Annotated in this window: 46 protein-coding genes, 1 tRNA gene and 1 pseudogene; 23 read left to right on the top strand and 25 right to left on the bottom strand. The window is 60.7% G+C overall.

The genetic code is table 11. The features are described 5' to 3' along the window. A partial coding sequence (locus tag IV091_RS03475; protein WP_293465146.1) for a hypothetical protein occupies window positions 1-253 on the top strand: 253 nt, incomplete at its 5' end. 237 nt (window positions 254-490) lie between these two features. On the opposite strand, the gene IV091_RS03470 is transcribed toward IV091_RS03475, so the two are convergent. The 7 genes from IV091_RS03470 to merT form a co-directional block, all read right to left on the bottom strand. Continuing rightward, window positions 491-3,625 (bottom strand): efflux RND transporter permease subunit, encoded by a 3,135-nt coding sequence (locus IV091_RS03470; protein ID WP_293465143.1) that lies wholly within the window; start codon window positions 3,623-3,625, stop codon window positions 491-493. Then, complete coding sequence (locus tag IV091_RS03465; RefSeq protein WP_293465140.1) at window positions 3,622-5,271, bottom strand: efflux RND transporter periplasmic adaptor subunit; 1,650 nt, start codon at window positions 5,269-5,271, stop codon at window positions 3,622-3,624. The genes IV091_RS03470 and IV091_RS03465 overlap by 4 nt, the downstream gene beginning before the upstream one ends. Next, window positions 5,268-6,566 carry a TolC family protein gene (locus IV091_RS03460; RefSeq protein ID WP_293465137.1) on the bottom strand — a complete coding sequence of 433 codons (1,299 nt, stop codon included), beginning with the start codon at window positions 6,564-6,566 and terminating at the stop codon, window positions 5,268-5,270. The genes IV091_RS03465 and IV091_RS03460 overlap by 4 nt, the downstream gene beginning before the upstream one ends. Before the next feature lie 78 nt (window positions 6,567-6,644). Further along, window positions 6,645-7,049: a hypothetical protein gene (locus tag IV091_RS03455; protein ID WP_293465135.1), complete on the bottom strand. Its 405-nt coding sequence runs from the start codon at window positions 7,047-7,049 to the stop codon at window positions 6,645-6,647. A gap of 36 nt (window positions 7,050-7,085) precedes the next feature. Next, window positions 7,086-8,543, bottom strand: coding sequence for a mercury(II) reductase (gene merA / locus IV091_RS03450; protein WP_293465133.1), 1,458 nt, complete (start codon window positions 8,541-8,543; stop codon window positions 7,086-7,088). A gap of 2 nt (window positions 8,544-8,545) precedes the next feature. Beyond that, window positions 8,546-8,848: a mercury resistance system periplasmic binding protein MerP gene (gene merP / locus IV091_RS03445; protein ID WP_293465131.1), complete on the bottom strand. Its 303-nt coding sequence runs from the start codon at window positions 8,846-8,848 to the stop codon at window positions 8,546-8,548. Between the two features lie 13 nt (window positions 8,849-8,861). Beyond that, window positions 8,862-9,212, bottom strand: a complete 351-nt coding sequence (gene merT, locus IV091_RS03440) for a mercuric ion transporter MerT (RefSeq protein ID WP_293465129.1) — start codon at window positions 9,210-9,212, stop codon at window positions 8,862-8,864. A gap of 70 nt (window positions 9,213-9,282) precedes the next feature. Between merT and merR the strand changes: the two genes are divergently transcribed. Continuing rightward, the gene (merR, locus tag IV091_RS03435; RefSeq protein ID WP_293465127.1) at window positions 9,283-9,708 is read left to right on the top strand and encodes an Hg(II)-responsive transcriptional regulator; all 426 of its coding nucleotides are present in this window, start codon (window positions 9,283-9,285) and stop codon (window positions 9,706-9,708) included. Window positions 9,709-9,817: 109 nt separating this feature from the next. After that, window positions 9,818-10,566: pseudogene (locus IV091_RS03430) on the top strand (IS3 family transposase); the annotation flags it as partial. Window positions 10,567-10,865: 299 nt separating this feature from the next. On the opposite strand, the gene IV091_RS03425 reads toward IV091_RS03430, so the two are convergent. Further along, window positions 10,866-10,941: transfer RNA gene (locus IV091_RS03425), tRNA-Asn, on the bottom strand. Window positions 10,942-11,180: 239 nt separating this feature from the next. Between IV091_RS03425 and aat the strand changes: the two genes are divergently transcribed. The 3 genes from aat to IV091_RS03410 all read left to right on the top strand — a co-directional run bounded on the left by aat (window position 11,181) and on the right by IV091_RS03410 (window position 13,583). Then, window positions 11,181-11,948 carry a leucyl/phenylalanyl-tRNA--protein transferase gene (gene aat, locus IV091_RS03420; RefSeq protein WP_293465124.1) on the top strand — a complete coding sequence of 256 codons (768 nt, stop codon included), beginning with the start codon at window positions 11,181-11,183 and terminating at the stop codon, window positions 11,946-11,948. After that, complete coding sequence (locus IV091_RS03415) at window positions 11,945-12,724, top strand: arginyltransferase (protein WP_293465122.1); 780 nt, start codon at window positions 11,945-11,947, stop codon at window positions 12,722-12,724. The genes aat and IV091_RS03415 overlap by 4 nt, the downstream gene beginning before the upstream one ends. A 79-nt stretch (window positions 12,725-12,803) precedes the next feature. Then, window positions 12,804-13,583: an IclR family transcriptional regulator gene (locus IV091_RS03410; protein ID WP_293465153.1), complete on the top strand. Its 780-nt coding sequence runs from the start codon at window positions 12,804-12,806 to the stop codon at window positions 13,581-13,583. A gap of 79 nt (window positions 13,584-13,662) precedes the next feature. On the opposite strand, the gene IV091_RS03405 is transcribed toward IV091_RS03410, so the two are convergent. The 6 genes from IV091_RS03405 to IV091_RS03380 form a co-directional block, all read right to left on the bottom strand. Continuing rightward, complete coding sequence (locus IV091_RS03405; protein WP_293465119.1) at window positions 13,663-14,733, bottom strand: serine hydrolase; 1,071 nt, start codon at window positions 14,731-14,733, stop codon at window positions 13,663-13,665. A gap of 216 nt (window positions 14,734-14,949) precedes the next feature. Continuing rightward, window positions 14,950-16,488, bottom strand: coding sequence for a 2-isopropylmalate synthase (locus tag IV091_RS03400; protein WP_293465116.1), 1,539 nt, complete (start codon window positions 16,486-16,488; stop codon window positions 14,950-14,952). Window positions 16,489-16,755: 267 nt separating this feature from the next. Next, window positions 16,756-17,568, bottom strand: coding sequence for a CDP-diacylglycerol--serine O-phosphatidyltransferase (pssA, locus tag IV091_RS03395; RefSeq protein ID WP_293465113.1), 813 nt, complete (start codon window positions 17,566-17,568; stop codon window positions 16,756-16,758). A 227-nt stretch (window positions 17,569-17,795) separates the two neighbouring features. Next, window positions 17,796-18,812, bottom strand: coding sequence for a ketol-acid reductoisomerase (gene ilvC / locus IV091_RS03390; RefSeq protein ID WP_293465111.1), 1,017 nt, complete (start codon window positions 18,810-18,812; stop codon window positions 17,796-17,798). A 93-nt stretch (window positions 18,813-18,905) separates the two neighbouring features. After that, entirely contained in the window at window positions 18,906-19,397 is a 492-nt protein-coding gene (gene ilvN / locus IV091_RS03385) for an acetolactate synthase small subunit (protein WP_293465108.1), read from the bottom strand. 108 nt (window positions 19,398-19,505) lie between these two features. Next, window positions 19,506-21,296, bottom strand: a complete 1,791-nt coding sequence (locus tag IV091_RS03380; RefSeq protein ID WP_293465105.1) for an acetolactate synthase 3 catalytic subunit — start codon at window positions 21,294-21,296, stop codon at window positions 19,506-19,508. 331 nt (window positions 21,297-21,627) lie between these two features. Between IV091_RS03380 and IV091_RS03375 the strand changes: the two genes are divergently transcribed. From IV091_RS03375 to IV091_RS03350, 6 genes are all read left to right on the top strand, one after another. Continuing rightward, window positions 21,628-22,194, top strand: coding sequence for an RNA polymerase sigma factor (locus IV091_RS03375; RefSeq protein WP_293465103.1), 567 nt, complete (start codon window positions 21,628-21,630; stop codon window positions 22,192-22,194). Then, entirely contained in the window at window positions 22,191-22,619 is a 429-nt protein-coding gene (locus IV091_RS03370; RefSeq protein ID WP_293465100.1) for a DUF3619 family protein, read from the top strand. The genes IV091_RS03375 and IV091_RS03370 overlap by 4 nt, the downstream gene beginning before the upstream one ends. A gap of 5 nt (window positions 22,620-22,624) precedes the next feature. After that, window positions 22,625-23,404 (top strand): DUF3106 domain-containing protein, encoded by a 780-nt coding sequence (locus IV091_RS03365; protein WP_366806975.1) that lies wholly within the window; start codon window positions 22,625-22,627, stop codon window positions 23,402-23,404. A gap of 77 nt (window positions 23,405-23,481) precedes the next feature. Further along, complete coding sequence (locus IV091_RS03360; RefSeq protein WP_293465094.1) at window positions 23,482-24,024, top strand: RDD family protein; 543 nt, start codon at window positions 23,482-23,484, stop codon at window positions 24,022-24,024. Between the two features lie 36 nt (window positions 24,025-24,060). Next, entirely contained in the window at window positions 24,061-24,507 is a 447-nt protein-coding gene (locus tag IV091_RS03355; protein ID WP_293465092.1) for a diacylglycerol kinase, read from the top strand. Then, window positions 24,504-25,112, top strand: a complete 609-nt coding sequence (locus tag IV091_RS03350) for a TIGR00730 family Rossman fold protein (protein ID WP_293465090.1) — start codon at window positions 24,504-24,506, stop codon at window positions 25,110-25,112. Before IV091_RS03355 ends, IV091_RS03350 begins: the two co-directional genes overlap by 4 nt. Before the next feature lie 32 nt (window positions 25,113-25,144). On the opposite strand, the gene IV091_RS03345 is transcribed toward IV091_RS03350, so the two are convergent. Further along, window positions 25,145-25,483 (bottom strand): P-II family nitrogen regulator, encoded by a 339-nt coding sequence (locus tag IV091_RS03345; RefSeq protein WP_293465088.1) that lies wholly within the window; start codon window positions 25,481-25,483, stop codon window positions 25,145-25,147. Window positions 25,484-25,535: 52 nt separating this feature from the next. Beyond that, on the bottom strand, window positions 25,536-27,224 hold the full coding sequence (locus IV091_RS03340) for an NAD+ synthase (protein WP_293465086.1): 1,689 nt from the start codon (window positions 27,222-27,224) through the stop codon (window positions 25,536-25,538). A gap of 64 nt (window positions 27,225-27,288) precedes the next feature. On the opposite strand from IV091_RS03340, the gene IV091_RS03335 reads away from it, so the two are divergent. Both IV091_RS03335 and IV091_RS03330 read left to right on the top strand, forming a co-directional pair. After that, window positions 27,289-28,470, top strand: a complete 1,182-nt coding sequence (locus IV091_RS03335; protein WP_293465151.1) for a GNAT family N-acetyltransferase — start codon at window positions 27,289-27,291, stop codon at window positions 28,468-28,470. A gap of 44 nt (window positions 28,471-28,514) precedes the next feature. Next, on the top strand, window positions 28,515-28,850 hold the full coding sequence (locus IV091_RS03330) for a hypothetical protein (protein ID WP_293465084.1): 336 nt from the start codon (window positions 28,515-28,517) through the stop codon (window positions 28,848-28,850). Between the two features lie 75 nt (window positions 28,851-28,925). Here the strand turns inward: IV091_RS03330 and IV091_RS03325 are convergent, their stop codons facing one another. The 4 genes from IV091_RS03325 to ppa form a co-directional block, all read right to left on the bottom strand. Beyond that, a complete protein-coding gene (locus IV091_RS03325; RefSeq protein ID WP_293465082.1) occupies window positions 28,926-29,309 on the bottom strand; it encodes a DUF302 domain-containing protein in 384 nt (127 codons plus the stop codon). 127 nt (window positions 29,310-29,436) lie between these two features. Continuing rightward, window positions 29,437-29,784: an HPF/RaiA family ribosome-associated protein gene (locus tag IV091_RS03320; protein ID WP_293465081.1), complete on the bottom strand. Its 348-nt coding sequence runs from the start codon at window positions 29,782-29,784 to the stop codon at window positions 29,437-29,439. 118 nt (window positions 29,785-29,902) lie between these two features. Beyond that, window positions 29,903-30,304: a hypothetical protein gene (locus tag IV091_RS03315; protein WP_293465079.1), complete on the bottom strand. Its 402-nt coding sequence runs from the start codon at window positions 30,302-30,304 to the stop codon at window positions 29,903-29,905. A gap of 168 nt (window positions 30,305-30,472) precedes the next feature. Next, window positions 30,473-31,012 carry an inorganic diphosphatase gene (gene ppa, locus IV091_RS03310; protein WP_293465149.1) on the bottom strand — a complete coding sequence of 180 codons (540 nt, stop codon included), beginning with the start codon at window positions 31,010-31,012 and terminating at the stop codon, window positions 30,473-30,475. 272 nt (window positions 31,013-31,284) lie between these two features. Between ppa and IV091_RS03305 the strand changes: the two genes are divergently transcribed. Next, on the top strand, window positions 31,285-33,516 hold the full coding sequence (locus IV091_RS03305) for a sodium-translocating pyrophosphatase (protein ID WP_293465077.1): 2,232 nt from the start codon (window positions 31,285-31,287) through the stop codon (window positions 33,514-33,516). A gap of 82 nt (window positions 33,517-33,598) precedes the next feature. On the opposite strand, the gene IV091_RS03300 is transcribed toward IV091_RS03305, so the two are convergent. After that, window positions 33,599-35,197, bottom strand: a complete 1,599-nt coding sequence (locus IV091_RS03300) for an IclR family transcriptional regulator C-terminal domain-containing protein (RefSeq protein ID WP_293465075.1) — start codon at window positions 35,195-35,197, stop codon at window positions 33,599-33,601. Between the two features lie 204 nt (window positions 35,198-35,401). On the opposite strand from IV091_RS03300, the gene IV091_RS03295 reads away from it, so the two are divergent. From IV091_RS03295 to IV091_RS03280, 4 genes are read left to right on the top strand one after another with little or no spacing between them, the layout of a single operon-like run. Continuing rightward, window positions 35,402-36,205, top strand: a complete 804-nt coding sequence (locus IV091_RS03295) for a ribonuclease activity regulator RraA (protein WP_293465073.1) — start codon at window positions 35,402-35,404, stop codon at window positions 36,203-36,205. Further along, complete coding sequence (locus tag IV091_RS03290) at window positions 36,202-36,684, top strand: nuclear transport factor 2 family protein (RefSeq protein ID WP_293465071.1); 483 nt, start codon at window positions 36,202-36,204, stop codon at window positions 36,682-36,684. The genes IV091_RS03295 and IV091_RS03290 overlap by 4 nt, the downstream gene beginning before the upstream one ends. Further along, complete coding sequence (locus IV091_RS03285) at window positions 36,681-38,153, top strand: aldehyde dehydrogenase (NADP(+)) (protein ID WP_293465069.1); 1,473 nt, start codon at window positions 36,681-36,683, stop codon at window positions 38,151-38,153. Before IV091_RS03290 ends, IV091_RS03285 begins: the two co-directional genes overlap by 4 nt. After that, the gene (locus tag IV091_RS03280; RefSeq protein WP_293465066.1) at window positions 38,147-38,440 is read left to right on the top strand and encodes a Dabb family protein; all 294 of its coding nucleotides are present in this window, start codon (window positions 38,147-38,149) and stop codon (window positions 38,438-38,440) included. The genes IV091_RS03285 and IV091_RS03280 overlap by 7 nt, the downstream gene beginning before the upstream one ends. 27 nt (window positions 38,441-38,467) lie before the next feature. Here IV091_RS03280 and IV091_RS03275 read toward each other — a convergent pair whose 3' ends face one another. Continuing rightward, the gene (locus IV091_RS03275; protein WP_293465063.1) at window positions 38,468-39,172 is read right to left on the bottom strand and encodes a GntR family transcriptional regulator; all 705 of its coding nucleotides are present in this window, start codon (window positions 39,170-39,172) and stop codon (window positions 38,468-38,470) included. Window positions 39,173-39,286: 114 nt separating this feature from the next. Between IV091_RS03275 and araD the strand changes: the two genes are divergently transcribed. The 4 genes from araD to IV091_RS03255 all read left to right on the top strand — a co-directional run bounded on the left by araD (window position 39,287) and on the right by IV091_RS03255 (window position 44,093). Continuing rightward, window positions 39,287-41,026: an L-arabinonate dehydratase gene (gene araD, locus IV091_RS03270; protein WP_293465061.1), complete on the top strand. Its 1,740-nt coding sequence runs from the start codon at window positions 39,287-39,289 to the stop codon at window positions 41,024-41,026. A gap of 156 nt (window positions 41,027-41,182) precedes the next feature. Beyond that, window positions 41,183-41,899 carry a ribonuclease activity regulator RraA gene (locus tag IV091_RS03265; RefSeq protein ID WP_293465059.1) on the top strand — a complete coding sequence of 239 codons (717 nt, stop codon included), beginning with the start codon at window positions 41,183-41,185 and terminating at the stop codon, window positions 41,897-41,899. A gap of 67 nt (window positions 41,900-41,966) precedes the next feature. Further along, window positions 41,967-42,950 carry a tripartite tricarboxylate transporter substrate binding protein gene (locus tag IV091_RS03260; protein WP_293465057.1) on the top strand — a complete coding sequence of 328 codons (984 nt, stop codon included), beginning with the start codon at window positions 41,967-41,969 and terminating at the stop codon, window positions 42,948-42,950. Window positions 42,951-43,079: 129 nt separating this feature from the next. Beyond that, a complete protein-coding gene (locus IV091_RS03255; protein ID WP_293465054.1) occupies window positions 43,080-44,093 on the top strand; it encodes a LacI family DNA-binding transcriptional regulator in 1,014 nt (337 codons plus the stop codon). Window positions 44,094-44,162: 69 nt separating this feature from the next. Here IV091_RS03255 and IV091_RS03250 read toward each other — a convergent pair whose 3' ends face one another. From IV091_RS03250 to IV091_RS03240, 3 genes are all read right to left on the bottom strand, one after another. Beyond that, window positions 44,163-44,945 carry a DUF3387 domain-containing protein gene (locus tag IV091_RS03250; protein WP_293465051.1) on the bottom strand — a complete coding sequence of 261 codons (783 nt, stop codon included), beginning with the start codon at window positions 44,943-44,945 and terminating at the stop codon, window positions 44,163-44,165. Then, the gene (locus IV091_RS03245) at window positions 44,942-47,395 is read right to left on the bottom strand and encodes a type I restriction endonuclease subunit R (RefSeq protein WP_293465049.1); all 2,454 of its coding nucleotides are present in this window, start codon (window positions 47,393-47,395) and stop codon (window positions 44,942-44,944) included. The genes IV091_RS03250 and IV091_RS03245 overlap by 4 nt, the downstream gene beginning before the upstream one ends. 296 nt (window positions 47,396-47,691) lie before the next feature. After that, window positions 47,692-47,973 carry a hypothetical protein gene (locus tag IV091_RS03240; protein WP_293465047.1) on the bottom strand — a complete coding sequence of 94 codons (282 nt, stop codon included), beginning with the start codon at window positions 47,971-47,973 and terminating at the stop codon, window positions 47,692-47,694. Between the last annotated feature and the right edge of the window lie 95 nt (window positions 47,974-48,068).

Below are 48,068 nucleotides of genomic sequence, written 5' to 3'. Positions count from 1 at the left end.
CAAAATATTGAGTCATGGAGCTACACAATCAGGCTATTTTGTAGGCAGAAAACCGATCGTCAACCGGGGTGGAAAAAAGGTGGTTGCTAAAGTTGCGCAGGGTCTTGACGGAAATGGCGAGCACGATGTAGAGCAGGTCAATTTCTTTGTAGCCCGCTTCCACGAACGTCTGGACTATCTCAGGCTCCGGCTGGCCGTGACTTTGGACCATAGCCGTCGTCGTGGCATACAGCACTGCCAGTTTCGCTTTTGAGGGCCTTGTGCGCTGGCGTGATCGATGGGGTGAAGACTCTTGACAAGTGGGGTAGCAGACATAGACATATTCTCTGGATAAACGACGCGAAGACTTGATGCCAAGGAGGGATTCCCAGGCTCACTTCCACGCCACTCGATGGTAGAAGCCCATGGGATCTCAAAGTAAGCCGTCCGTCTCGATCAAGTGTTCTAAAGTTTCGCTTTTGGGAAGATCAAAGGCTGCGTTTCGTTGGATTCATTCCCTCGCCCGCTCACGTGACCGCCGGATCAGCAAATACACCGCCGGAATCACGAACATCGACAGCAACGGCGCCGTGATCATGCCGCCGACCATGGGCGCGGCGATGCGCTGCATGACCTCGGAGCCCGTCCCGCTTCCCCACATGATAGGAAACAGGCCCGCCAGAATCACGGCCGCTGTCATAGCTTTGGGACGCACGCGCAACACCGCGCCTTCACGGATGGCATCAAGCAGGTCGGCAGCGCTGGTTTTCCCCTGCGCGAGCCTGTCGTCCCAGGCAGACCTCAGGTATAGCAGCATGATCACGCCGAATTCGGCCGAGACACCGGCCAGCGCGATAAACCCGACGGCGCTCGCCACTGACAGGTTGTAGTCCAACAGGTAAAGCAGCCAGATGCCTCCCACCAGCGCAAACGGCAAGGTAATCATGATGAGCAAAGCTTCGTCGAAGCGCTTGAAGGTCAGGTACAGCAGCACGAAGATGATCAGCAGCGTAAAAGGAACGACCACCTTGAGCTTGGCCGTGGCGCGCTCCAGAAACTCGAACTGGCCAGACCAGGAAATGGAATACCCGGGCGGCAGCTTCACTTTTTCGGCCACAGCCTTCTGCATGTCCTGCACGGCAGAGCGCAGATCGCGGCCCCGGATGTCCACATAAACCCAGCCCGACAGGCGGGCGTTTTCGCTGCGCAGCATGGGCGGGCCATCGGTGATGCGGATGTCGGCCACGTCCGAGAGCACCAGGCGCGCGCCGCGCTCGGTCACGATGGGCAGGCTGCGCAACTTCTCCAGAGAGTCCCGGATTTCTCGCGGGTAGCGCATGTTGATGGGAAAGCGCTGCAAACCCTCGACCGTCTCACCGATGTTCTCGCCGCCTACCGCCAAGCTGATGACCGACTGCACGTCAGCGATGTTCAGGCCAAAACTGGCTGCCGCGTCACGCCGGATGTTCACATCAACATAACGTCCGCCGGTCAGGCGTTCGGCCAATGCACTTGAAACGCCCGGAACGGCTTTGAGCGCATGTTCGATCTCGCCAGTCAGCCGGTCAATCGTCGCCAGATCGGTGCCGGCCACCTTCACGCCCACCGGGCTCTTGATACCCGTGGCGAGCATGTCGATGCGGTTGCGAATCGGCGGCACCCAGATGTTGGACAAGCCCGGAACCTTCACGATGCGGTCGAGTTCTTCCACCAGCTTGTCCTGCGTCATGCCGGCCCGCCACTGCTCGCGCGGCTTGAACTGGATGGTGGTTTCGAACATCTCCATCGGCGCTGGGTCGGTTGCTGTCTCGGCGCGCCCGGCCTTGCCATACACACTGGCAACCTCGGGCACGGTCTTGATCAGCCGGTCGGTCTGCTGCAGCAACTCGCCCGCCTTGCCGGCAGACAGGCCCGGCAAGGCTGACGGCATGTAAAGCAAATCGCCCTCGTCAAGCCGGGGCATGAACTCGCCGCCGATATGCTGCAGCGGCCACAGGCTGATGACCAGCACAACGGCAGAGGCCAGCAGCGTGAGCTTTGGCCCGCGCAGAACCGCCTCCAGCATGGGCCGGTAGACCGCGATCAGCAAGCGGTTCAGGGGATTGGCCCTCTCATCGGGAATCCGGCCTCTGATGAGGTAACCCATCAGCACCGGAATCAGGGTGACCGACAGCCCGGCCGCAGCCGCCATGGCGTAGGTTTTGGTGAATGCCAGCGGCGAGAACATCCGGCCTTCCTGGGCTTCCAGCGTGAACACCGGGACAAACGACAAGGTGATGATGAGCAGCGAAAAGAACAGCGCCGGCCCCACTTCGGCCGCCGCATCGCCGATGACCCGCCAGCGTGCCTCGCCCTGCAATGTTTTGTCGGGATGGTCGTGGCCCCACTGCTCCAGGTGTTTGTGGGCGTTTTCGATCATGACCACCGCCGCATCGACCATGGCGCCAATGGCAATCGCGATGCCGCCCAGCGACATGATGTTTGCGTTCACCCCCTGGTAGCGCATCACGATGAAGGCGATCAGAATGCCCAGCGGCAGCGAGATGATGGCCACGAAGGCCGAGCGCAGGTGAAACAGGAAGATGAAGCACACCACCGCCACGACGAGGAATTCCTCCAGCAGCTTGTAGGCAAGGTTGTCCACGGCGCGCTCAATCAGGCCGGAGCGGTCATAGACCGGAACGATTTCCACGCCCTTGGGCAGGCTGGACTGCAAGGATGCGAGCTTGGTCTTGACCGCGGCGATGGTTTCCAGCGCATTCTTGCCTGAACGCATGATGATCACGCCGCCGGTGGCTTCGCCCTCGCCATCGAGTTCGCCGATGCCTCTGCGCATTTCCGGGCCGATCTGGATGCGCGCCACGTCGCCCAGGCGCACCGAGACGCCGCCAGGCGTCGTCATCAAAGGCACTGCGCGGAAATCGTCGAGTGATTGCAGATAACCCGAGGCCCGCACCATGTACTCGGCCTCCCCCAATTCGAGCACCGAGCCACCGGCTTCCTGGTTGGCCTTCTGGATGGCCTCGACCACCCGGGTATGCGGGATGGCGTAGGCCGCCAGCTTGTCCGGATCGAGCACGATCTGGTACTGGCGGACCATGCCGCCAATCGAGGCGACCTCGGCAACGTTGGGCACGGTTTTGAGTTCGTACTTGAGAAACCAATCCTGCAGCGCGCGCAATTGCGAAGCGTCTTGCGTTCCGCTGCGGTCGATGAGCGCATATTGGTAAATCCAGCCGACGCCCGTCGCATCCGGCCCCAGCGTGGCCTTGGCGGCTGCTGGCAGTCGCGACTGCACCTGGTTGAGGTATTCCAGTACCCGCGAACGTGCCCAGTACAGGTCAGTGCCGTCCTCAAACAGTACGTAGACAAAGGAGTCGCCGAAAAAGGAGTAGCCGCGCACCGTCTTGGCGCCCGGCACTGAGAGCATGGTCGTCGTCAGCGGATAGGTGACCTGGTTCTCGACGATGCGTGGCGCCTGGCCCGGGTAAGTGGTTCGAATGATGACCTGCACATCGGACAGGTCGGGCAAGGCGTCCAGCGGCGTTCTTTGCACCGAGTACACGCCCCAGGCACTGATCATCAAGCTGGCCAGCAGGATCAGAAAGCGGTTGGCGATGGACCATCGGATCAGACCGGCGATCACCTCTTGCTCCCTGACGCTGCAGGCGCGGCGCCTGGTGCAAAAGGCAGCGGCTTGACCCGTGTCAGCTGCGGCAGCCCGTCCTCGCCCATGTAGAACTCAAAGCTCACCCGGTCACCGGCTTGCAGGTTAGGCGGTAGCTCCTTGGGAGGTGGCGGCTTGAAATCCATGGTCATCGCGCCCCACTTGAGCGAGGCAATGGGTCCGTGCGACAGGGTGATCTCGTCTTTGCCAATGGCATCGACCCTGGCCTCGCCTTCGTGGCGCGGTGCAGTCGTGGCGGCTGCCGGCTTGGGCAGTTCGTTCAGCCGGGCTTCCACACCCTTGAGGCTGGCCTCGGAATCGATCAGGAATTGCGACGACACCACGACGCGCTGGCCGCCCTGCAATCCGCGCTTGATTTCGGTCTGGCCACCGCTTTCAATACCCATCTGAACATCGACCGGCCGGAAGCGCCCGTTGTCCTCGGCCAGCATCACCACCGTGCGCTTGCCGGTCTGGATCACGGCTTCGGTGGGGACCAGCAAAGCCTTGTCAGCTGGTATGCCCATGAACTGCATGCTCACAAACATGCCCGGCACGAGGCGCCCACCTGGGTTGGCCAATTCCATGCGGGCCTTGAGCGTGCGTGTCACTGGATTGACCTCAGGCAGGATGGCCTGCACCTTGCCGTCGAACGTCATTCCAGGTGCAGCCGGACTGCGGGCCTGCACCTTAGCGTCTGGGCGCAGCAGGGCAGACTGGCTCTCCGGTACCTCGGCGTTGGCCCACACGGTGGACAGGCCATTGATGCGAAACAGCGTGGAACCGGCCTGCACCGTCATACCTTCACGCACCATCAATTCCACCACCACCCCGCCTAGCGGTGCCGCCACGGTAATTCGCGTCTGGGTTAGGCCGCTCGCATCAACTTGACGAATCTGCGCTTCGCTCATGCCCGCCTGGCGCATGCGTTGGCGGGCGCCGTCAACCAGCGGCGCCAGGTCGTAGCCGGTCATGCGCCTGAGCGCCAAAAACTCTTCCTGGGCGGCAACCCAGTCCGGCACATAGAGATCCACCAGCGGCTGCCCCTTGGTCACCCGGTCCAAGGTGGCGCGCACATGCAAACGCTCCACATAGCCTGTTGCGCGGGCTTGAACAATGGCCTGATCTCGCTCGTTAAAGGCAACACTACCCACCGCCGAGACCTGCGGTGACAGCGTGCCTTCGGTGACCGGCGCCGTGCGAACCCCCAGGTTTTGCTGAACGCGCGGGCTCACGGTGACCGTGCCTTGGTCGGTGTCGCCATCGGCATAGACCGGCACCAGCATCATGTCCATAAAGGGCGACTTGGCCGGCTTGTCAAACTTGTTGCCCGGCACCATGGGATCGTGGTAATAAAGGATCTTTCGGCCATTCGTCGGATCGGTATCGCCCGCTTTGATGCCTGCGCTGATATGACGGCGGGTCGCGTCTTCGCCTTCGGCGATGCGCAAGGGAGCGGCCGCTGGCAGCGCACCGGAATCTTGCGCCGGGGCGCTGGGCGTAACGGCGGCAGCGACCGCTGCCATGTTGCTGCCACGTTTCATGCCAAAGGCATAGAGACCGTAACCGACCGCGCCCAGCAAGCTGGCAACCACCAGTGCGACAATGACGTATTTTTTGTTCATGGCTGGTCCTTGGCTTGGGCTGCAATGCCCTGATCGGGAACGAGAAAGTTGAGTTGAGCCCAGGAACGCGCTGTTTCCTGCTCCAGGATCAGGGCCTGGATACGGACATCAATCACGTCGCGGCGAGCGGTCAGGGTGGTGACCAGGTCGCTCTTGCCGGCGCGGTAGCTGGTGAGTGCCGCTTCGACCCGTTGCTGGGCCGTGGGGATCAGCGCATCACGGTAGCGCGCGACCCGTTCCTTGCCCGACTGCCAATCATTGAGCCAGCCGCTCACCTCGGCCACGTGGCGGCGCATCGCCTCCTCGTAACGGGCTCTGGCCTCATCGACCAAGGCGAGCGCGGCGGCCAATTCCCGGTCCTGGCGATTTTTGGAGTCCGATTGCAGCGGGATGGAAACCCCGATCGACAGCATGTTGGAAAAAGCAGGGCCGCGCTGGGCGTAGCTGGCCTCAATGCTCCAGTCGGACTGTTTGTTGGCTTGAGCAAGCCGTGCTTGAGTCTCAGCGGCGTCGATCTCGGCACTGATCACCTGCAGATCGGGGTGCCGCTGAAGGTGTTGGTCCGCAAATTTATTTTGCAGCGGTGTACTTTGCCATGGCGGCGCCCCGGAGGGCGCTCTTTCGGCTGCGGCAACACCCACCCACCTGACCAGCCTCAGTCCGGCACTGCGGTACTGACGATCAACCTCACTGAGACGGTCCTCCAGAGCGATCACGGCGACACGCGCCGCAAACACGTCAGCCTGACTACCCTGAGCGGTACGAAAGCCGATGTCCGCTGCCTGTACTTGCAGCCGCGCCTCCTCAATCTGCTGGGCAAGCAGTTCACGCGAGGCCTGCGCATAGTAGCGGTCGAGCCAGGCCAGTGCCGTCTCACGCTGCACATTGGCCTGCGTGAGTTGGCGTTGCGCACGCACCTGCTCGGCGTTACGTTCGAACCGCTCGGCCCGGAGTTGACGTTTTTCGGCACGCGTCAACTCCTGCACCAGGCCGATACGACGCTGGGTCATGAAGTCACGCGTCAGGCTTAAGCGCTCAGAACCATTGGCCGGCAAATTGTCAATGCCGAGCTTGAGCACCGGGTCGGGTAGCTGGCCGGCAGACACGGCTTGCTCACGGGCGGCAACGGCGAGCGCATCTTGCGCACGCAGTTGCTGCGATCTGCCGACGGCAATGCGCTGCGCCTCAACCAGGGTCAAAGGATCGGCAGCCCATGATGGCGAGCCAAGCACCCCAATCAGGGCACTTATCAAGACGCCAGCAGCGCCCCGGGAAATCGGAAACGGTAAAAACATGAAACCTCCAACGCACAAAAAAACGACCTGTCGGCGCACCGAGGGGTGTAGCTGACAGGGCCTAGTCTTGCTGAGAGGTTAAATACGGAAGCAGCAGTTCCTGATGGCGAGCGGCGGGGCCGTCCTGCGCATCAGGTGGGGAGCTTGCAGTTGCAGCCACGAAAACACGAGGGCTGGGGCATCGTGCGTGAACATTGGGCCGATGGCAACTGCCGTGGGCAGCGACGGGAGCTCGTACTTGTCGGCGGTTTGATGTCCTGCCTGGCAATGCGCCTGGCACAAATTAGGCTGAGCCTTGTCCCTATTGCTCGACATGGACTCGGCACAGGGCATACCGGCTTCGACCATCGCGGCGACTTCGGCGACTTTTGACGCAGCGCCCGGGCAAGCATAGCTGGCCACCGCCAACTGCATGAACAAAAAGCTGCACAGCGCAAAAAACATTGCAATGAAACGATGGCGTCGGCCGAAAAGCATCGTCATATTTTAGCGGTGGACAGTATCGTTAAGCGAGGCGGCTTACCCGGCGCAGCAGGAAAGATGCTTGACGTCCTTGAAAAAGGTCTGTGCGCAGAGCTTTAGCCCTTCTACCATCGTCAGGTACGGGAATAGCTGGTCTGCCAGTTCTTGCACGGTCATTTTGGCCCGGATGGCGATGACAGCCGTCTGGATCAGTTCACCGGCTTGCGGCGCAACCACCTGCACCCCGATCAATCGGCCAGAGCCCGCCTCCGCCACCAGCTTGATGAAGCCGCGCGTGTCAAAGTTGGCGAGTGCCCGCGGCACGTTATCGAGCGTCAAGGTTCGGCTCGCGGTGTTGATTCCGGCGAGACGCGCCTGCGCCTCACTTGACCCCACGGTGGCGACTTGGGGGTCGGTGAACACCACCGCCGGCATCACGCTCAGGTCGAAGGTGATTTCTCCACCTGTCATGTTGATGGCGGCGCGGGTACCGGCCGCCGCCGCCACATAGACGAATTGCGGCTGGTCGGTGCAGTCGCCGGCGGCGTAGATGTTGGGCGCGCTGGTGCGCATCGCTTGATCGATGCGGATTGCAGCTTGTGCGTTGACGGTGATGCCGGCCGCCTCCAGATTCAGGCCGCCCGTGTTGTGCTGGCGGCCAGTCGCCACCAGAAGTTTGTCGGCGCGCACTTCACCCTGACCGGTGGACAGCACGAATTCATCGTCCGCATACGCAATCAGGCTGGCTAGTGTGTGTTCAAGCACCTCGATACCTTCGCCACGGAAGATGGCCGTCACCGCCTCGCCAATCGCGGGATCTTCGCGCAAGAACAAGGTGTGGCGCGCCAGGACCGTCACCTTGCTGCCCAGCCGCGCGAACGCCTGCGCCAGTTCCAGAGCCACCACTGAAGAACCGATGACAGCAAGCCGGGGCGGAATCGCTTCACTCGCCAGCGCTTCGGTCGAGGTCCAATACGGCGACTCCTTCAACCCAGGGATGGGAGGTACGGCCGGACTGGCACCCGTGGCGATCAGGCAGCGGTCAAAAGCCAAAGTGCGCTCGCCGCCTTCGTTCAGACGCACGATCAGACTGTTGCCGTCTTTGAAACGGGCCTCGCCGCGCAGCACCGCAATGGCTGGATTGCCTTCCAGAATGCCCTCGTACTTGGCCTGGCGCAACTCGTCAACCCGCCGCTGTTGCTGGGCGAGCAGAGCGCGCCGGTCAATGCGCGGTGCACTGGCGCTGAGGCCTGCATCAAAGGGGCTGCTCTGGCGCAGATGCGCAATATACGCCGCACGGATAAATATTTTGGAGGGCACACAACCGATATTGACGCAGGTACCGCCTATGGTGCCGCGTTCGATCACCGTGACCCGCGCACCGAGTTCCGCCGCCTTGATCGCTGCAGCCATCGCAGCGCCTCCGCTGCCGATCACGGCAATATGCAGTCCACTGCCGTCTTCGTGGAACTGTTTGCCAACGTCAAGCGTCACCAATGTTGGGGAGTCTTGCATGTTCATTTCTTCACGCTGGAGGGATACCCGGCATTGCTGGTGGCCTTCATCAGGGCCAGAGCGCTGGTCTTGACATCATCAAAGCTCACTTTGGCTTCACGCTTGTCGAACTGCACCTCGGTCTTGCTCACGCCGGCGACCTTGGAGAGCGCCGCCTTGACCGTGAATGGGCAGGCGGCACAGGTCATGCCGGGAACCGCGAGCGTTACCGTTTTGGTAGCGGCCCAGCCTGGCGAGGCAATGAGGATGCCAAGGGTGAAAGTCGAGAGCAGGTTTTGGGTTTCAGTCAATGCGTTTGATTTCATGATGAACTCCGGATTAATAAAACAAGGGAAGAAGGTAGGGATAGGCGAGTGCCACGGCAGCCAGCGCAGCAACGATCCAGAAAATAAGCTTGTAGAGGCTGCGCACCTGCGGAATGGCGCAGACCTCGCCCGGCTTGCACGCTTTCACGGGCTGGAAAATGCGCCGGTAAGCGAAGTACAGCGATAACAGCGCAGCACCAATGAAAACGGGACGATAGGGCTCCAGCACGGTCAGATTGCTGATCCATGCACCGGAAAATCCAAGGGTGACCAGGACCAACGGACCCAGGCAGCAGGTCGAGGCGAGGATGGCGGCCAGCCCTCCGGTGACAAGCGCCCCTCGCCCGCTATTGGGTTCCGACATGCGTTTCTCCTTTTAAATTGTTGACCATGCCGTAAGATTACTTCCGTAGTTGAGTACGGAGTCAAGCGCTATGGAAACTAAATTTGAAACTCTTACCATTGGGGCCTTTGCCCAGGCAGCCGGGGTCAACGTAGAGACCATCCGGTTTTACCAGCGCAAGGGGCTATTGCTTGAGCCGGACAAGCCTTACGGCAGTATTCGCCGCTATGGCGTGGCGGATGTGGACAGAGTACGGTTCGTGAAATCGGCCCAGCACTTGGGTTTCAGCCTCGACGAGATTGCTCAATTGCTTCGGCTGGACGATGGCACCCACTGCGAAGAAGCCAGCCGTATGGCTGAACACAAGCTGAAGGATGTGCGCGAGAAGTTGTGCGACCTGGCGCGTATGGAGGCCGTGCTGTCACAACTGGTATGCGCCTGTCATGCAAGCCAGGGAACCGTTTCATGCCCGCTGATCGAGTCGCTGCAGAATACGCCCAAAATTGCTATTAAATAAATAGCATAAAACCGAATATGAATCGCCCCGGGTTTTGAGGAGGCTCCAACCTTTGAGAAGATGGAGTCATGAGCAAAAAATCAAATCGTTTTTCCCCGGAAGTTCGCGCATCCAGAACGTCTGGCAGACCAACATGCAGGTCTACGGCGCAGACAAGGTCTGGCATCAGTGAACCGCGAAGGCACCCAAGTGGCCCGCTGCACCGTTGAGCGGTTGATGAAACACCTGGGATTGCAGGGTGTGCGCCGGGGCAAGATTGTGCGCACTACGGTCCCGGACAAGGCGTTACCTTGTCCCTTGGACCGGGTCAATCGGCAGTTCAAAGCCGATCGCCCCAACCAACTGTGGGTGTCGGACTTCACCTATGTTTCAACCTGGCAGGGCTGGCAATACGTGGCTTTTGTGATTGACGTGTTTGCACGGCGCATTTTCGGCTGGCGGGTTAGCAGCTCCATGCGCACGGACTTCGTGCTGGACGCGCTGGAGCAGGCTTTGTATGACCGTCAGCCGGACCAAAATGGATTGATCCATCACTCAGACAGAGGCTCGCAGTACGTCTCCATCCTCTACACCGAGCGCCTCGCCCAGGCTGGAATAGAACCTTCGGTGGGCAGTCGTGGCGATAGCTATGACAACGCCCTGGCCGAGACGATCAATGGGCTGTACAAGGCCGAATTGATTCACCGCCGTGCGCCCTGGAAAACCAAGGAAGCCGTGGAACTGGCTACCTTGGAATGGGTGCACTGGTTCAACCATATCCGACTGCTGGAGCCGATTGGGTATATTCCACCGGCCGAGGCTGAGGCAAACTACTATCGGCAACTCGCCGAGAAGACCGAAACCCCGGTTTCACTTTAACCAAACAGCCTCCACGAAAACCGGGGCGATTCAGAAAATTCACAACAGATAAAAATCTGGCGCAACGGGCTCGCAGCTGGACAAAAGGGGAAGCACCACAAACACGGACCGCAGGCCGCGCACAAATGCGAAACTGACCGCATGCAGGCGAACCGTTGGGCCCTGTATCGATACCCTCTCCCTTTCAATCTAGCGCTACCATCGCTATCATTTGCGCTATCAAAACCGTTCCAAAAGCACAAAAACAAAAGCCTCCCGATGGGAGGCCTTTGAATTCAAGCATTTAGCGCTGTTATTTTTGGCTCCTCAACCTGGGCTCGAACCAGGGACCTACGGATTAACAGTCCGGCGCTCTACCAACTGAGCTATTGAGGAATACAGAAGTAAATTATAGCCTGAGATTTCCAGGTTTCCGGGATCGGCGCTCGTAAAAGCATCTACTTTTTAAACGTGTGAAAACAACTCGTTTTTCACGCATTTCAGAACGCTGGGCGCAGACCGCAATTATGACCTGCAGCAGGCGCAAACCACACTGACTCCGCTACCATCAAAAAACCGCCCACATCATCATCTTTTTACTTTTCAACGTGCTCAAGCTCATTGGCAACTGATCCATGGGAAAACCATCCCACCCCTTACCCTGGCTTGCGGCCGGGGAGGCCTTCCCGCCACTGACATCTGCATGGGGCCAGAACGACCCGGCGCCTGGCCTGCTAGCGGCTGGCGCATCGCTGGATGTAGACACCTTGCTAAAGGCCTATGCGCAGGGAATTTTCCCCTGGTTCAGTCAGGGCCAACCTCCGCTCTGGTGGAGCCCGGACCCCCGCATGGTGCTGCAGACCCGGAACTTCAAACTGCACCGCTCCTTGCGCAAGAGTCTGATTCATTTCACGAAGGCTTCGTCGTGCGAAATTCGATTCGACACCGCTTTCGAACAAGTCATCAATGCCTGCGCCAGCAAGACCCGAGCAGGCCAGCCCGGCACCTGGATTGTTCCCGACATGGTGCAGGCCTACTGCGCCCTGCATCGCGCCGGGCATGCCCATAGCGTCGAAACCTGGATAGACGGCGAACTGGCGGGCGGTCTGTACTGTGTCAATCTGGGACGAATGGTTTTTGGCGAATCCATGTTTGCCCACCGCACCGACGCGTCCAAGATTGCATTGGCGGCCTTGGTCTCTTTTTGCCGGGCGCACCATATCCCCTTGATCGACTGCCAGCAAAACACAGGGCATCTTGCGTCCCTTGGAGCAGCAGAGATTAGCCGCACTGAATTTGTGCGCCACCTTGATCAGAACACCGTGCAGCCTGCTCCCGTCTGGCGCTTCGAACCCCTATACTGGAATCAGATTTTGACAGCGGGAACGCCAACTTCACCGTGACGCACCTCAAAGACCTTCCCCTTCAAACCTTGCAGTTTTATGCAACGGCGCCCTACCCTTGCAGCTATCTGTCTGGCAAGCAGGCTCGCTCGCAGGTCGCGACGCCAAGCCACCTTATTCACAACGCCGCCTATTCAAACCTGGTCGTCAACGGCTTCCGGCGCAGTGGCATGTTTACTTACCGCCCATACTGTGATGGCTGCCAGGCCTGCGTGCCGCTTCGGGTTCCGACCGTCAGCTTCAAACCAGACCGCAGCCAGCGCCGTGCCTGGAACCGCCATCAAACGCTTCAGGCGCGCATACTCAAGTTGTGTTTCATGCCCGAGCATTACGAGTTGTACTTGCGCTACCAGAACGGTCGCCACGCTGGCGGTGGCATGGACCATGACAGCATTGACCAATACACGCAATTCCTGCTGCAAAGCCGGGTTAATTCGCGCCTGGTGGAGTTTCGTGAAAGCCTGCCGAACGGTGAGGCCGGCGCACTCAAGATGGTCGCGATTCTTGACGTGCTGGAAGACGGCATCTCTGCCGTCTACACGTTCTATGAGCCCGATGACCGAGCCAGCTATGGAAGCTACGGTGTGCTCTGGCAAATTGAGCAGGCCAAAAACCTTGCACTACCCTATGTGTATTTAGGCTACTGGATCGCCGAAAGCCAAAAGATGAATTACAAGGCAGGATTCCAGCCCAATGAGGTACTACTCAAAGGCGAATGGGTGAACCCGGCCAGCACCGCGGCTGCAAGGCCCAATCAGGCAGATATCGACCTCTGAATGGTTGCCACGCTCGATAAATCCGCAAGAGCAGCACCCTATATTTCACAGGCTAAAATTTGATGCAGAAAGTCTGCATATGAAAAAGTCCGATATCCCTGCTCCCGTCACCCCGACTGTTCAAGTCATTGAGCGCATGTTTGCCTTGATCGAGATTTTGGCGAACCGTGAAGAAGCGGTATCCCTGAAAGAAATTAGCGAAAAATCAGGACTTCACCCCTCAACCGCACACCGCATTCTGAACGACCTGGCCACTGGCCGTTTTGTGGAACGGCCCGTCGCGGGCAGCTATCGGCTGGGTATGCGCCTTCTTGAGTTGGGCAACCTCGTCAAGGCCCGTTTGAGCGTTCGAGATGCGGCGCTGGCGCCCATGCGCGAACTACACAAACTCACCCAGCAACCTGTGAACCTGAGCATGCGCCAAGGCGATGAAATCATTTATGTCGAACGGGCTTACAGCGAACGCTCGGGCATGCAGGTTGTGCGGGCCATTGGCGGCCGGGCGCCCTTGCATTTAACCTCGGTAGGCAAACTTTTTCTTGCTTCCGATGACCCGCAACGCTTGCGTGCCTATGCCACACGCACAGGCTTGCCGGGCCAAACGCGCAATAGCATCACGCAGTTGCCAGCGCTGGAGCGCGAACTAGCCGAGGCACGTCAGCATGGCATTGCGCGTGACAATGAGGAACTGGAACTGGGGGTACGCTGCATGGCCGCAGGTATTTACGACGACCAGAGCATGCTTGTTGCCGGACTATCGATTTCAGCGCCCGCCGACCGGCTGGACGAACACTGGCTGCCCAAGCTCCAGGCAACGGCGAATCAGATATCGACGGCGCTTGGCTACAGGCCCAGTTAAATGGCAAAAAAAATGAAACGAAATGGGAAGCACTCTTAAATCCCAGTGCAACACAGCGGGACAGTACCAGCTGACCCGCTTACCCGCTGATGTGCTTCGCTGATGCGCTGATGTTCACTTTAGGATCAATCACAGGGCTGGACTCTACCCATCGACGCACACGCTCGGCATCGCCCAGGCGACTCAGCTTGCCCGCCGAATCGAGGAATACCATGATCAATTTTCTGCCTGCGATTTTGGTCTGCATCACAAGGGTATAGCCGGCTTCAGAGATGTAGCCGGTTTTCTGCAAACCAATATCCCACTCCGGATTCTTGACGAGGCGATTCGTATTGTTGTACTGGAGCGTACTGTTGCCTACCGCAACCTGGTAGCCGGTAGAGGTCGTCAATTCACGAAGCACGGGATCGCCGTGCGCAGCAATAACCAGCGCCGCCAGATCCTGCGCGCTGGACTGGTTACGACTGGAAAGGCCCGTCGGTTCGACATAACTGGTGTCATGCATGCCCAGCATCTTTGCCTTGGCATTCATGAGGCTGACGAATGTTGCCAGGCCACCTGGATAGGTACGGCCCAAGGCATGCGCCGCACGGTTCTCACTTGACATCAAGGCCAGGTGCAGCAACTCGCCCCGCGTCAGCGTAGTACCGACCTTTAGCCGCGAACGGCTACCCTTTTCCGTGTCAACGTCATCCTGCGTCACCGCAATCATTTCATCCATGGGCAACTTGGCCCCACTGATGATGACACCGGTCATTAATTTGGTGAGCGACGCGATGGGCAACACTGCATGGTCATTTTTGCTGAGCAGGACCTCCCGCGTATCCTGGTCAATCACCAAGGCCACGCTCGATTTCAGGGCCAGTAAATCCTGCGCACTGTGCAGGCCCGCCATCTGCCCAAAAGAGAGCTTGGCTGGCACAACAACAGCAGCAGCACGAATGACTCTTCTATTTTTTACGCCGGAGGTGAATTGCACGCTTTTGCGGGTTGAAACAACCTTTTTGGAAACAGTTGTTTTTGCCGAATGCGGTTTTTTCACAATCGCGCGCTTCGCCGTCACGGCGTTGGCGGCCGGAGTCGCAAGCGCTGCAGACAACGCCAGGAATCCAAAGATTTTTAATGCCCGATTGAGGATCTGTTTAGACATGATGGGTAGAGCCGGGTCGAGGTTGCAACAAAAAGAATGTCTGAAGTGTATACAGATAGAAAAAGTCACGCAATATCAAACGCTTGCGTGACTTTCCTAAAATCACTCTTAATTTTGAGTGCATTCGGGAGCGGTGCCGTACACAGCGCCCCAATATCCTTCTAAGTCATTGAATTTAAATGACTTATAACAATGACACCAAAGCACCCTGCCCGGTCAGCCCTGGGCTGCAACGCGGTCAGCTTTACTTTGGAGTTTATTCAAAGCACTCAAATAGGCCTTGGCCGACGCCACCACGATGTCCGGGTCGGCGCCCACACCATTCACGACCCGACCGCTATTTTGCAGGCGCACCGTCACTTCTCCCTGGCTTTCGGTAGATCCGCTGATCGCGTTCACAGAATAGAGCACCATCTCTGCGCCGCTCTTGACATGCGATTCGATCGCTTTGAGGGAGGCATCAACGGGGCCATTGCCATCCGATTCACTGGTGATTTCTTTACCCGCCACCGTGAACACCACGCGTGCATGGGGACGCTCGCCAGTTTCGCTGTGCTGGGACAAGGACACGAACCCGTATTGTTCGTTGTCCTGTGCGACGCTTTCATCACTCACCAAAGCAAGGATATCCTCGTCAAAAATTTCACTCTTGCGGTCTGCCAGGTCCTTGAACCTCGCGAAGGCATTGTTGATCTCCGCTTCACTTTCCATCGCGACGCCAAGCTCCTGCAAACGTTGCTTGAACGCGTTGCGGCCACTCAATTTCCCCAACACGATCTTGTTGGCGGTCCAACCGACGTCTTCGGCCCGCATGATCTCATAGGTGTCGCGTGCCTTGAGCACGCCATCCTGGTGGATACCTGAAGCATGGGCAAAGGCGTTCGCGCCCACCACAGCCTTGTTGGGTTGAACTACGAAGCCGGTGGTCTGGCTCACCATGCGGCTGGTCGCAAGAATGTGCCTGGTGTCAATGCCCACCTCAAGGCCGAAGTAATCCTTGCGCGTCTTGACGGCCATGACCACCTCTTCAAGCGAGCAGTTGCCGGCACGTTCGCCTAAACCATTGATAGTGCACTCCACCTGACGGGCGCCGCCAATCTTGACGCCTGCCAGTGAGTTGGCAACAGCCATGCCGAGGTCGTTATGACAATGCACGGACCAGATGGCTTTGTCGCTATTGGGAATACGCTCGCGCAAGTTTTTGATGAAATTTCCGTAGAGTTCGGGAATCGCGTAACCCACTGTATCCGGTACATTGATGGTCGTGGCGCCTTCAGCAATCACCGCTTCAATCACACGGCACAAAAAGTCCGGATCAGAGCGGTAACCATCCTCAGGGCTGAACTCGATGTCGCCCATGAGGTTGCGCGCAAAACGCACCGAAAGTTTGGCTTGCTCAAACACCTGATCGGGCGTCATGCGCAATTTCTTCTCCATGTGCAAGGCACTGGTCGCCAAAAACAGATGAAGTCGCCCGGAATTGGCCGGCTTCAGGGCTTCCGCTGCGCGGGAAATATCGCGGTCGTTGGCACGGGCGAGTGAGCAGATGGTTGAGTCCTTGACGACTTCAGCAATGGCCTTGACGCACTCAAAATCACCATTCGAACTCGCGGCAAAACCGGCCTCGATCACGTCCACCTTCAGCCGTTCAAGCTGGCGGGCAATGCGCAGCTTTTCATCGCGGGTCATGGACGCGCCGGGAGACTGCTCGCCATCGCGCAAGGTGGTGTCAAAAATAATGAGTTTTTCAGTCATGGCACATTTTCCTTCGGTTTTTGACTTGATGCCTCAAGCGACAACGTCGTCGGCGAATCGGTTGTACGACCTGCTTTACGCTGGCAGCTTGCTTCAACTTGATCAGTTTTTCTAACTTTTTTAAAAAACCAGCAACCAAAAAAAACGGCCCGTTGCTGGTGCAAACGGGCCGTTGAATCAGGTTTACGCGTACGCTACCGTCTCCGCCCGTTGGCAGATAGCAGTAGTGCTAGCGAAATTCTTTTCATTACGCGAATCTACCACAATTTATTCATGCAAGCCGCGCTCGTCAGGCTCATTCGTTGACGTTGAAATGACGCTGGTCTGCTGGCCTTTGGCCTTGCGCCAGCCATAAAGCACATACCCGGACAAACCGTAGAGCACAAACAAGGCGAACATCACGGTCGGGGGATCAATGTTGATCACGGCGATTCCAAGCGCAATCAGCACAATGACCGCGAAAGGCACACTGCGTTTCATCTGCACATCCTTGAAGCTGTAAAACGGCAGGTTGGTAACCATCGTCAGGCCGGCAAACAACATCAGTCCAAACGTTAGCCAGCGAACATCCTGCCCGCTGATGCCGGCATCCGTCATCAACCAGACAAAACCTGCCACCAATGCCGCTGCGGCCGGGGAAGGCAGACCCTGAAAAAAACGTTTATCCACCACTGCCGTATTGACATTAAACCGAGCCAGTCGCAACGCAGCGCAGGCGCAATAAACAAACGCACCGAGCCAGCCCCAGCGACCCAGGCTGGTTAGTGCCCAGATGTACGCAATCAATGCAGGCGCTGCACCGAACGACACCATATCCGACAGCGAGTCCATCTGTTCACCAAAGGCACTCTGAGTATTGGTCATGCGGGCGATACGTCCATCCAGGCTATCGAGCACCATGGCGGCAAACACACCGATGGCGGCCTGATCAAACCGCCCATTCATGGCCATGACGATGGCGTAAAAGCCGCCGAACAAGGCTGCCAACGTAAATAAATTAGGCAGTATGTAGATACCCTTGCGACGCTTGCGCGCCACGCCACCTTCGGTCATCTGAACGGACTCCTCGCCATCATGCATAAAAAATACTCCTTAAGCACGACTGTTGCGCGCAAATAGCCATTGAATTGATCGCAAACTTCAGTCCTGAACCGCCGACAAAACCCCTGATAGCGTCAAAAAATCTTTTGAGGCCAGTAACCCGCAAAATCCAGGTCCGTTGCGTGTCCGGTTGCATCAGCCATTGAAAAAGCCGCACAAAATTCTTGCGCGGCTTCTTGCAGGACAAACCCTGATTAGAACCGAAATCAGTTACGCGTCTGGTCAACCAGCTTGTTCTTGGCAATCCAAGGCATCATGGCGCGGAGTTTTCCACCCACTTGCTCGATCTGGTGCTCGGCATTCAAACGACGGCGGCTGATCAACGTTGGCGCGCCGGCGATGTTCTCCAGCAGGAAGCTCTTGGCGTATTCGCCAGTCTGGATGTCTTTCAGAACAGCGCGCATGGCGTTCTTGGTGTCTTCGGTCACGATGCGCGGGCCGGTCACGTACTCACCGTATTCGGCGTTGTTCGAGATCGAGTAGTTCATGTTGGCAATGCCGCCTTCGTAGATCAGGTCCACGATCAGCTTGAGTTCGTGCAGGCATTCGAAGTAGGCCATTTCCGGCGCGTAGCCGGCTTCCACCAGCGTTTCAAAGCCGGCCTTGATGAGCTCAACGGCGCCACCGCAGAGCACGGCTTGTTCGCCGAACAAGTCCGTTTCAGTCTCTTCGCGGAAGTTCGTTTCAATGATGCCGGCCTTGCCGCCGCCATTGGCCATGGCGTAGCTCAGCGCCAGGTCGCGGGCCTTGCCGGACTTGTCCTGATGCACCGCCACGAGGTGGGGCACGCCGCCACCCTGGGTGTAGGTGTTGCGCACCGTGTGGCCGGGTGCCTTGGGAGCGACCATCCAGACATCCAGGTCCTCGCGCGGGATCACACAACCGTAGTGCACATTGAAGCCATGTGCGAACACCAGGGATGCGCCCTGCTTGATATTGGGCGCCACATCGTTCTTGTAAACCGAGCCGATTTGCTCATCAGGCAACAAGATCATGACAACGTCTGCGGCTTTGACGGCATCAGCCACTTCAGCAACCTGCAGGCCGGCTTTTTCAACTTTGGGCCATGAGGCGCCACCTTTACGCAGACCGACAACGACTTTCACGCCGCTTTCGTTCAAGTTCTGGGCATGTGCATGGCCTTGGCTACCGTAGCCAATAATGGCAACCGTCTTACCCTTGATCAAGCTCAAATCGCAATCTTTGTCGTAAAAAACTTTCATCACTCGCTCCTAAATAATCACAAATAAATCAAAAAATTAACCAAATCGGATGTGGGCGCCGCAAGCGAGGCCCTCACGCCAGTATTGGCAGGTTCAAACTCTCAGAATTCGTTCGCCACGGCCAATGCCGCTTGAACCGGTTCGCACCGTTTCCAGGATTGCGCTGCGGTCGAGAGCCTCGAGAAACGCATCGTTTTTGGATTGGTCGCCCGTCAGCTCAATCGTGTAACTTTTTTCCGTCACATCGATAATCCGCCCGCGAAATATATCAGCCATGCGCTTCATTTCTTCGCGCTCCTTGCCGACCGCGCGCACCTTGACCATCATGAGTTCACGCTCGGTGTAAGAGCCTTCCGTCAAGTCAACGACCTTGACCACTTCAATCAGACGGTTCAGGTGTTTTGTGATCTGCTCGATCACATCATCCGAGCCCGAGGTCTGGATGGTCATGCGCGACAGCGTGGGATCTTCCGTCGGCGCGACGGTCAAGCTTTCAATGTTATAGCCGCGGGCCGAAAAAAGGCCGACGACACGGGAAAGAGCACCCGGCTCGTTTTCCAGTAAAACTGCAATGATGTGTTTCATAAGAAGATTCCTCTTTTCGCTGCCCTCCCCTGCGCACGGTAATGCGCAGGCTCGGCAGGCAATAGATTCGTCAGTTGACGGGGTGAATAATTAAAAAGGCCGACGCGATCAGAGGTCTTCAGACCCCAGCAGCATTTCAGTGATGCCCTTGCCGGCCTTCACCATCGGAAACACGTTTTCCGTTGGATCGGTGCGGAAATCCATGAACACTGTGCGGTCCTTGAGCCTGCGGGCTTCGCGCAGTGCCGGCTCCACATCCTCCGGTTTTTCAATCAGCATGCCGACGTGGCCGTAAGCTTCGGCAAGCTTCACGAAATTGGGCAGGGCATCCATGTAGCTGCTGCTGTAGCGGCCGGAATATTCGATTTCCTGCCACTGGCGCACCATGCCGAGGTAACGATTGTTGAGCGAAACGATCTTGATCGGCGTGTTGTACTGCAGACAGGTCGAAAGCTCCTGAATACACATTTGAACCGAGCCTTCGCCGGTAATGCAAAACACTTCGGAATCCGGCTTGGCCAGCTTGATACCCATGGCATAGGGAATACCGACGCCCATGGTGCCCAGACCACCGGAATTGATCCAGCGACGCGGCTCGTCAAACTTGTAGTATTGCGCGGCCCACATCTGGTGCTGCCCCACGTCCGACGTGATGTAGGTGTCGGCATCCTTGGTCATGTTCCAGAGCGTTTCGACCACGTACTGCGGCTTGATGACATCACCGTCGCCCAGGCTGTATTTCATGCAGTCGCGCTTGCGCCAGCCTTCAATTGTGTCCCACCAACCGCCCAGCGCGTTGGCGTCGGGCTTCAGACCGGACTCCTTGATCATCGCGATCAACTCGGTCAGCACGTCCTTCACATCGCCCACGATGGGAACGTCGACCTTCACGCGCTTGGAGATGCTGGAAGGATCAATGTCGATGTGGATGATCTTGCGCTCGTTCTGGGCAAAGTGCTTGGGGTTTCCAATCACGCGGTCGTCAAACCGCGCGCCAACGGCCAGCAAGACGTCGCAGTTCTGCATCGCATTATTGGCTTCAAGCGTCCCGTGCATACCCAGCATGCCGAGGAATTTTTTATCGCTGGCCGGATAAGCGCCCAAGCCCATCAGGGTATTGGTGCAGGGATAGCCCAGCATGTCGACCAGTGTGCGCAGTTCCTGGGACGCGTTGCTGAGCAACACGCCGCCGCCGGTGTATATGTAGGGCCGCTTGGCCGTCATCAGCAGATGCAGGGCTTTGCGGATTTGCCCGGCATGGCCCTTGCGAACCGGGTTGTAAGAGCGCATTTCAACGCTCTTTGGATAACCGGTATACAGGGTCTTGTTGAACGAGACATCTTTGGGCACGTCAACCACCACGGGGCCAGGCCGGCCGGTGCGGGCGATATGGAAAGCCTTCTTCATCGTCTCGGCCATGTCGCGCACATCCTTGACCAGGAAGTTGTGCTTGACGATGGGACGCGTAATGCCCACGGTATCGCATTCCTGGAAGGCATCCAGGCCAATGGCAGCCGTCGGCACCTGGCCGCTGATGATGACCATGGGAATGCTGTCCATGTAGGCCGTGGCGATACCCGTTACGGCATTGGTCAGCCCGGGGCCGGAGGTGACCAGCGCAACCCCAACGTCACCCGTGGCGCGGGCATAGCCATCAGCGGCATGCACGGCGGCCTGTTCATGGCGCACCAGCACATGCTGGATCGTGTCCTGCTTGTAAAAAGCGTCGTAAATATGAAGTACTGCGCCACCGGGATAACCCCAGATGTGCTTGACCCCCTCAGCCTGAAGCGCCTTCACGAGGATTTCTGCACCCCGGAGTTCTTGAGGATGGGCTTGACCCACTGTTTGGGCCGATGCAGCTGCTGCGGAAGCGAGTTCCACTTTTGAAATTTCCATGATGAACCTTTGTGAATTTCTCTAACGAAATACCTTGGGTGCCTCTTCGCCCACTCTTGTGAAGCAGCGTCGAGACTTGAGGCCAAAACCATAAGCGAAGACATAATTCGCCGAGCCATGACCCGTTTGCCGTTTGAATTGCAAGGCGCATTATGACATTTCCGCACTGGGCCATGGCTGCATCCGTGCAGAATGCACCGAGCGCCGTTGCGCATGGTGCGATAATTTTCAGGCTGCATGTTTACGCGACTGGCTCGATTGCCAGCCCCAAGCGCACGACATACGCAATAAACAATAACGACAGCGCAGGACAACCCGGAACTCCATACCGTTGGCAACAGAACAAGAACTTTCTGACTTCCTTAAAAGCGTTGAAAAACGGGCCTTCAAGCGCAGCGTTTATCACGTGCGTGATGGCGAAGCGGCTCTGGACATCGTGCAGGACAGCATGATGAAACTCGCGCAGCATTACGGGGACAAGCCTGCGGCAGAGTTGCCCATGCTGTTTCAGCGGATTTTGTCGAATACCACACTGGATTGGTTTCGTCGCCGCAAGACCCGAAACGCCCTATTCTCGAACATGAGCGACTTCGAGTCGCCGGGAGAAGACGGTGATTTTGACCTGTTGGAAACTTTAGAGGTCCTGACAAACTCAGAAGGAACAGAGAGCGCACAAGACGCCACAGAACGGGCCCAGATATTGCACGAGATCGAACTTCAGATAAAGGAATTGCCCGGGCGTCAACGGGAAGCTTTTCTAATGCGTTACTGGGAGGAAATGGATGTGGCGGAAACGGCAATTGCCATGGGCTGCTCTGAAGGCAGCGTCAAGACACACTGCTCCCGCGCAGTCAAAGCCCTCAGCAAAGCCCTGAGGGCAGGAGGGATAAAACTATGACTAACTCACTGATTAAAAGAACCGACACCCTGCAAGACCGTTTCGGTCTAAAAACTGCCGCCTACTTGTCTTCAGGTACGGCCAGCCTTCCATATGACATTTCCGAACGCCTGCGCGCGGCGCGCGTTCAGGCCGTGTCCATGCGAAAAATTTCGAAGGCGGAAACCGTAAACAGCGTGGTTAACACGGGCGGCAGCGCCGCCCTGATGTGGGGATCTGGTGAAGGCCTGAGCTGGTGGGCTCGCATTGGGACGGTGCTGCCGCTCATTGCACTCATAGCCGGCCTGCTGATCATCAACTCGATTCAAAACGATAACCGGGCTCAGGAAGTGGCCGAGGTGGACGTGGCGCTGCTCACCGATGAGTTGCCTCCAGCCGCATTTGCAGATCCCGGTTTTGTCCAGTTTCTCAAGGCCACCCGCTAGCCCTGATGACACCAAGCCCCGACGCTCCAATGACAGCGCACGCTGAATGGATACCAGTACAGCGGTATCCAGACCCTCCGCACCGCTTTTTACAAACAAGTTCATGCGCTTGGGCTTCAGGGCTACGGCTGCTGCCGCTTGGACTGGTGTTTGCAAGCTTGCTGGGCATGCCGCTCCAGAGTTTTGCGCAGGCCAACAGACCCGTCATTGCGGCCAGTTCCCCGGCCATCAGCAAGCCGTTACCGACAGCCCCGATCCAACCGGCATCTTCTGGCCCTGCCTGGTCCGCACTGACCGCTGTGCAACAGCAGACACTCAAACCCTTGGCTGAGAGCTGGAACACCATCAGTGCAGCCCAAAAGCGAAAGTGGCTGGAAATTTCCAGAAACTATCCTTCACTTCCGCCCGAAGGACAAGCCGTCATGCGTAGCCGCATGAGCGAATGGGTAGCCCTCAGTCCCCAGCAACGCGCCCAGGCGCGTCTTAACTTCGCCAAAACGAAGGAACTTTCCAGGGAACTGACCGCCGAAGAGAAAAAAGAAAGATGGGAGACCTACCAGGCACTAAGCGCTGAAGAAAAGCAGAAACTGGCCGCCAAGGCCAGCCCCAAAACGCCGGGTGCGGCAACAGCCGTCAAACCGGTCGCGCCTCAAAAGCTGGCGGTTCCCCCTCCCCCTGCAGGGCCTGCATCGCGCCCCGCCGCTAAAATATCGCTTCCTGCAGCCACGCTGGTCCAGCCAGCACCTGCGCGCGCCAGCGAAAACAGCGTTGAGCCCAAGCGCTGAGCACCGGCCAGCCGGTTTTTCTTCAATCAAGCGCTACCGCCTTTTGGCAGCGCCTTCTCATAGCTATAAAATTGATAGTGAACAGCAATCAAATCCCGTCACTGGCCCGGCGCATGGCCTGCTGGATGTACGAAGGCATGCTGATGTTTGGCGTCGTGTTTATTGCCGGCTATCTGTTTGGCACCTTGAGCCAGACCCGCAATGCGATGGACAACCGCAATGCCTTGCAAGCTTTCGTTTTTGTCATTTTTGGCATTTATTTTGTCTGGTTTTGGGCCAAAGGCCAGACGCTGGCCATGAAAACATGGGACATCCGTGTGCTGGACGTTGATGGTGCCCCCATTACCCAACAACGGGCTTTGCTGCGCTATGCCCTGAGCTGGCTGTGGTTTTTGCCTCCGCTGGGCACAAGCTGGCTGCTGGCATTGACCGGCATGGAAGGCGCCGTATTGACGCTGGGCTGGGTCGTGGTATGGGCTAACCTGGCGCGCCTTCATCCCCGTAAGCAGTTCTGGCACGATGCCTGGGCCGGCACGGAACTGGTGTCCTGGATCACACCCGAAAAAGCCAGGAAAAAGACAGCGAAAGCAAACCGTGCCGTAGCGCCCCCGCAGCCTTAACGACCACCTACGGCCAAGCTGCGAGACAATCCCCGCATGTCCCAAAAATTTCCTTTTTCGGCCGCCGAACAACCGTCCACCATACCGCCTTTGCAGGCCGATGCGACAGTGAATCCTCAAAAAAACCGCAAAGGCCTGAGCCGGGTCTGGCACGCTGCCGGCTACTCCCTCGCCGGATTGCGCGCTGGCTGGCACGAAACGGCGTTCCGCCAGGAAGCCATTGCTTCGGTCATGCTGGTGCCGGCCGCCTTCTGGCTCGGCCGCAGCTGGGTTGAAACCGTGTTGCTGGCCGGTAGTGTCATTCTGGTCATGATTGTCGAGCTGCTCAACACCGGCATCGAAACCGCCATAGACCGCATTGGTCCCGAATGGCACAAGCTGTCCAAGCGTGCCAAAGACATGGGCAGCGCAGCCGTACTGCTCAGTTTGCTACTCTGCGCTGGCACCTGGGCCATGGCGCTTTACCAAAGGTTTGCCGCATGAACATCGAAACGATCCCACGCAAGCCGGCATTTTCGGTCTGCGTGTACTGCGGCTCGCGCCCAGGCAACACGCCCGAATTTGCCGCCATGGCACGCCAGGTTGGCACCTGGATAGGCCAGCATGACGGCCAGCTGGTCTATGGCGGCGGCCACAATGGGCTGATGGGCATCATCGCGGATGCGACGCTGGCGGCAGGCGGCCGGGTGATTGGCGTGATCCCGAAGGCGCTGGTGGAAAAGGAATGGGCCCACACCGGCTGCACCGAATTGCACATCGTTGAAAACATGCACGAGCGCAAGCGCATCATGGCAGAGCACGCCGACGCATTTCTGGCGCTTCCCGGCGGCATTGGCACCCTCGAAGAATTTTTTGAAGTCTGGACCTGGCGCCAGCTCGGCTACCACGACAAACCCGTGGGCTTGCTGAACATGAACGGTTTTTTCGACAGCCTGCTGGTGTTCCTGAACTCAGCCGTGCAGGCCGGTTTCATGAACGACTGGCAAATGGAGCTGATTCGCACCGGCGCTGATGCGGAACCACTGCTGCAAGCGCTGGTGGAAGCCGCCGGCATGACGGCACCCACCCTGCGGCTTGACCAGATTTAAGCGCAGCGCCTGGCGGCAAAATGAATGCGGCTTCAGACCGCCGATTCGTCCTCTTCCCCGGTGCGGATGCGCACCACGCGCTCCACGCTGGTGATGAAAATCTTGCCGTCACCGATTTTTCCGGTGCGTGCAGCCCGCACGATGGCATCGACGCAGCGATCCACGTCGTCAGTTTTCACCACCACCTCGACCTTGACCTTGGGCAGGAAATCGACCACATACTCGGCCCCACGGTACAGCTCGGTGTGGCCCTTCTGGCGGCCAAAACCCTTGACTTCCGTCACGGTCAGGCCGGTGACGCCGCACTCGGCAAGCGCCTCGCGGACTTCTTCTAGTTTGAAAGGCTTGACGACGGCGGTAATTTGTTTCACTGGAAAGTCTCCGGGAGTTCTGGGGGGTTAAATGCTGCGGGGCCTGAAAGGCTTAAGCACGGAATTTACTGGTTATAGGATAGCGCCAATCCTTGCCGAAGCTGCGGTGCGTCACGCGGATGCCCACGGGGGCCTGGCGGCGCTTGTATTCGTTGAGCCGGATCAGCCGCGCGACGCGTTCCACCACGGCACGTTCAAAGCCGGCGGCCACGATGCTTTCCACGCTCTGGTCGTTCTCCATGTAGCGCTGCAAAATCGCGTCCAGCACCTCGTAAGGCGGCAGGCTGTCCTGATCGGTCTGGTCGGCGCGCAACTCGGCGCTGGGCGGACGGGTGATGATGCGCTCGGGAATCGGGCAACTCCCCGTGCCATAGGGGTCATTTTCGTTGCGCCAGCGCGCCAGCCTGAATACGGTGGTTTTCAGCAAGTCCTTGATGACGGCAAAACCGCCCGCCATGTCGCCGTAGAGCGTGCAGTAGCCGGTGGCCATTTCGCTCTTGTTACCGGTGGTCAGCACAATGGGGCCAAACTTGTTGGACAGGGCCATCAGAAATACGCCGCGAATACGCGCCTGGATGTTTTCCTCAGTCGTGTCCTCGGCCAGCCCCTTGAACGCGCCAGCCAGCGACGCCTTGAAGGCCTCAAATTCCGGAACGATAGACAACTCGTCGTAACGCACCTTCATGCGCTCGGCCATCTCACGCGCATCTGTCAAGGAAATGTCGGCGGTGTAGGGTGACGGCATCATCACCGTGCGCACCTTGTCAGCGCCCAGCGCATCCACCGCAATCGCCAGCACCAGGGCCGAATCAATACCGCCCGACAGGCCCAGAATGGCGCCGGGAAAGCCGTTTTTACCCAGGTAGTCGCGCACCCCCAGCACCAGCGCGTCCCAAAGATCGGCGTCATTGCCCTGCTCAGGGACTGTAGCTGCTATCAAGTCAATAGCTGCTTGCTTCCGCAGGGCCTGGACTAAAAACAGATTTTCCTTAAAACTGGGGGCACGGCCGGCCAGCCTGCCATCGGCCTGAAGCGCGAACGAGCGACCTTCAAAAACGATTTCATCCTGTCCGCCCACCAGGTGCGCATACACCATGGGCAGGCCGGTGGCCAGCACCCGTGCCTGCATCATGCGTTCGCGCTCATGGCCCTTGCCCACATGAAAAGGAGAGGCATTGATCACCACCAGCAGTTCGGCACCGGCGTTTTTTGCCAGTTGCGCAGGCTCTTCAAACCAGGCGTCTTCGCAGATCAGCAGGCCAATGCGGATGGCATCCTCGCCCTCCCCGGCCTGGAACACGCAGGTGCCCTGCCCCGGCGTGAAATAGCGGCGCTCGTCAAACACCTGGTAATTGGGCAGTTCGCGCTTGGCGTAGGATGCCACCACGTGGCCTTCGCGCAGCACCACCGCTGCGTTGTGGCGCTGCTGCACCTCCACGCTTTTGGTGCGCAGCCCCTTGCCGCTGTCCCCCTGGGTGGGCGTGCCCACCACTACGCTCAGGCCTTTTAACCCGGCCAACTCACGGGCCACCAGATTCACGGCATCATCACAGGCTTGCATGAATGACGCGCGCAAGAACAGGTCTTCTGCCGCGTAGCCGCAAATTGCCAGTTCTGGCGTCAATACCAGCCGGGTACCGTCCTGGTAGGCCGTGCGGGCTGCGTCGATAATTTTTTGTGCATTGCCCGGCATGTCGCCAACGCAATAATTCAATTGGGCAACGCAGATTTTGAGTGACATGAAGAAACTGAACCCCGAAAAAATACACGTGAAAAGCGACTCAAACGATTATGTCATCCGTGTGATGGATTCGCCGCTGGCGGTGGACGGTGCAGCCTGGAACGGCTTGCTGGCCATGCAAGGCGCGCCCCAAGGCATGAACCCCTTCATGCGCCACGAGTACCTGGCCGCCCTGCACAGCAGCGGCAGCGCCACGCCCGAAACCGGCTGGACGCCGCGCTTCGTCACGCTCTGGCAGGGGGACACGCTGGCGGGCGCCTGCGCGCTGTATCTCAAGGACCATTCCTACGGCGAATACGTGTTTGACCACGCCTGGGCCAACGCCTACCAGCAGAATGGCCTGGCCTACTACCCCAAGGCCGTGGTGGCTGTGCCCTTTACACCGGTGCCGGGCGCCCGCCTGCTGGCGCGCAACGCCGCCGAGCGCACGCAGTTGATCAAGGCGGTGGTGGCATGGTGCGAGCAAGAAGGGCTGTCGTCGCTGCACTTGCTGTTCACGACGGATGAGGATGTGGCCGCCTGCGAAGAGGCCGGCCTGATGCTGCGCCACACGGTGCAGTTTCACTGGACCGCCCCACCGTCAGGCTACCGCGACTTCGACGATTTCCTGATGTCGCTGAGCCAGGAAAAGCGCAAGAAAATTCGCCAGGAGCGACGCAAGGTGCTGGATGCGGGCATCACGTTTCGCTCGTCGCAAGGCACGAACATCTGCAACGCCGACTGGGACTTTTTCTACCAGTGTTATGCGCGCACCTATTACGAACACCGCAACGCGCCTTATCTGAGCCGCAACTTCTTTGAGCGCATGCAAACCACCATGCCCGAGAACTGGCTGCTGTTCGTGGCAGAACGAGACGGCGTGCCGATTGCCAGCAGTTTGATCGCTATCAGCGCAAGTCAGGCCGGCGCTGAAGGCCAATTTGACTCCAAAAACGAGGTTCGCACCGCGTATGGCCGCTACTGGGGCGCGCTGGAGCGTGTCGACTGCCTGCACTTTGAGGCCTGCTACTACCAGCCGCTGGCGTGGTGCATCGCGCATGGCTTTCAGCGCTTTGAAGGCGGTGCCCAGGGCGAGCACAAAATGGCGCGTGCGCTGCTGCCCGTCAAAACCACCAGCGCCCACTGGCTGGCGCACCCGGCGTTTGCCGATGCGGTCGAGCGCTATCTGGCCCGCGAAGGCGAAGGCATTGCCAATTACCTGGACGATCTGGAAAAGCGCAGCCCCTTCAAGGCCAGCCTGGCTTGACCTGCTTCTCTCACCCCATCCCCAAACAACACACCCACCACCTCATGATCGAACCCCCACAACCCTATACCGTCAAAATGGTTGGCGCCACCGGCCTCAGCACCGATGAGCGCAGCGCCGCAGAACTGCGGTTTCGCATGGCTCTGGAATTTGGTGTGGGTGGCCCCGAATGCGTGCTGCCCACGCTGCAGGCCTGCATGCTGGCGCGCTCACTGATCGAAGGCCTGCCGGCCCGAGAGCGCACAGACGCCGAATCTGGCGCCGAGCTTGAGGTGATTGCGCTGTGGGAAAACGCCGAAGGCCGGGCCATCATGACCGCCCTGAAGCCGCTCAACACGAGCGGCAACATGGACGAGGTGCGCTTTGTGATCTCTGTTTAGCGCACGCTAGCGGGCTTGTCGGCCCCCCGGAGGCCCCGAGAGGTGCTGAACCGGTTTCAGTTCAGCGGCAAGCGTTCATTTCGCCTCGTCAACCATCTGGATGGTTTTTTCTTCCACCTCTTTGGCCACTTCCAGCAAGGCCGGGTCCTGGGACAGTGACGAGAGCATTTTCACGGGCGTGATCAAGCCCAGCTTCGTCTTGCCTTTCTCCGTGTACACGGAAATCCGGCACGGCAGTGCCATGTTCAGGCGCATGTCGGTGGACAGGACTTTAGCCGCCTGGGCCGGGTTGCAGACTTCAAACACCCGGCACTGCTCCTCAAAGGCGATGCCTTTGCTGCGAAGGGTGGCGCCCAGATCGTGAATATGCAGGACGCCGAACTCGTGGCGTTTCACTGCCGCGTCAAGGTCGGTCGATGCCTGCTCGAAGGATTTATTGGTTTCAACAATGTAGTACATGCGTTCTCTCTGTGAGTGTGTGAATGGGTTTAAGGCCTTGAAAAACCGCCTTGCTGCCGGATGATCCCGCCAAAGCGGCGAGCAAGGTCAGCAATCGCAAGTCGTCCAGGCATGGGCACCCAGGGCTTCAGTCATCCACGGGGGTAGGGGCAGGCACGCTCTTGGTGCTGTTCAGTTGGGCGAAGGTGCTGTCCAGCACGCGTTCGAGTTTGTCGACGGCCCCGGTGATGGCCTGGTCGAGCGTCGCGGCCAGGTGCGTCACGGCAATGGGGTTGCGGCCCGCAGGTCGGGCCTCCAGGACGCACTTCTTGTCGTCGCCATGGGTCTTGTGACCGCTCTCGTCGCTCAAGTGCGCTTCCACACGGGTAATTTGCGCGACAAAACGGTGCAGCTTTGCATCTACAGCCGTCTTGACGTATTGGGTCAGGCGCTCGCCACCCTCGATATTTTTGTCAGCGTTGACTTGGATTTGCATATTGCGATCTCCTGGTGTGCAAACAAGGATGCGTGTTCGCCGCCCAAGGCGTGCCGACTACGCTTGAATGTTCATCCTAACCCAAAGCCATCGCCACCCCCAATACCCACACCCGCCGTCAGCGCATCAGGAGTAAAAAGAGAGTGGCACCGCACGCCAGGCCAAGCACCGCCAGCGCGCCGGCCAGCCACAGCATGCGAACGCGCAGCGTGTCCACGCGAATAACCAGCTGCGTGTTCTGATCTGCAAGCGCCTTGATCACCTCGGAAGACGCCACTATCTGGAATTGCAGGTCAGCCGCATCGGCTTCCAGATCGCGCAAGCGCAACGCCAGCGCAGAAACGGACTGGACGCCAGGTGTGACAGCGGCGGGCGCATCAGCCGCCGGATGGGCGCCTGACGGTGGTTTGTTCCCGACCGAGTTCCACAACTTCTTGGCACCCACCGCGACCTTGGGCGCATTGCGGACAACGTCGCTCCAGGGAACGCTCTGCAAAACAGTCAGCCAGCCTATAGCCATTGAACCGCCCTTTCAAGAAATAATGTCACCCTACCATGGTTGCAGCAAGCACCCGCCGGCCGCACCGGAAGGCCATGAAAAAAGCGCCTGCGGACCGGGCCGGAGGCGCTTTTTGACAGTTTTCGCGCTACTTTTTATAGCTGCGCATCAACTATATGACGCGAAGGCTCAAGCCTTGCTGGCGGCAGCGTAGTTGGCGATGCCGTCGGTAATTTCCTTCTTGGCCGATTCCGGACCTTCCCAGCCCGAGATCTTGACCCACTTGCCCTCTTCCAGATCCTTGTAGTGTTCAAAGAAATGGGCGATGGTTTTCAGGCGCAACGGGTTCATGTCTTCCGGTTTTTGCCAGTGGGTGTAGAGCGAGCACTTCTTGTCGATGGGCACGGCCAGCACCTTGCCGTCTTCACCGGCTTCGTCGGTCATCTTCAGGATGCCGATGACCCGGCAGGTCACGACCACGCCAGGAATCAGCGGCACCGGGGTAATCACCAGCACATCGACCGGGTCGCCGTCGCCGCTCAGGGTCTGGGGCACATAGCCATAGTTGCACGGATAGTGCATGGAGGTGCTCATGAAGCGGTCCACGAAAATCGCGCCGGACTCCTTGTCCACCTCGTACTTCACCGGGTCGGCGTTCATCGGGATCTCGATGATCACGTTGAAGGATTCCGGCGCGTTTTTGCCGGGGGTAACTTTAGATAGAGACATGGTCGCTTTGGAGTTGGTAAAAAAGGCGTTGATCGGAAGAGAAAGCTCAGGGTCGTCGCTGGCGGACTGCACGGGCTTGCCCAAGGCTGCTTGCTCGGTATTTACCCGCATTTTACTGATTCAGACCTTACGGAGCCCCCATTGCTCAGGTTTTGGCGTTAAATTTCGCGGGTTGGCCAATCGTCTCTGCGTGAGCAACGAGGAAGCAACGCAGCGGAGGTGCCGCTAGCGTGGCGCCCTCCTCCAAGCTAAAAATAACGTAGAGGAACTTTATGACAGCCAACTCAGCACCCATGTGGGCGCTCATTCTTGCGCTCGCGTGCGGACTCATCGCGGTACTTTACGGCATCTGGGCCCGCAGCTGGATTCTTGCCCAGGACGCCGGCAATGCGCGCATGCAGGAAATTGCAGAGGCCATCCAGACAGGCGCCGCCGCCTACCTGGCCCGGCAGTACAAAACCATCACCCTCGTGGGCGTCATCCTGGCGGTGCTGATTGGCGTCTTTCTGGACGGCAAGACCGCGTTTGGCTTTGTGGTGGGGGCGCTGCTGTCGGGGGCCTGCGGCTTCATCGGCATGAACGTCTCGGTGCGCGCCAACGTGCGCACCGCGCAGGCGGCCACGCGCGGCATTGGCCCGGCGCTGGACGTCGCCTTTCGCGGCGGCGCCATCACCGGCATGCTGGTGGTCGGGCTGGGGCTGCTGGGCGTCAGCGGTTTTTACTGGTTTCTGGTGGGCAACGGCAACTACACCCCGACCACCAAGCTGGCCGATCTGCTCAACCCGCTGATCGGCTTTGCGTTTGGCTCGTCGCTGATTTCCATCTTTGCGCGGCTGGGCGGCGGCATTTTCACCAAGGGCGCCGACGTCGGCGCTGACCTGGTGGGCAAGGTCGAAGCCGGCATCCCGGAAGACGACCCGCGCAACCCGGCCGTGATTGCAGACAACGTGGGCGACAACGTTGGTGACTGCGCCGGCATGGCGGCCGACCTGTTTGAAACCTATGCGGTCACGCTGATTGCCACCATGGTGCTGGGCGCGCTGCTGGTCAGCGCCGCGCCGGTCAATGCCGTGCTGTACCCAATGGCGCTGGGCGCCGTGTCCATCATCGCATCCATCATCGGCTGCTTCTTCGTCAAGGCCTCGCCGGGCATGACCAACGTGATGCCGGCCCTGTACAAAGGCCTGGCGGTGGCGGGCATTCTGTCGCTGATCGCGTTTTACTTCGTCACGCTGTGGCTGATGCCCGACAACGCCATTACGGCCAGCGGCAGCCAGATGAAGCTGTTCGGCGCCTGCGCCGTTGGACTGGTGCTGACGGCCGCGCTGGTCTGGGTGACCGAGTACTACACCGGCACGCAGTACGCGCCGGTCAAGCACATCGCGCAGGCGTCCACCACCGGCCACGGCACCAACATCATTGCCGGCCTGGGCGTGTCGATGCGCTCCACGGCCTGGCCCGTGGTGTTTGTCTGCATCGCCATCCTGGTGTCGTTCAATCTGGCCGGTCTTTACGGCATTGCGATTGCCGCAACCTCCATGCTCAGCATGGCCGGCATTGTCGTGGCGCTCGACGCCTACGGTCCCATCACCGACAACGCGGGCGGCATCGCCGAGATGGCCGACATGCCGCCTGAAGTGCGCGCCGTAACCGACCCGCTCGACGCCGTGGGCAACACCACCAAGGCCGTGACCAAGGGTTACGCGATAGGCTCAGCCGGCCTGGCCGCGCTGGTGCTGTTTGCCGACTACACCCACAAGCTCGAAAGCTATGGCCGCGCCATCAGCTTTGACCTGAGCGACCCGATGGTGATCGTTGGCCTGTTCATCGGCGGGCTGATTCCCTACCTGTTCGGCGCCATGGCCATGGAAGCCGTGGGCCGCGCCGCCGGCGCCGTGGTGGTCGAAGTGCGCCGCCAGTTCAAGGAGATCGCCGGCATCATGGAAGGCACGGCCAAGCCCGAATACGGCCGCGCGGTCGACATGCTGACGACAGCGGCGATCAAGGAAATGATCATCCCCAGCCTGCTGCCGGTGGTGGTGCCAATCCTGGTCGGCCTGCTGCTGGGCCCCAAGGCGCTGGGCGGCCTGCTGATGGGCACCATCGTGACCGGCATCTTCCTGGCGATTTCCATGTGTACCGGCGGCGGCGCCTGGGACAACGCCAAAAAGTATATTGAAGACGGCCACCACGGCGGCAAGGGCTCGGACGCGCACAAGGCCGCGGTCACCGGCGACACCGTGGGCGACCCCTACAAGGACACGGCCGGCCCGGCCATCAACCCGCTGATCAAGATCATCAACATCGTGGCGCTGCTGATCGTGCCGCTGATGATGAAGTTCCATGCTGGCGAAGCCGCAGCCGCGCCGTCAGTCCCCACGGCGGCGCCCACCGCCATCAGCGCGCCCGCCAGCCCGACCGTGCCTGCCATGCCAACACCAGCCCCGACGCAGGCACCCGATGCTTCGGGCGTTACAACGCCGGTGCCGGCGGCTTCCAGGTAACACCCCAAAAGCTGATCTCTCATACCCCGCTTCGGCGGGGTTTTCTTGTTCAGAATGGCCACCCGGCGGGGTGCGGCGCTACTTATTCGGCCGCCTCAATGCAAAACAGCCGTCCGGACAAGGGCGCATTGCCCAACGACTCCAGGGAAACGGCCTGGCGCGCGCTGGTCACATACAAGGTGTCCAGACCCTCCCCGCCCAAAGCCACATCGCTCGGGCAAGGAACCGGCAGGCCAATCACCCGGTCCTGGTTGCCATCGGACGAAAACCTGACCACACTCCAGCCATCCTGCAAGGCGGTCCAGACGCCGCCGTTGGCGTCCACCGCCAGGCCGCTCAAACGGCCCGAGCCTTTGGGCACCGTGGCCAGCCGGCGAACTGAAGCTTGCCCGCGTTGCATCAGCAAGATCACCCCCGATTCGCGCGACAGGCCATACAGCAACTGCCCGGTGCTGTCCCAGGCCAGCGCGTCCAGCGACTCACCGAGCGTCCAGCTGCAATCCGGCAGGCTTTCAGGTACGTCAGACCAGGGACCCACCCGCCAGCGCCCCGCCCCGCGCTGCTCACAAGCCCACAAACCGCCCGACGGGTCAGCGCACAGGGCTGACGGCACGCCCGAGGGCCAGGGCTGCAGCGCACGAACCTCGGGTGCAGCGCTGGCCGGCTGGTCAATGCGCCAGTAGCCGCCCTGGCTGCCCACCAGCAGCGCCGCCTGCCACACCACCAGCGCCGTCAGCGGCGCATCAAACACCGCCACGTCGCGGTCCTGCTGGCCGTCATACAGGCGCACGGACGGCGCCAGGCTGTCAGCCCAGAACAGCCCGCCATGCGCGGCGCTCCAGCGTGCGAACTCCCCCTGAAAAGCCCACGGCCCGTTCACCACGCGCGGTTCGGCGGCGGCCTGGGCCGGAAAATGAACCGACAGCTGCGCCCCCACGCGCCGCGCCGCCTCGGCCACTTCCGGCCCCAGGCCCTGCACCCGCTCCATGGTCATGCGGTAGGCCGGGCCCGCCACACTGATCGCGCCGCGCACCTTGCCGGCGGCGTCCACCACCGGCGCGCCGACGCAGCGCACGCCTGGCACGATTTCCTCGTCATCAACCGACCAGCCCCGCGCGGCGGTGATCTTGAGTTCGGCCTGCAGCCGGCGCCGGTCGGTGATGGTGCGCGGCGTCAAGGCCTTCAGGGTGATGCCCTGCAGCAGGGCATCGCGGGCGCTGTCGTCCAGCGCCGACAAAATCGCCTTGCCCTGGCTGGTGCAATGCAGCGGCTTGCGCTGGCCCATGGCCGACTGCGAGCGCTGGCTGTGGGCGCCGTCACAGCGTTCCAGCGACAACACCTCCAGCCCGTCCAGCGTGGCCAGGTAAGACGTCTCGCCGGTCAGATCGCGCAGCGCCCTGAGTTCCACGCCCGCCGCAGCCGAGAGGTCGGGCATGGCGTAGGCGCTGCGGGCCAGCTCAAAGCAGCGAAAGCCCAGGCAGTAAACCCGGCGCAAGGGGTCGCGCCTGACCATGCCGCGCGCCACCAGCGTGGCCAGCAGGCGGTACAGCGTGGTGCGCGGCAGATCCAGTCGTTTTGACAGTTCAACCTGGCTCAAGCCCTGCGGGGAACTTCCCAGCGCATCCAGAATGTCCATCGCCTTTTCCAGCGAGGCCGTTCCATCACCCATGTTGGATTTCATCGCATTCGTTTCCAGTATGTGGGACAAGCAGACCAGACCCCAAACCACCCGGGTTGGCAACAAGACCCCATTTATTTAACATTGCCGGCATGCCATTTCAGCACGATCTGGATTCAATGACTTGAACCCGCCGTCCCACTTTTTGAGACACCCCCGGGAATGACTGAATTTCCGCCCCTTCGACACCCGCACCAAGGAAACGCCATGAGCAGCGCCGAAATCACCCCCACGCCCATTCGCCCGGCACCGGTTTTTGTGCCCGACGCGGTACTGGACCGCCTTGCCAAAGTCACCAGCGGCTCGCTGACCACGCAGCTCTTCAAGAAAGGTTATCGCCAGCCGGTGCTGGTGGGTCTCACGCCGCAGAACAAAAAGATGAAGGCCTTTGCCGGCCGCGCCTACACCATGCGCTTCATTCCGGCGCGCGAAGACATCGACACCTACGCCACCCTGACCACCGAGCCGCACATCAACAACCTGCAGTGGGTCGGCGTCGAGCAGGTCCGGCCCGGCGAGGTCGTGGTCATCGACAGCAACCGCAACCCGGCCGCCGCGTCCATGGGCAACATGCTGATCACCCGCATGATGATGCGCGGCGCCCGGGGCGTGGTGACTGACGGCGCGTTTCGCGACGGCACCGAGCTGTCAGCCATGGACTTCCCGGTCTGGAGCGGCGGCGTGACCGCCACCACGCGCTTGTCCTACCACCATGTGGCCGACCTGCAGGTGCCGATTGGCTGCGCCGGCGTGGCCATTTACCCGGGCGACGTGATCCATGGCGACGGCGACAACATCACCGTGATTCCGGCTCACTGCGCCGAAGAAATGGCCGACCTGTGCGAAGTGCAGGACGACCTCGAAGCCTATCTGGCCCTGCGCGTGCAGGCCGGCGAAAAGCTCTGGGGCCTGTACCCGCCCAGCCCCGAGACGCGCGCCGCGCATGAAGGCTGGGTGGGCGCCGGCCGCCCCGTGATTGCCCCGGCCGAACCCGCCAGGGACCTCCCATGAACACACCCGACATGCACCCGCACGAAGCGCTGATTCGCCGCTATTTCGACGCCTGCAACGCCGCAGACTACGGCGCGCTGATGCGCTGCTTCACACCCGACGCGATTCACTACTTCCCGCCCGGCCTGCCCGAGATTCCCTGGCGCAGCGCCGACACCATCGCCAGGAAATGGCTCTGGTGCGTCGAAAACCTCGACTCCCAATGGACCATCGAAAAAGTGCTGGTCAGCCACGATTCGAACGAGGCCGTCATCGAATGGACGCACTGGAAACGCAAGACTGGCACCGCCCAGCGCGGCGATGAGTGGTATGTGTTCGATGATGCCACCGGACTGATCAAGGAAATCCGGGCCTACTACGCCTCGCCTGCCGTCAAGGACACGGCCGAACTGCCGCAAGTAGGTAGCACCCACATGGGTGAGCTGGTCGAGTTTGACTATGCTGGTCGCGGCTATCACCTGAACTGGAAACAAACATGAAGACTTTGCAATCAATCAACGCCCGCACGGGCCAGGCCCTTGGCGCCCGGCTGTACGCCTCCACCCCGGAACAGGTGGATGCCTGCGCCAGCGCCGCCGGCGCGGCCTTTGCCGACTGGTCATCGAGCGATGGCGCCACGCGTGCTGCCCTGCTGCGCGGCCTGGCCGGCGCCCTGGAGTCCGACCGCGAAGGCCTGGTCGCCCTGGCCGATGAAGAAACCGGCCTCGGCTCCGCGCGCCTGAACGGCGAACTGGACCGCACCGCATTCCAGCTGCGCCGCTTTGCCGACATCGCCAAACGCGGTGTTCCCTTTGAGTTTCTGGATGACCCGGCGGTGGCCGGCGGCCCGCCCGCAGGCCACCCGGCCATGGTGCGCCAGCGCGTGCCGCTGGGCCCGGTTGCCATGTTCTCGGCCAGCAACTTCCCGTTTGCGTTTTCGGTGCTGGGCGGCGACACCGCCTCGGCGCTGGCGGCCGGTTGCCCGGTGGTGGTCAAGGCCCATACCGGCCATTTGCTGCTTTCCAACCGCGTCATCGGTCTGGTGCAGCAAGTGCTGAAAGCGCAGAACCTGCCCGCCGGGCTGATCAGCATGATCCAGGGCGGCGGCAACGACGTGGGCGTGCGCCTGGTGCAGCACCCGGCGATAGCGGCTGGCGCCTTCACCGGCTCGACCCGCGGTGGCTCTGCCCTCCAGGCGGTTGCCAATGCGCGTCCGCGCCCGATTCCTTTTTACGGCGAGCTGGGCTCGACCAACCCCGTCATCGCCCTGCCCGCCCTGCTGGCCGCCAAAGGCGCCGAGCTGGCCGCAACTTTGGCCGGCTCCATCAGCATGGGCTGCGGCCAGTTCTGCACCAGCCCCGGCCTGATCGTGCTGATCAACGGCCCCGAAAGCGATGCGTTTGTAGCGCAGCTCACCACGGCGCTCACCGCCCAGACTCCGCATGCGATGCTGACGCCCGGCATGCGCCAGGCCTTTGACGCCGGCGTTGAACACATGGTGGGCGCAGGCGCCCGTCCGCTGCTGCAGCAAGCCGGCACGCCCGAGGCACCCCGGCCTTTCCTGGCGCAAGTCGATGCGGCAAATTTCATGGCCACGGCAGAACTGCGCGAAGAAGTGTTTGGCCCTTCCAGCCTGATCGTTCGGGCCAACTCGGTCGCCGAGGTGCTGCAGGTGCTGCAGGCCGTGGGCGGCAGCCTGACGGTGACGCTCTGGGGTGCTGAAGACGAGTCTGCAGACACCCGCGCCCTGGTACGCGGCGCCATGGCGATTGCCGGACGCGTGCTGTTTGCCGGCGTGCCGACAGGCGTGGCGGTGACGGCGGCGCAGCAGCATGGCGGCCCATGGCCGTCGTCCACCCAGCCCATGACGACTTCGGTCGGCGACTCGGCCATGGACCGCTTCCTGCGCCCGGTGGCCTTGCAGGACGCGCCCGCCTGGCTGCTGGCGCGCAAGGGCCAGCCATGCTGAACCACATCGTGATGTTTCGCCGCAGGGTAGACGTGCCCGCCGATGAGGCACTGGAAGCCGCGCTGATTTCCCGCATGGACGCGCTGGGCAGCCAGATCGACGGGATCCGAAGCTGGCGCTTGTCAGCCAATGAACTGGCCCGGCCCATCAGCTGGGGCTATGTGCTGGAGTCGGCCGTGGACGATGCGCAAGCCCTCAACGGCTACCTGTTTCACCCGCTGCACCAGGCGCTGATTGCCGACCTGAAGCCTTATTTTGAGTGGGCGGCGGTGGACTACACCGTTTAGCACAAGCGTGGATCGGACCGGAGCGGGCTAAACGATCCACGCCGGAAAGCGCCGCTTGATGTCATCGACAAAGGCCAGTGTTCCGGCCAAATGCTGGCGCAAGGCCTGTTGCGCAGCGGGTCCGTCCTTGTGGACGATGGCTTCGACGATGGCCCGGTGGTCCCGCACAATCGCCTGGGGCTTGCCTTCGTCCGGCAAATTCAGGCGGCGCAACCGGTCGACGTGCCCGCTTTGCTTGCGCACCAGAGCCCAGAGCGGGCCCACCCTGGCGGCCTCGTACATTTCCTGGTGAAAAGCCTGGTCGGCCAGAGCCAGTCTCGGAACATCCAGCGGGTTGAGCGCGGCGTCCTGCACCGCCAGGCTCGCGTTCAAACGCTGCACCAGCGCGCGGTGCTCCGCATCCGGTAATTCACAGAGTGTCTTCAGGATTTCCAGCTCAATCGCCAGCCGCAAAAAATGCGCCTGCAAGGCCGCCGACAAATCAATGCGGCTCACCACCGTGGCGTGTTGGGGAAAGATGTCCACCAGCTGCTCTTCGCCCAGCCGCATCAAGGCATCGCGGATCGGGGTTTGGCTGATGCCAAAGTGTTCCGCCAGTTCGGCGCGCTGCAGCACAGTTCCGGGCTCCAGCTGAACCGAAACAATCAGTTCACGCAAAGCTTCAAAAACCTGGGGCGCCGACTGGCGGGTGCGGTCCAGCTTGAGCGGAGCAACTTTCGCTAGGGCATTCATGCGGTCTTCAGGTGTGGATGGAAGGTGGATCAGGGTAAATCATAGCATTGACACACTAATATATTAGTGCTTTAATTTCTTCCAGAATTTGAACCTGAACCGGATGACAAGCTCATGACGAAGAAAACCTACGAAGAACTGCGCAGCGCGCGCTGGTTCGCTCCCGACGATGTCCGCTCCTTCGGCCACCGCTCGCGCGTGATGCAGCTGGGCTACGGCCCGCAAGACTGGGAAGGCAAGCCGGTCATCGCCATCCTCAACACCTGGAGCGACATCGGCACCTGCCACGGCCACTTCAAGCAGCGCGTCGAAGATGTCAAGCGCGGCGTCTTGCAGGCCGGCGGTTTTCCGCTGGAACTGCCGGCGCTGTCGCTGTCCGAGTCACTCGTCAAGCCGACCACCATGCTCTACCGCAACATGCTGGCGATGGATGTCGAGGAATTGCTGCGCAGCCACCCGATTGACGGCGCGGTGCTGATGGGCGGTTGCGACAAGACCACGCCCGGCCTGGTGCTGGGCGCCTTGAGCGCCGGCGTGCCCTTTATCTACATGCCCGCCGGCCCGATGCTGCGCGGCAACGTCAAGGGCAAGGTGCTGGGCTCGGGCTCGGACACCTGGAAGTACTGGGACGAGCGCCGCGCCGGCAAGATCAACGCGACGCAATGGCTGGAAGTTGAAGGCGGCATTGCGCGCAGCCACGGCCACTGCATGACCATGGGCACGGCCAGCACCATGACCGGCATTGCCGAAGCGATTGGTTTGACGCTGCCCGGTGCCTCGTCCATTCCCGCCGTTGATTCCAACCACATCCGCATGGCCACCGAATGCGGCCGCCGCATCGTCGGCATGGTCTGGGAAGACCTGACGCCCGCCAAGATGCTCTCGCGCGCCTCGTTCGAGAACGCCATCACCGTGGCCATGGCCATGGGCTGCTCGACCAACGCCATCATTCACCTGGTGGCCATGTCGCGCCGCGCCGGCGAACACTGCGCCGTGGGCCTGGACGACTTCGACGCCGCCAGCCGCAAGGTGCCGGTGATTGCCAATATCAGGCCCAGCGGCGACACCTACCTGATGGAAGATTTTTATTACGCCGGCGGCATGCTCGGCATGATGAGCGTGCTGAAAGACCACCTCAAGCTCGATGCGCTGACCGTGACCGGCAAGCCCCTGGGCGACAACCTGGTCGGCGCCGAGGTCTACAACCACGACGTGATCCGCCCCCTGAGCAACCCGATTTATGCCGAAGGCGCGCTGGCCGTGCTGCGCGGCAACCTGGCGCCCGATGGCTGCGTCATCAAGCCCAGCGCCTGCGCGCCGCAGTTCTTCCAGCACACCGGCCCGGCGCTGGTGTTCGACGACTACCCGTCGATGAAGGCCGCCGTGGATGACGAGAACCTCGACGTGACCGCCGACCACATCCTGATCTTGCGCAACGCCGGCCCCCAGGGCGGCCCCGGCATGCCCGAATGGGGCATGTTGCCGATTCCGCTCAAGCTGGTCAAGCAGGGCGTCAAGGACATGCTGCGCATCTCGGACGCCCGCATGAGCGGCACCAGCTACGGCGCCTGCATCCTGCACGTCGCGCCCGAAGCCTACATCGGCGGCCCGCTGGCGCTGGTCAGGACCGGCGACCTGATCACCGTCGATGTGCCGGCGCGGCGCATCCACCTGGAAGTCAGCGACGACGAACTGGCGCTGCGCCGCGCCGCCTGGACAGCGCCGCCCAAGCGCTTCGAGCGCGGCTACGGCTGGATGAGCGCGCGCCACATCCAGCAGGCCGACACCGGCTGCGACTTTGATTTTCTTGAAACCTCGTTCGGCGCGCCCATCGGCGAGCCGGACATTTACTGAGGATGTGCAAAGCAAGCACTTCCCGTTCGTCATTCCCGCGAAGGCGGGAATCCAGCGACACGGGCTGAAACATTCAACCGAGTCTGGATACCCGCCTTCGCGGGTATGACACAGGAAAGTTATTTTTGACCTCATCCCAACAAACGAAAGACCTTCATGCCTCTTAGCCCCTCCACCCGCGACAAGCTCAAGACCGTCAGCACCGCCACGCTGTGCACGGCCCTCTTCAAGCGCGGCCTGCGCAACCAGTTCATCCAGGATGTGCACCCGGTCAACCCCAGCCTGCCGACCATGGTCGGCGAGGCCTTCACGCTGCGCTACATTCCGGCGCGTGAAGACCTGAACCCGATCAGCGTGTTCCAGGACCCCAGGCATCCCCAGCGCGTCGCCGTCGAGCAGTGCCCCGAAGGCGCCGTCATGGTAATCGACAGCCGCAAGGATGCGCGCGCCGCCTCGGCCGGCTCCATCCTGATTTCGCGCCTGATGGTGCGCGGCGCCGCCGGCATCGTCACCGACGGCGGTTTTCGCGATTCGCCCGATCTGGCCGCCATGCCCTTCCCCACCTACCACCAGCGCCCTTCGGCCCCGACCAACCTGACGCTGCACCAGGCGCTGGACATCAACGTGCCGATTGGCTGCGGCGATGTGGCGGTGTTCCCGGGCGATGTGATCGTGGGCGACAAGGAGGGCGTGTTCGTGATTCCGGCACACCTCGCCGACGAGATTGCCGACGAGGCGGTGGAAATGACCGCGTTCGAAGACTTCGTGACCGAGGAAGTGCTCAAGGGCCGACCCATCATCGGGCTGTATCCGCCTACCCAGCAGCAATCCAAGGACGATTTCGCCGCTTGGCGCCAAGCCAAAGGACGCTGAAGCACCCTACCCCCGAGTTTCACCCCGCTCAACCACGTTCAACCACACATCAACAGGAGACAAATTCATGTCAAATAGACGCTTAGCCCTCGCTACCATTACCTGTGCAGCCATTGGTTTCATAGCTACCAGCGGTTCAGCCCTGGCCCAGTCCGACTACCCGAGCAAGCCGGTCAAGATCATCGTGCCGTTTCCGGCCGGCGGCACCAGCGACGTGATGGGCCGACTCCTGGCCGAGGAACTGGGCAAGATCCTCAAGCAGCCCTTCATCGTCGAGAACGTCGGCGGCGCCGGCGGCGTGATCGGCACCGAGCGGGGCGCCAAGGCCGCGCCCGATGGCTACACATTGATTCAGACCGGCGTGGGCCAGAGCGCCGTGGCCCACGGTCTGGAGCCTTTGCCCAAGTACAACTCCAATACCGACTTCATCCACATCTCGCAGGTCCACTCCGGCCCCAACGTACTGGTAGTGCACCCGAGCACGCCATTCAAGACGCTCAAGGACCTGGTCGACCACGCCAAGGCCAACCCCGGCAAGCTGGACTACGGCTACACCCCGGCCGCTTCTGGCCACATGGCGATGGAGCAGTTCAAGCAGACCGCCGGCATCTTCATGCTGGGCATTCCCTACCGTGGCGGCGGCCCGATGATGACCGACATTTTGGGCGGCACGATCAAGCTGATGTTCATCAACCAGGATGTGGCGCTGCAGCACGTCAAGGCCGGCAAACTGCGCCCACTGGCGGTCAGCAGCGCCCAGCGCAATCCGCTTTATCCCGACGTGCCGACCATCGCTGAGTCGGGCTACAAGGGTTTTGAAGCGCTGTCATGGTCCGGCCTGTCAGCGCCCACGGGCACGCCGCAGGCCATCATCGACAAGCTCGAAGCCGCCATGGTGCAGGCCATGAACTCACCGTCCGTCAGGCAGCGCCTGGAGTCCCAAGGGTTTGTCGTGCCGCAGCAAGGCGCCAAGCCCTACGCCGCCTTTGTCAAGAGCGAGGAAGCCCGCTGGACCCAGGTGATCAAGACTGCCGGCATCAAGTCCCAATAAAGCAGCAGTCCAGGGACAATTTCGTCGCCGGGCGCACGGTTAAACGCCACGGGCCTGGCATGGTGTCCTGCACTGAAAGTCCCGGCGGTGCTCCTGCAGAAGGCCTTTGGGCGGTAGGATCAAGGCATCTTGAATCCTCCCCTGAACATCAGCCGCATGGAAGACGTGGCACGCGAAGCCGGCGTGGCGCGCGTCACCGTCTCGCGCGCGCTCAGCCACCCCGACAAGGTGTCGCCCGCCACGCGCGCTGCCGTGCGCGCCGCCATCGAGCGCCTGGGCTACGTGCCCAACCTCACGGCCGGCAGCCTGGCGTCTAAGCGCTCCCGGATCATCGGCGCCATCGTGCCCACGCTGTGCAATTCCTGGTTTGCCGACGCCATGGACGGCCTGGCCGAAACGCTGGGTGCGGCCGGCTACCAGCTGATGCTGGGGCAATCGGGCTATCACGTTGACCAGGAAGCCGGCCTGGTCGATGCCTTCCTGGGCCGCAAGGTGGACGGGCTGGTGCTGACCGGCGTGGTGCATGCGCCTTCAGTGCGCGAACGGCTGCGCCGCCTGCGCCTGCCGGTGGTCGAAATCTGGGACCTGACCGACGACCCGATCGACACGGTGGTGGGTTTTTCAAATATCTTGATTGGCGAGGCGGTAGCCGGCTACCTGCTGCAGTGCGGCCATCGGCAGATCGGGTTCATTGGTGCCGAAGAGGTGCGCTCCGACAAACGCATGCAGGGGCTGCGCCAGCGCCTGACGGCCGAGGGCCTGGGCGTGACAGCCGCGACCCCGATTACACCGCCCTCCACCATTGAAGACGGCGCCCGGAGCCTGGCCGAATTGCTGGCGCTGAACCCGCAGCTGCAGGCCGTGTTTTGCAGCAACGACACGCTGGGCGTGGGCGCCTTGTTCGAATGCCACCGCCGTGGCCTGCGCGTGCCGCAGGACATGGCGGTGGTCGGCTTTTCAGACCTGGCGATTGCCGCCGCCTGCGTGCCGGCGCTCACCACCGTGCGGGTGCAGTCGCGGGAACTCGGCTGCCGGGCCGCGCAAGTGCTGCTGCAGCGCTTGAACGGCGCCGCCACGGCAGAAGTGCCCCACCCCGAGGTGATTGACCTGGGCTTTCAGATCATCGAGCGTGAAAGTGCCTGAAGCCTGAAAAGAGCCGGAAAAACCATCCATCCCTGCCTGTCATTCCCGCGAAGCCGGGCGGCCGCGCGCCTAAGCCTCCCAGCTTTCGCCCAGCGCCTGTGCCTGCGCCAGCACCAGTTCCACCGCCGCATCCTGCAAGTCCGGCGGGTACTTGTATTTGCGCAAGATGCGCTTCACCATCAGCCGCAGCCGGGCGCGCACGCTTTCCCGTTCCGACCAGTCCACGCCCAGGTTCTGCCGCAGGCTTTGCGTCAGTTCGTGGGCGATTTTCTTCAGGGTTTCATCGGTCAGTTCACGCACGGCCGATTCGTTGTTGGCCAGCGCGTCGTAAAAGCGCACCTCGTCCTCCGACAGGCCCAGCGTTTCCCCGCGCGCAGCCGCTTCGCGGAACTTTTTGGCCATGTCCACCAGTTCTTCCATCACCTGCGCGGTTTCAATCGAGCGGTTCTGGTAGCGGGCGATCACGCTGGCCAGCATCTCGGAGAACTTTCGGTCCTGCACCACATTGCTGGCAAAGCGGCTTTTGATCTCGCCTTCAAGCAGCCGCTCCAGCAACTCCACCGCCAGATTTTTCTCGGGCAACTTTTGCACCTGGGCCAGAAATTCGTCGTCCAGCAGGCCGATGTTGGGCTTGTCCAGCCCCACCGCGTCAAAAATATCGACCACCCGCTCAGACACCACGGCCTGGCTGATGATCTGGCGAATCGCCAGCTCGCGCGTTTCATCGGTACGCTTTTGGCCGCTGAAATCCTTCTTCGTCAGGATGACTTTCACGCCCTGCAAAAAAGCCACTTCCTCGCGCACCGCCTTTGCCTCGTCCAGCGTGCAGCACAGGGTGAAGGCTTTGCTCATGGCCAGCGCCGTGTCGGCAAAGCGCTTCTTGCCGTCGCGCGTGGGCCGGTTTTGAGGCCCAGCACATGGTTGGCCGCGCCGGCCAGCACCCTGTGCCCGCCAGTCAAAAATCCGCTGTAGTCAAAGCCGTGCAGCATGGCGCGCAGCACGTCGATTTTTTCCAGCAGCACGCTGAACGCCTCGTGCGCATCCACCGTCGGCCGGCCCCGGCCTTTGCTGGCGGTGTATTCACGCATCGCCGCCTTCAGCTCGTTGCCAATGCCGATGTAGTCGACCACCAGGCCGCCCTGCTTGTCCCTGAACACGCGGTTGACGCGGGCAATCGCCTGCATCAGGTTGTGGCCCTTCATGGGCTTGTCCACATACAGGGTGTGCACGCAGGGCGCGTCAAAGCCAGTCAGCCACATGTCGCGCACGATCACCAGCCGCAGCGAGTCGGCCGGGTCCTTGAAGCGCTTTTCCAGCCGCTTCCGGGTCTGCGGGCTGTAGATGTGCGGTCGCAACAAAGCCTTGTCGCTGGCGCTGCCGGTCATGACGATCTTGATGGCGCCCAGCGCCGGGTCGGCGTCATGCCAGCCGGGCCGCAGCCGCACGATCTCGTTGTACAGGTGTACGCAAATGTCGCGGCTCATGGTCACCACCATGGCCTTGCCGGTCTGCGCGGTGTTGCGCTGCTCAAAGTGCGCCACCAGGTCGGCGGCCACGCTGGCCACGCGCGGCTCGGCGCCCACCACCTTTTCCAGCGCGGCCCATCGGCTTTTTAGCCGGGCCTGCTGGCTTTCCTCGTCGTCTTCGGCCAGCTCGTCCACGTCTTCATCAAGCTGCGCCAGGTCCGCGTCCTTCAGGCTCAGCCGGGCCAGCCGCGACTCGTAATAAATCGCCACCGTGGCGCCGTCTTCCTTGGCCTGCTGCATGTCATACACATGGATGTAGTCGCCAAACACGGCGCGCGTGTCGCGGTCGGCGCTGGCGACCGGCGTGCCAGTAAACGCCACAAACGTGGCATTGGGCAGCGCGTCGCGCAGGTGCTGCGCGTAGCCGGACTGGTAGCGCTCCACGGCGTACCCGGGCCGCGCCAACTCGGCGCGGTGGGCCGTAGCCAGGCCATCGCCGGTTGCTACGCCATTCATAGCGATTAGCGCCCGACCTGCTTGGGCTAAAGCCATTTTTGATGCTGAATTACGGGTTTTCAGCTTGGCCTCAAAGCCATATTGCGTGCGGTGCGCCTCGTCGGCGATCACCACGATATTGTGCCGCTCCGACAGGGTCGGAAAGCTGTCTTCGTCCTCCCCCGGCATGAACTTCTGGATGGTCGCAAACACGATGCCGCCCGAAGGCCGCTTCGCCAGCAGCGTGCGCAATTCCTGCCGCGTGCGCGCCTGCACCGGCTGCTCGCGCAGCAAATCCTGCGCCAGGCTGAACACGCCAAACAGCTGGCCGTCCAGGTCGTTGCGGTCGGTAATCACCACCAGGGTCGGGTTTTCCATCGCCGGCTCCCGCATCACGCGGGCGGCAAAGCAGGTCATGGTGATGCTCTTGCCGCTGCCCTGCGTGTGCCAGACCACGCCGCCTTTCTGGCTGCCGCCGGGGCGCGACGCCTGGACCACCTGGCCAATCGCCAGCCGCACCGCATGAAACTGGTGGTAGCCGGCGATCTTCTTGACCAGCGTGCCGTCGTCCTCGAACAGCACGAAGTAGCGCAGGTAGTCGAGCAGATACGCGGGCGCCAGCACGCCGCGCACCAGCGTCTGCAACTCGTTGAACGCGCCCAGCGGGTCCAGCGTGAGGCCGTCAATCGTGCGCCAGGCCATGAAGCGCTCGGCGTCGCTTGAGAGCGAGCCCAGCAGCGCCTCGGTGCCGTCCGAAATCACCAGCACCTCGTTGGTCTGGAACACATCGGGAATCTGCTCTTTGTAGGTCTGAATCTGGTCAAACGCCTTCCACACATCAGCATTCAGCTCAGCCGGGTTCTTCAACTCAATCAGCACCAGCGGCAAGCCGTTGATGAACAAAATGATGTCGGGCCGGCGCGTGTGCCTGGGGCCGCGAATCGAAAACTGGTTGACCGCCAGCCAGTCGTTGCGCGCCGGCTCGGCCCAGTCGACCAGCCGCACGAAGTCGCCGCGCGTCTCGCCGCCCCTTTCGTCATGGGTCTGGTACTGCACCGGCACGCCCGCCACCAGCAGGCGGTGGAAATGCCGGTTGGCGGGCAACAGCGCCGGAATGCCCAGGTCCAGCACCTGCTTGAGCGCATCGTCCCGCGCCGCTGGCGGAACACCGGGGTTCAGCCGCTCCATCGCCGCGCGTAGCCTTCCTGTCAGCAGCACCTGCCGGAAGTTGTCGCGTTCAGACGCCCGGCCGTCGGGCGCCATTTCGGGACCGTAGGCGTGGCGGTAGCCCACGTCTTGCAGCCAGGCCAGGGTTTCCTGTTCGAGTTGGTCTTCGGTCATGGCGCTCGCGATGCCCTCTCAGGCGTCAAGTTTTATGTGCTCGTTGTGCGTTGCACGGTATGAAAGGACTCTTGAATGTATGCCGGTGATGTTAAAGAGTTGTTTCATATTAAGCGTCGCCGCGAGCGCCCCCTTGAATAGGGGGAAAAACTGGCCAAAAATCATTCGGCCGGCCTCAACGTTTAGAATCTAATCAGCACGTAGGCCACGTGGAATTTGATCAATTAGCTATCAAAAACATAGTGACTACGAGGCTAAAATTTTACTTGTTGCACGCGCTTAGGTTAAGATAACGCTCAAGTGGATTGGGGGTTCCTGGTCGGCGTTATAGCCTCGGTGGGTTCATCGGGGCTTTTCGCTTTCTGGGGTGGGTAAATCATCAACCCCACGTTTTCATAACCCATGCCTACCCGGGTTCGCCCACCATCGCAGTAAAACTTGCGCTTCAATAGCTCAAACGCCTGGTTCGCCTGGGCGGGCCGCAAGTAGTTCACCCCTAATGGACGCGCCACCAAATCGGCCAGCTGCAGTCCCGTCAGATTGGTCTTCTTATCGGCAAACACGATGTCAAACGGCAAACTTTGGTTGCCGGGGTTGCTGCCATCACGAATCCGCCTGAACGTAAGCGGGTGGCAAAGTCATCTTGAACAAGGAGCCTGTCCGCCCGACGATG

Source organism: Polaromonas sp. (assembly GCF_018780625.1).
GTDB lineage: Bacteria > Pseudomonadota > Gammaproteobacteria > Burkholderiales > Burkholderiaceae_C > Polaromonas.
The sequence above is the reverse complement of the archived record's forward strand: the minus strand, read 5'-3'. Positions and strand labels throughout refer to the sequence as shown.

Excerpts from the sequence above, each read along its gene's own strand:
- IV091_RS03465 (WP_293465140.1), bottom strand. The coding sequence starts at position 5,271 with ATGAACAAAAAATACGTCATTGTCGCACTGGTGGTTGCCAGCTTGCTG.
- IV091_RS03460 (WP_293465137.1), bottom strand. The coding sequence starts at position 6,566 with ATGTTTTTACCGTTTCCGATTTCCCGGGGCGCTGCTGGCGTCTTGATA.
- IV091_RS03455 (WP_293465135.1), bottom strand. The coding sequence starts at position 7,049 with ATGACGATGCTTTTCGGCCGACGCCATCGTTTCATTGCAATGTTTTTT.
- merA (WP_293465133.1), bottom strand. The coding sequence starts at position 8,543 with ATGCAAGACTCCCCAACATTGGTGACGCTTGACGTTGGCAAACAGTTC.
- merP (WP_293465131.1), bottom strand. The coding sequence starts at position 8,848 with ATGAAATCAAACGCATTGACTGAAACCCAAAACCTGCTCTCGACTTTC.
- merT (WP_293465129.1), bottom strand. The coding sequence starts at position 9,212 with ATGTCGGAACCCAATAGCGGGCGAGGGGCGCTTGTCACCGGAGGGCTG.
- merR (WP_293465127.1), top strand. The coding sequence starts at position 9,283 with ATGGAAACTAAATTTGAAACTCTTACCATTGGGGCCTTTGCCCAGGCA.
- aat (WP_293465124.1), top strand. The coding sequence starts at position 11,181 with ATGGGAAAACCATCCCACCCCTTACCCTGGCTTGCGGCCGGGGAGGCC.
- IV091_RS03410 (WP_293465153.1), top strand. The coding sequence starts at position 12,804 with ATGAAAAAGTCCGATATCCCTGCTCCCGTCACCCCGACTGTTCAAGTC.
- IV091_RS03405 (WP_293465119.1), bottom strand. The coding sequence starts at position 14,733 with ATGTCTAAACAGATCCTCAATCGGGCATTAAAAATCTTTGGATTCCTG.
- IV091_RS03400 (WP_293465116.1), bottom strand. The coding sequence starts at position 16,488 with ATGACTGAAAAACTCATTATTTTTGACACCACCTTGCGCGATGGCGAG.
- pssA (WP_293465113.1), bottom strand. The coding sequence starts at position 17,568 with ATGCATGATGGCGAGGAGTCCGTTCAGATGACCGAAGGTGGCGTGGCG.
- ilvC (WP_293465111.1), bottom strand. The coding sequence starts at position 18,812 with ATGAAAGTTTTTTACGACAAAGATTGCGATTTGAGCTTGATCAAGGGT.
- ilvN (WP_293465108.1), bottom strand. The coding sequence starts at position 19,397 with ATGAAACACATCATTGCAGTTTTACTGGAAAACGAGCCGGGTGCTCTT.
- IV091_RS03380 (WP_293465105.1), bottom strand. The coding sequence starts at position 21,296 with ATGGAAATTTCAAAAGTGGAACTCGCTTCCGCAGCAGCTGCATCGGCC.
- IV091_RS03370 (WP_293465100.1), top strand. The coding sequence starts at position 22,191 with ATGACTAACTCACTGATTAAAAGAACCGACACCCTGCAAGACCGTTTC.
- IV091_RS03365 (WP_366806975.1), top strand. The coding sequence starts at position 22,625 with ATGACACCAAGCCCCGACGCTCCAATGACAGCGCACGCTGAATGGATA.
- IV091_RS03355 (WP_293465092.1), top strand. The coding sequence starts at position 24,061 with ATGTCCCAAAAATTTCCTTTTTCGGCCGCCGAACAACCGTCCACCATA.
- IV091_RS03350 (WP_293465090.1), top strand. The coding sequence starts at position 24,504 with ATGAACATCGAAACGATCCCACGCAAGCCGGCATTTTCGGTCTGCGTG.
- IV091_RS03340 (WP_293465086.1), bottom strand. The coding sequence starts at position 27,224 with ATGTCACTCAAAATCTGCGTTGCCCAATTGAATTATTGCGTTGGCGAC.
- IV091_RS03335 (WP_293465151.1), top strand. The coding sequence starts at position 27,289 with ATGGATTCGCCGCTGGCGGTGGACGGTGCAGCCTGGAACGGCTTGCTG.
- IV091_RS03330 (WP_293465084.1), top strand. The coding sequence starts at position 28,515 with ATGATCGAACCCCCACAACCCTATACCGTCAAAATGGTTGGCGCCACC.
- IV091_RS03325 (WP_293465082.1), bottom strand. The coding sequence starts at position 29,309 with ATGTACTACATTGTTGAAACCAATAAATCCTTCGAGCAGGCATCGACC.
- IV091_RS03320 (WP_293465081.1), bottom strand. The coding sequence starts at position 29,784 with ATGCAAATCCAAGTCAACGCTGACAAAAATATCGAGGGTGGCGAGCGC.
- IV091_RS03315 (WP_293465079.1), bottom strand. The coding sequence starts at position 30,304 with ATGGCTATAGGCTGGCTGACTGTTTTGCAGAGCGTTCCCTGGAGCGAC.
- ppa (WP_293465149.1), bottom strand. The coding sequence starts at position 31,012 with ATGTCTCTATCTAAAGTTACCCCCGGCAAAAACGCGCCGGAATCCTTC.
- IV091_RS03305 (WP_293465077.1), top strand. The coding sequence starts at position 31,285 with ATGACAGCCAACTCAGCACCCATGTGGGCGCTCATTCTTGCGCTCGCG.
- IV091_RS03300 (WP_293465075.1), bottom strand. The coding sequence starts at position 35,197 with ATGAAATCCAACATGGGTGATGGAACGGCCTCGCTGGAAAAGGCGATG.
- IV091_RS03295 (WP_293465073.1), top strand. The coding sequence starts at position 35,402 with ATGAGCAGCGCCGAAATCACCCCCACGCCCATTCGCCCGGCACCGGTT.
- IV091_RS03290 (WP_293465071.1), top strand. The coding sequence starts at position 36,202 with ATGAACACACCCGACATGCACCCGCACGAAGCGCTGATTCGCCGCTAT.
- IV091_RS03285 (WP_293465069.1), top strand. The coding sequence starts at position 36,681 with ATGAAGACTTTGCAATCAATCAACGCCCGCACGGGCCAGGCCCTTGGC.
- IV091_RS03280 (WP_293465066.1), top strand. The coding sequence starts at position 38,147 with ATGCTGAACCACATCGTGATGTTTCGCCGCAGGGTAGACGTGCCCGCC.
- IV091_RS03275 (WP_293465063.1), bottom strand. The coding sequence starts at position 39,172 with ATGAATGCCCTAGCGAAAGTTGCTCCGCTCAAGCTGGACCGCACCCGC.
- araD (WP_293465061.1), top strand. The coding sequence starts at position 39,287 with ATGACGAAGAAAACCTACGAAGAACTGCGCAGCGCGCGCTGGTTCGCT.
- IV091_RS03265 (WP_293465059.1), top strand. The coding sequence starts at position 41,183 with ATGCCTCTTAGCCCCTCCACCCGCGACAAGCTCAAGACCGTCAGCACC.
- IV091_RS03260 (WP_293465057.1), top strand. The coding sequence starts at position 41,967 with ATGTCAAATAGACGCTTAGCCCTCGCTACCATTACCTGTGCAGCCATT.
- IV091_RS03250 (WP_293465051.1), bottom strand. The coding sequence starts at position 44,945 with ATGAGCAAAGCCTTCACCCTGTGCTGCACGCTGGACGAGGCAAAGGCG.
- IV091_RS03245 (WP_293465049.1), bottom strand. The coding sequence starts at position 47,395 with ATGACCGAAGACCAACTCGAACAGGAAACCCTGGCCTGGCTGCAAGAC.